The organism is Streptomyces antioxidans (assembly GCF_000968685.2).
In the GTDB taxonomy this organism is placed as follows: domain Bacteria; phylum Actinomycetota; class Actinomycetes; order Streptomycetales; family Streptomycetaceae; genus Streptomyces; species Streptomyces antioxidans.
The window spans coordinates 1-57,671 of sequence record NZ_LAKD02000052.1; the positions used below are offsets into that span (position 1 = coordinate 1).

General features: G+C 72.5%; 47 protein-coding genes and 1 pseudogene (1 of these 48 running past the window's edge). 27 read left to right on the plus strand and 21 right to left on the minus strand.

Features of this window, described 5'->3' with window-relative positions; all coding sequences use genetic code 11:
• Window positions 1–28: 28 nt before the first annotated feature.
• The 4 genes from VT50_RS21225 to tkt are packed head-to-tail and all read right to left on the minus strand — an operon-like array spanning window position 29 to window position 5,228.
• On the minus strand, window positions 29–589 hold the full coding sequence (locus VT50_RS21225; protein ID WP_046085294.1) for a DNA-3-methyladenine glycosylase I: 561 nt from the start codon (window positions 587–589) through the stop codon (window positions 29–31).
• The gene (gene zwf, locus VT50_RS21230; RefSeq protein ID WP_046085293.1) at window positions 586–2,082 is read right to left on the minus strand and encodes a glucose-6-phosphate dehydrogenase; all 1,497 of its coding nucleotides are present in this window, start codon (window positions 2,080–2,082) and stop codon (window positions 586–588) included. Before zwf ends, VT50_RS21225 begins: the two co-directional genes overlap by 4 nt.
• On the minus strand, window positions 2,079–3,131 hold the full coding sequence (gene gnd / locus VT50_RS21235; protein ID WP_046085292.1) for a phosphogluconate dehydrogenase (NAD(+)-dependent, decarboxylating): 1,053 nt from the start codon (window positions 3,129–3,131) through the stop codon (window positions 2,079–2,081). Before gnd ends, zwf begins: the two co-directional genes overlap by 4 nt.
• Before the next feature lie 48 nt (window positions 3,132–3,179).
• Window positions 3,180–5,228 (minus strand): transketolase, encoded by a 2,049-nt coding sequence (gene tkt, locus VT50_RS21240; RefSeq protein ID WP_046085312.1) that lies wholly within the window; start codon window positions 5,226–5,228, stop codon window positions 3,180–3,182.
• A 228-nt stretch (window positions 5,229–5,456) separates the two neighbouring features.
• On the opposite strand from tkt, the gene VT50_RS21245 reads away from it, so the two are divergent.
• Window positions 5,457–6,131 (plus strand): HAD family hydrolase, encoded by a 675-nt coding sequence (locus tag VT50_RS21245; protein WP_046085291.1) that lies wholly within the window; start codon window positions 5,457–5,459, stop codon window positions 6,129–6,131.
• A gap of 56 nt (window positions 6,132–6,187) precedes the next feature.
• Window positions 6,188–7,678, plus strand: coding sequence for a sensor histidine kinase (locus VT50_RS21250; protein ID WP_046085290.1), 1,491 nt, complete (start codon window positions 6,188–6,190; stop codon window positions 7,676–7,678).
• 59 nt (window positions 7,679–7,737) lie between these two features.
• Here the strand turns inward: VT50_RS21250 and VT50_RS39335 are convergent, their stop codons facing one another.
• Window positions 7,738–7,899, minus strand: coding sequence for a hypothetical protein (locus tag VT50_RS39335; protein ID WP_158083220.1), 162 nt, complete (start codon window positions 7,897–7,899; stop codon window positions 7,738–7,740).
• Between the two features lie 47 nt (window positions 7,900–7,946).
• On the opposite strand from VT50_RS39335, the gene VT50_RS21255 reads away from it, so the two are divergent.
• Complete coding sequence (locus VT50_RS21255; protein WP_078840624.1) at window positions 7,947–8,549, plus strand: TetR/AcrR family transcriptional regulator; 603 nt, start codon at window positions 7,947–7,949, stop codon at window positions 8,547–8,549.
• Here VT50_RS21255 and VT50_RS21260 read toward each other — a convergent pair.
• Entirely contained in the window at window positions 8,544–9,104 is a 561-nt protein-coding gene (locus VT50_RS21260; RefSeq protein WP_046085289.1) for an NADPH-dependent FMN reductase, read from the minus strand. The two genes, VT50_RS21255 and VT50_RS21260, sit on opposite strands and share 6 nt — an antisense overlap.
• A gap of 138 nt (window positions 9,105–9,242) precedes the next feature.
• A complete protein-coding gene (locus VT50_RS21265; RefSeq protein WP_046085288.1) occupies window positions 9,243–10,124 on the minus strand; it encodes a LysR family transcriptional regulator in 882 nt (293 codons plus the stop codon).
• Between the two features lie 97 nt (window positions 10,125–10,221).
• Between VT50_RS21265 and VT50_RS21270 the strand changes: the two genes are divergently transcribed.
• From VT50_RS21270 to VT50_RS21285, 4 genes are all read left to right on the plus strand, one after another.
• Window positions 10,222–11,211: an EamA family transporter gene (locus VT50_RS21270; RefSeq protein WP_078840623.1), complete on the plus strand. Its 990-nt coding sequence runs from the start codon at window positions 10,222–10,224 to the stop codon at window positions 11,209–11,211.
• Complete coding sequence (locus VT50_RS21275) at window positions 11,208–11,840, plus strand: NAD(P)-dependent oxidoreductase (protein WP_046085287.1); 633 nt, start codon at window positions 11,208–11,210, stop codon at window positions 11,838–11,840. Before VT50_RS21270 ends, VT50_RS21275 begins: the two co-directional genes overlap by 4 nt.
• A gap of 485 nt (window positions 11,841–12,325) precedes the next feature.
• Entirely contained in the window at window positions 12,326–13,000 is a 675-nt protein-coding gene (locus VT50_RS21280) for a CBS domain-containing protein (protein WP_046085286.1), read from the plus strand.
• Between the two features lie 103 nt (window positions 13,001–13,103).
• Window positions 13,104–13,970 carry a universal stress protein gene (locus tag VT50_RS21285; protein ID WP_046085285.1) on the plus strand — a complete coding sequence of 289 codons (867 nt, stop codon included), beginning with the start codon at window positions 13,104–13,106 and terminating at the stop codon, window positions 13,968–13,970.
• A gap of 45 nt (window positions 13,971–14,015) precedes the next feature.
• Here the strand turns inward: VT50_RS21285 and VT50_RS21290 are convergent, their stop codons facing one another.
• The gene (locus tag VT50_RS21290; RefSeq protein WP_046085284.1) at window positions 14,016–14,777 is read right to left on the minus strand and encodes a class I SAM-dependent methyltransferase; all 762 of its coding nucleotides are present in this window, start codon (window positions 14,775–14,777) and stop codon (window positions 14,016–14,018) included.
• Window positions 14,778–14,982: 205 nt separating this feature from the next.
• Here VT50_RS21290 and VT50_RS21295 point away from each other — a divergent pair, with 205 nt between their 5' ends.
• The 3 genes from VT50_RS21295 to VT50_RS21305 all read left to right on the plus strand — a co-directional run bounded on the left by VT50_RS21295 (window position 14,983) and on the right by VT50_RS21305 (window position 18,388).
• Window positions 14,983–15,684: a HemK2/MTQ2 family protein methyltransferase gene (locus tag VT50_RS21295; RefSeq protein WP_240529244.1), complete on the plus strand. Its 702-nt coding sequence runs from the start codon at window positions 14,983–14,985 to the stop codon at window positions 15,682–15,684.
• 37 nt (window positions 15,685–15,721) lie between these two features.
• Window positions 15,722–15,895 (plus strand): CDGSH iron-sulfur domain-containing protein, encoded by a 174-nt coding sequence (locus VT50_RS21300; RefSeq protein ID WP_107424851.1) that lies wholly within the window; start codon window positions 15,722–15,724, stop codon window positions 15,893–15,895.
• Window positions 15,896–16,042: 147 nt separating this feature from the next.
• Window positions 16,043–18,388 (plus strand): glycoside hydrolase family 65 protein, encoded by a 2,346-nt coding sequence (locus VT50_RS21305; protein ID WP_046085283.1) that lies wholly within the window; start codon window positions 16,043–16,045, stop codon window positions 18,386–18,388.
• 87 nt (window positions 18,389–18,475) lie between these two features.
• Here VT50_RS21305 and VT50_RS21310 read toward each other — a convergent pair whose 3' ends face one another.
• The 6 genes from VT50_RS21310 to VT50_RS21335 all read right to left on the minus strand — a co-directional run bounded on the left by VT50_RS21310 (window position 18,476) and on the right by VT50_RS21335 (window position 25,396).
• Window positions 18,476–19,657: an NAD-dependent formate dehydrogenase gene (locus VT50_RS21310; RefSeq protein ID WP_046085282.1), complete on the minus strand. Its 1,182-nt coding sequence runs from the start codon at window positions 19,655–19,657 to the stop codon at window positions 18,476–18,478.
• Window positions 19,658–19,782: 125 nt separating this feature from the next.
• Complete coding sequence (locus VT50_RS21315) at window positions 19,783–20,727, minus strand: LysR family transcriptional regulator (protein WP_046085281.1); 945 nt, start codon at window positions 20,725–20,727, stop codon at window positions 19,783–19,785.
• 87 nt (window positions 20,728–20,814) lie between these two features.
• Window positions 20,815–21,504 carry a M24 family metallopeptidase gene (locus tag VT50_RS21320; RefSeq protein ID WP_046085280.1) on the minus strand — a complete coding sequence of 230 codons (690 nt, stop codon included), beginning with the start codon at window positions 21,502–21,504 and terminating at the stop codon, window positions 20,815–20,817.
• Between the two features lie 79 nt (window positions 21,505–21,583).
• Window positions 21,584–21,790: a DUF2180 family protein gene (locus VT50_RS21325; protein WP_046085279.1), complete on the minus strand. Its 207-nt coding sequence runs from the start codon at window positions 21,788–21,790 to the stop codon at window positions 21,584–21,586.
• A 278-nt stretch (window positions 21,791–22,068) separates the two neighbouring features.
• Window positions 22,069–23,427, minus strand: a complete 1,359-nt coding sequence (locus tag VT50_RS38535; RefSeq protein WP_046085278.1) for a hypothetical protein — start codon at window positions 23,425–23,427, stop codon at window positions 22,069–22,071.
• A 481-nt stretch (window positions 23,428–23,908) separates the two neighbouring features.
• Window positions 23,909–25,396: an MFS transporter gene (locus tag VT50_RS21335; protein WP_078840620.1), complete on the minus strand. Its 1,488-nt coding sequence runs from the start codon at window positions 25,394–25,396 to the stop codon at window positions 23,909–23,911.
• A gap of 105 nt (window positions 25,397–25,501) precedes the next feature.
• On the opposite strand from VT50_RS21335, the gene VT50_RS21340 reads away from it, so the two are divergent.
• Window positions 25,502–26,065 carry a TetR/AcrR family transcriptional regulator gene (locus tag VT50_RS21340; RefSeq protein WP_240529245.1) on the plus strand — a complete coding sequence of 188 codons (564 nt, stop codon included), beginning with the start codon at window positions 25,502–25,504 and terminating at the stop codon, window positions 26,063–26,065.
• Here VT50_RS21340 and VT50_RS21345 read toward each other — a convergent pair.
• The gene (locus VT50_RS21345; protein WP_053048481.1) at window positions 26,027–27,364 is read right to left on the minus strand and encodes an alpha/beta hydrolase-fold protein; all 1,338 of its coding nucleotides are present in this window, start codon (window positions 27,362–27,364) and stop codon (window positions 26,027–26,029) included. The two genes, VT50_RS21340 and VT50_RS21345, sit on opposite strands and share 39 nt — an antisense overlap.
• Window positions 27,365–27,438: 74 nt before the next feature.
• Between VT50_RS21345 and VT50_RS21350 the strand changes: the two genes are divergently transcribed.
• Both VT50_RS21350 and VT50_RS21355 read left to right on the plus strand, forming a co-directional pair.
• Window positions 27,439–28,587, plus strand: coding sequence for a glycosyltransferase (locus VT50_RS21350; RefSeq protein ID WP_046085276.1), 1,149 nt, complete (start codon window positions 27,439–27,441; stop codon window positions 28,585–28,587).
• 7 nt (window positions 28,588–28,594) lie between these two features.
• The gene (locus tag VT50_RS21355; RefSeq protein WP_107424853.1) at window positions 28,595–32,245 is read left to right on the plus strand and encodes an ABC transporter ATP-binding protein; all 3,651 of its coding nucleotides are present in this window, start codon (window positions 28,595–28,597) and stop codon (window positions 32,243–32,245) included.
• A gap of 130 nt (window positions 32,246–32,375) precedes the next feature.
• Here VT50_RS21355 and VT50_RS21360 read toward each other — a convergent pair whose 3' ends face one another.
• Window positions 32,376–33,452: a FecCD family ABC transporter permease gene (locus VT50_RS21360; protein WP_046085305.1), complete on the minus strand. Its 1,077-nt coding sequence runs from the start codon at window positions 33,450–33,452 to the stop codon at window positions 32,376–32,378.
• Between the two features lie 2 nt (window positions 33,453–33,454).
• The gene (locus VT50_RS21365; RefSeq protein WP_078840618.1) at window positions 33,455–34,417 is read right to left on the minus strand and encodes a FecCD family ABC transporter permease; all 963 of its coding nucleotides are present in this window, start codon (window positions 34,415–34,417) and stop codon (window positions 33,455–33,457) included.
• A 161-nt stretch (window positions 34,418–34,578) separates the two neighbouring features.
• Here VT50_RS21365 and VT50_RS21370 point away from each other — a divergent pair, with 161 nt between their 5' ends.
• The 9 genes and pseudogenes from VT50_RS21370 (at window position 34,579) to VT50_RS21405 (ending at window position 45,486) form a co-directional block, all read left to right on the plus strand.
• Window positions 34,579–35,559 carry an ABC transporter substrate-binding protein gene (locus VT50_RS21370; protein WP_046085304.1) on the plus strand — a complete coding sequence of 327 codons (981 nt, stop codon included), beginning with the start codon at window positions 34,579–34,581 and terminating at the stop codon, window positions 35,557–35,559.
• Window positions 35,559–36,368, plus strand: a complete 810-nt coding sequence (locus tag VT50_RS21375; RefSeq protein WP_078840617.1) for a 2,3-dihydro-2,3-dihydroxybenzoate dehydrogenase — start codon at window positions 35,559–35,561, stop codon at window positions 36,366–36,368. Before VT50_RS21370 ends, VT50_RS21375 begins: the two co-directional genes overlap by 1 nt.
• 128 nt (window positions 36,369–36,496) lie before the next feature.
• On the plus strand, window positions 36,497–37,720 hold the full coding sequence (locus tag VT50_RS21380) for an isochorismate synthase (RefSeq protein ID WP_046085274.1): 1,224 nt from the start codon (window positions 36,497–36,499) through the stop codon (window positions 37,718–37,720).
• Window positions 37,717–39,348: pseudogene (locus VT50_RS21385) on the plus strand ((2,3-dihydroxybenzoyl)adenylate synthase); the annotation flags it as partial. The gene VT50_RS21380 and the pseudogene VT50_RS21385, both read left to right, overlap by 4 nt.
• A gap of 21 nt (window positions 39,349–39,369) precedes the next feature.
• On the plus strand, window positions 39,370–40,011 hold the full coding sequence (locus VT50_RS39665) for an isochorismatase family protein (protein ID WP_167396619.1): 642 nt from the start codon (window positions 39,370–39,372) through the stop codon (window positions 40,009–40,011).
• Window positions 40,008–40,241: a phosphopantetheine-binding protein gene (locus VT50_RS21390; protein WP_046085273.1), complete on the plus strand. Its 234-nt coding sequence runs from the start codon at window positions 40,008–40,010 to the stop codon at window positions 40,239–40,241. Before VT50_RS39665 ends, VT50_RS21390 begins: the two co-directional genes overlap by 4 nt.
• Window positions 40,238–44,137, plus strand: coding sequence for a non-ribosomal peptide synthetase (locus VT50_RS21395; protein WP_046085272.1), 3,900 nt, complete (start codon window positions 40,238–40,240; stop codon window positions 44,135–44,137). The genes VT50_RS21390 and VT50_RS21395 overlap by 4 nt, the downstream gene beginning before the upstream one ends.
• Window positions 44,138–44,292: 155 nt before the next feature.
• A complete protein-coding gene (locus VT50_RS21400; protein ID WP_046085271.1) occupies window positions 44,293–44,934 on the plus strand; it encodes a class I SAM-dependent methyltransferase in 642 nt (213 codons plus the stop codon).
• 63 nt (window positions 44,935–44,997) lie between these two features.
• Window positions 44,998–45,486 (plus strand): DUF1877 family protein, encoded by a 489-nt coding sequence (locus tag VT50_RS21405; protein ID WP_046085270.1) that lies wholly within the window; start codon window positions 44,998–45,000, stop codon window positions 45,484–45,486.
• 37 nt (window positions 45,487–45,523) lie between these two features.
• Here VT50_RS21405 and VT50_RS21410 read toward each other — a convergent pair whose 3' ends face one another.
• Window positions 45,524–47,056, minus strand: coding sequence for a monooxygenase (locus VT50_RS21410; protein ID WP_046085269.1), 1,533 nt, complete (start codon window positions 47,054–47,056; stop codon window positions 45,524–45,526).
• A gap of 62 nt (window positions 47,057–47,118) precedes the next feature.
• Here VT50_RS21410 and VT50_RS21415 point away from each other — a divergent pair, with 62 nt between their 5' ends.
• The gene (locus VT50_RS21415; RefSeq protein ID WP_046085268.1) at window positions 47,119–47,805 is read left to right on the plus strand and encodes a TetR/AcrR family transcriptional regulator; all 687 of its coding nucleotides are present in this window, start codon (window positions 47,119–47,121) and stop codon (window positions 47,803–47,805) included.
• Window positions 47,806–47,886: 81 nt separating this feature from the next.
• Here VT50_RS21415 and VT50_RS21420 read toward each other — a convergent pair whose 3' ends face one another.
• The gene (locus VT50_RS21420) at window positions 47,887–48,669 is read right to left on the minus strand and encodes a FadR/GntR family transcriptional regulator (protein ID WP_053048480.1); all 783 of its coding nucleotides are present in this window, start codon (window positions 48,667–48,669) and stop codon (window positions 47,887–47,889) included.
• A 131-nt stretch (window positions 48,670–48,800) separates the two neighbouring features.
• Between VT50_RS21420 and VT50_RS21425 the strand changes: the two genes are divergently transcribed.
• From VT50_RS21425 to VT50_RS21440, 4 genes are all read left to right on the plus strand, one after another.
• Window positions 48,801–50,312, plus strand: a complete 1,512-nt coding sequence (locus tag VT50_RS21425; RefSeq protein ID WP_078840615.1) for an aldehyde dehydrogenase family protein — start codon at window positions 48,801–48,803, stop codon at window positions 50,310–50,312.
• A 42-nt stretch (window positions 50,313–50,354) separates the two neighbouring features.
• Entirely contained in the window at window positions 50,355–51,623 is a 1,269-nt protein-coding gene (locus VT50_RS21430) for a D-arabinono-1,4-lactone oxidase (protein ID WP_046085299.1), read from the plus strand.
• 23 nt (window positions 51,624–51,646) lie between these two features.
• The gene (locus tag VT50_RS21435) at window positions 51,647–53,254 is read left to right on the plus strand and encodes an APC family permease (protein WP_075200304.1); all 1,608 of its coding nucleotides are present in this window, start codon (window positions 51,647–51,649) and stop codon (window positions 53,252–53,254) included.
• A gap of 111 nt (window positions 53,255–53,365) precedes the next feature.
• A complete protein-coding gene (locus tag VT50_RS21440) occupies window positions 53,366–54,106 on the plus strand; it encodes a cache domain-containing protein (RefSeq protein ID WP_046085267.1) in 741 nt (246 codons plus the stop codon).
• Window positions 54,107–54,166: 60 nt separating this feature from the next.
• Here the strand turns inward: VT50_RS21440 and VT50_RS21445 are convergent, their stop codons facing one another.
• Both VT50_RS21445 and VT50_RS21450 read right to left on the minus strand, forming a co-directional pair.
• Window positions 54,167–57,124, minus strand: a complete 2,958-nt coding sequence (locus VT50_RS21445) for a hypothetical protein (protein WP_053048478.1) — start codon at window positions 57,122–57,124, stop codon at window positions 54,167–54,169.
• Between the two features lie 90 nt (window positions 57,125–57,214).
• A protein-coding gene (locus VT50_RS21450; RefSeq protein ID WP_046085296.1) for an ATP-binding protein crosses the window boundary here: on the minus strand, window positions 57,215–57,671 show its 3' end. The gene runs 1,301 nt beyond the window's last position; the window shows 457 of its 1,758 coding nt (coding positions 1,302–1,758); the start codon falls outside the window, past its right edge; the stop codon is at window positions 57,215–57,217.

The window sequence follows — 57,671 nt, forward strand, 5'->3', positions numbered from 1 at the left end:
GGCGACGACCCAACTCAAGACCAGCTCACTAGCCCGATTTCGCCGGGCAGCCGTCGACATGGTCGTCCACCACCCCCACCGCCTGGAGATAGGCGTAGACGATCGTGGTGCCGACGAAGGTGAACCCACGGCGTTTGAGGTCCTTGGCGATGCGGTCGGACAGCTCGGTACGGCCCGGCAGCGCATCGCCCGGCGCCGGGTGATTCACCACGGGCGCGCCGTTCACCCAGTCCCACAGGTAGCTGTCGAACGAGCCGAAGGCCTCCCGCACCTGGAGGAAGGCGCGGGCGTTCGTCACCGTCGACGCGACCTTCAGCCGGTTGCGGATGATGCCCTCGTCCGCGAGCAGTTCGTCCAGCTTCGGCTGGCCGTAGGAGGCGATGACCGTGGGGTCGAACCCGTCGAGCGCACGGCGGTAGTTCTCCCGCTTGTTCAGCACCGTCGACCAGGACAGCCCCGCCTGCGCCCCCTCCAGGAGCAGCATTTCGAACAAGTGCTGATCGTCGTGCGAGGGGCGGCCCCACTCCGTGTCGTGGTACGTCCCCAGCGCCGCTGAGCTCAGCGCCCATGGGCAGCGAGGGTCGGTCATCCGCCGGTCCCGGACGCCCCGGGAGACGCCCCCGAAGACGTTCCGAACGTGCCGGGCGACACCTCCGCCGGGTCCGGCAGATGCCACGCATACGGCGCGAGCAGTTCGCTGATGGCCGGTTCGGGCCCCCAGGAGCCACGGGCGTAGGGCTGGACCGGCGGTGGGTCCTCCAGGAGGCGGGCCGACGCGGCCCAGATGTGTTCGATGCCGCTGGCCCGGGTGAACAGCGACTGGTCGCCCAGCATGGCGTCCAGGATGAGCCGTTCGTAGCCCTCGAGCCCGTTCTCCTCGCAGAACGACCCGGCGTAGCCGAAGGCCATCGTGGCCGGTTCGAGCCGCATCGCCGGGCCCGGCTCCTTGGTGAGGAAGCGGGCGGCGATCCACCCGGGATCCCCGAAGTCGATCACGATCTTGTTGGCCCGGTTCTTCCCCTGGTCCGGGAGGTCGGTCGGGAACATCCTCAGCGGCGGCTCGCGCAGTCCGAGGGTGATCACCTGGCGGCCCTGTGCGAGGTTCTTGCCGGAGCGCAGATGGAACGGGACCCCGGCCCACCGCCAGTTGTCCACCTCCACCCGCAGCGCGGCGAACGTCTCGGTCGTCGAATCGGGCGCCACGCCCGGCTCGTCGCGGTAGCCCTCGTACTGGCCGCGCACGACGTCCCCGGGCTCGATCGGCCGCAGCGCCTCGAAGACCTTGTCCTTCTCGTCGCGCAACGGCTCGGCGGCGAGCGAGACCGGTGGTTCCATCGCCACGATGCCGAGCACCTGGATCAGATGGGTGACGATCATGTCCCGGAAGGCCCCGGTGCCCTCGTAGAAGTGGGCACGGCCCTCGAGGCCCAGCGTTTCGGGCACATCGATCTGCACATAACTGATGTGGTCCCGGTTCCAGCTGGGCTCGAACATGCCGTTGGCGAACCGGAGGGCGAGGATGTTGTCCACCGATTCCTTGCCGAGGAAGTGATCGATGCGGAAGACCCGGGATTCGTCGAAGACGGCGTTGATCGTCTCGTTGAGCGCCCGCGCCGACGCCAGATCGGTGCCGAAGGGCTTCTCCACGATCACCTTCGCGTTCTCGGCGAGGCCCGTATCGCCGAGCAGGCCGATGATGGACCCGAACGCCGAGGGCGGAATGGCCAGGTGGAACAGCCGGCGGGACGGCCCGCCGAGGGATTCCTCCGCCGCCCGTACGGCCGCGAGCAGCGGGCCGGGGTCCTCGGGGTCGGCCGCGCCGAAGGACAGCGACTCCTCGAAGGTCTTCCACACCGGCCCGGTCGGCTTGGACCGTCCGAAGGCGGCGACCGCGTCATGCGCGAGGGTGCGGAACCCGTCATGGCTCATCGCGGAGCGGGCCGGGGTCGAGCCCACGATGCGGTAGCCGTCGGGGAGCAGACCCGCGGCGGCGAGGTGGAACAGCCCGGGGAGCAGCTTGCGCTTGGCGAGGTCGCCGGTGGCGCCGAAGAGCACGATCACATGGTCGTCCGGTGCCGTCATCGCCCGCTCCCCCTCTCGGCCCCGGCCTCCTTCTCGGCGTGGCCGCCGAACTCGCTGCGCATGGCGGACAGCACCCGGTCGGCGAACTCGCCGAGGCCCCGGGACTGGAAGCGGTCGGTCAGCGCGGTGCTGATCACGGCGGCGGGTACGCCCTCGTCGATCGCGGCCCGTACCGTCCAGCGCCCCTCGCCGGAGTCGGAGACCCGCCCGGTGAACTCGTCCAGCTGCGGCGACCGGGCGAGTGCGTCGGCGGTGAGGTCGATGAGCCAGGAGCCCACGACCGAGCCGCGGCGCCACACCTCGGCCACCTCGCCGACGTCGATCTCGTACTGGTACGCCTCCGGCTCGCGCAGCGGGGTGGTCTCCGCGTCGGCGGCGCGCTTGCGCAGCCCGGCGTCCGCGTGGTCGATGATGCTGAGCCCTTCGGCGATCGCGGCCATCATGCCGTACTCGACACCGTTGTGGACCATCTTCACGAAGTGGCCGGCTCCGCTGGGGCCGCAGTGGAGATAGCCCTCGGGCGCGGTTCCGTCGGTGTGTCTGCTCGGTGTGGGCTCGGCGGATCCGGTACCGGGCGCGATGGTGCGGAAGAGGGGGCCGAGCCGGGTGACGGGCCCGTCCTCACCGCCGATCATCAGGCAGTAGCCGCGCTCAAGTCCCCAGACCCCGCCGGAGGTTCCGCAGTCCAGGTAGTGGATGCGGTGCGGGGCGAGCTGTGCCGCGCGGGTGATGTCATCGCGGTAGTAGGAGTTGCCACCGTCGATGATGGCGTCGTCCGGGTCGAGGAGCTCGGTGAGCTGGTCGAGGGTGGGCTGTACGACGGCGGCGGGCAGCATGAGCCAGACGGCCCGTGGCCGCTCCAGCTTCGCCACCAGGTCGCCGAGCGAGCGGGCGGCGACGGCGCCCTCGCCCGTCATGTCCCGTACGGCGCTTTCGTTGACGTCGTAGACCACACAGCGGTGGCCGTCGCGCATCAGCCGGCGCACGAGGTTCGCGCCCATCCGGCCGAGCCCGATCATGCCGAGTTGCATGGGGGTGTCGGTAGCCATGTGCTCTCCTGTCGCAGCCATGTGCGTTCCTGTCGCGTCACTGCCCGCTCAGCCCGAGGCCACCAGCTCGCGCGCCACCTGGGCCACGCGCTCCGGGGTGAATCCGAACTTGGTGAGCAGCTGTTTGAGGGGTGCGGAGGCACCGAAGGTGTGCATGCCGACGATGGCCCCGTCCGGGCCGACGTACCGGTCCCAGCCGAGGGTGGAGCCCTCCTCCACCGCCACCCTGCGGGTGACCGCGGGTGGCAGCACCCGGTCGCGGTACTCGCGCGGCTGACGGTCGAAAAGCTCCCAGCACACCATGCTCACCACGCGGGACGCGATGCCCTCGGCGGTCAGCTCCTCGTGTGCGGCCAGGGCCAGCGCCACCTCGGAACCGGTGGCGAGCAGGATCACCTCGGGCTCGCGCCGGTCCGCGTCCGCCAGGACGTAGGCACCCCACGCGACGCCGCTGGCCGCGCCGAGCCGGGTGCGGTCGAGGGTGGGCAGGGGCTGGCGGGAGAGCACCAGCGCGGCCGGTGACCGGCGGAGACCGGCGACCACCCGCCACGTCTCGGCGACCTCGTTCGCGTCGGCGGGGCGGAACACCAGCAGCCCGGGCGTGGCGCGCAGCCCCGCGAGCTGTTCGACGGGCTGGTGGGTGGGTCCGTCCTCGCCGACCCCGATGGAGTCGTGGGTGAAGATGTGCACGGTGGGGATCTCCATCAGCGCGGAGAGGCGAATGGCCGCCTTGGCGTAGTCGGAGAAGATCAGGAACCCGGACCAGTACGGACGGAGCTTCGTCAGCGCCATTCCATTGGCCACCGCGGCGGCCGCGTGCTCCCGGACACCGAAGTGCAGATTGCGCCCGGCGCGGTCGTACGGCTGGAAGTCGCCCGCACCGCCGAAGGTGAGCAGGGTCTTGGTCGACGGCGCCAGGTCGGCGGATCCGCCGAGCACCCAGGGCACCGCCTTGGCCACCGCGTTCAGCACCTGGCCGGAGGAGTCGCGGCTGGCCAGGCCCTTCGGATCGGCGGGGAAGGAGGGCAGCGCGGTCTCCCAGCCGTCCGGCAGCTCACGGCGCTGGATCCGCTCCAGCTCGTCGGCGAGCTCGGGGTACGCGCCGCGGTAGGCGTCGAACGTCTTCTCCCAGTGGCTGCGCAACTGGGCGCCGCGCGCGCCGATGCCCCGTGCGAACCAGTCGGGCACCCCGTCGGGGATGTGGAAGTCGGCGTCGGGCGGCAGGCCGAGGGCGCGCTTGGTGGCCCTGACCCCCTCCGGTCCGAACGGCGCCCCGTGTGCTTTCGGTGAGTCCTCGACCGGCGAGCCGTATCCGATGTGGCTGTGGACGAGGATCAGGGTCGGACGCTCGGCCTCGGCCCGGAAGGAGTGGAAGGCGCGGCCGATCCGGCCCAGGTCGTTGGCGTCGGCCACGGTGGTCACGTTCCAGCCGTAGGCCAGGAAGCGGGCGGCCAGGTCCTCGGTGAAGGTGATGTCGGTGTGGCCCTCGATGGTGACCCGGTTGGAGTCGTAGATCCAGCACAGGTTGGACAGCCGGAGGTGTCCGGCGAGCGAGGCCGCCTCGGAGGAGACACCCTCCATCATGCAGCCGTCCCCGGCGAGCGCGTACACATCGAAGTCGAAGAGCGTGAAGTCGTCGCGGTTGTACCGCGCCGCCAGCCACTGACCGGCGATCGCCATGCCGACGGAGGTGGCGACGCCCTGGCCGAGCGGTCCCGTGGTCGTCTCCACGCCGCTCGTCCAGCGGTACTCGGGGTGGCCGGGGCAGCGCGAGCCGAGCTGCCGGAAGGACCTCAGGTCGTCGAGGGTCACCGCAGGACGCCCCAGCACCTCGTACTCGGGGTCGACCGTGCGCACACCGGTCAGCTGCAGCAGCGACCAGAGCAGGGCGGAGGCATGGCCCTCGGAGAGCACGAAGCGGTCGCGGTTCGGCCAGATCGGATCGGCGGGATCGAAGCGCAGAAACCGCTGCCACAGCGCGTACGCGACGGGCGCCATCCCCATCGGCGTTCCGGGGTGTCCCGAATTCGCCTTCTGGATCGCGTCCATGCACAGTCCGCGGATCGTGTTCACCGACAGGGTGTCCAGGTCGGTCATGGCGACGCCGCCCTCCGTGCGCTCGATGGATGTCTGCGAAGCCTGGCTGGGTGTCATCGGACCGGGGGCGCTCCGGGGGCGCTGCCTCCGTCATTTCCACGGCACCACCAACACCGCGGCCCCGCAACTGGCCGCCTCCGGTGCCACCGCGCACCCTGGAGTCAGGCGGCCCGCGCCCATGGACCACCCGCACCCTCGTGCAGCCGCGGAACCGGAGGAGAACGTGTGATGGCCGGACCGATAGCGGTGCTCTTCGACATCGACGAAACCCTGGTCCACACCGGGGGCTCGGGGGCCAGGAGCTGGGCCTGGGCCTTCGACCGGCTGCACGGCGTGGCCGCCGACATCGGACAGCACACCTCGGCCGGGGAGACGGATCCACAGGTCGGCCGGGAGACGTTCCGGGCCGTGCTCGGCCGTGAGCCCAGTCACGATGAGTTGGCCCGCCTGTACGCCGCGTATCTGTGGCACCTCTCGGAGGACGTCCGGACCTCGGAGGGGTACCGGGTGATGGACGGTGTCGAGGACACCCTGCGGCGGATCACGGACGCGGGGGTCATCCTCGGGCTCATCTCCGGCGCGATGGAGGGCGCGGCCCGGATCAAGATGGAACCGGGCGGTCTCGGCCGCTATTTCGTGTTCGGCGCCTACGGCTCGGACTCCCCGGACCGGGCGGAGATCACCCACCTGGCGATGGCCAAGGCCGCCCGGCTCCACGGGCACGATCTGGGCCGCTCCGATGTGTATGTGGTCGGGGACACCCCTCGCGACGTCGAGGCCGCGCGCGCCGCGAACGCGACGGCGGTGGGGGTCGCGAGCGGCCACTACTCCGTGGAACGGCTGCGTGCCGCGGAGGCCGACCATGTGCTTCCGTCGCTGACCGAGCCGTTCCCGCACATGTGAGGGGGGTTCTCGGCTCCTGGCAGACTGTCCCGGGAAACGCCGTCCCGGGAGGCGCCATGAAGCTGTCCACCCGCGTCGCGCTCGCGGTCGGTGTGAGCGTGCCGCTGCTGGTGCTGGCCTCCGGCTGGCTGCTGGTGCGTCTGGTCGGCGACGACCTGCGCACCCACCAGAGCTCCCAGTTGCGCGCTCGCGCCACGGTCGTGGCCAAGAACGCCAAGGCGTACCTCGATGTCGCCGGGACCGATCACCCGGTCATGGAGAACGCCCGGCAGCGGCGGCTGGTCAACTCCGCGCGGGACGTGGGCATCCGGCTGACCGCGCCCGGGGAAACGATCTCGGCCGGTCCGCAGCCCGATCCGTTCCCCTCGCTGCCCCGCGACGCCCCGAGGCCGGTCACCGTGACCTCCGGTGACACGGAGTGGCTGGTGCTGTCGCTGCGGGTCGGTGCCGCGAAGGCGGGCGACACCCCGAATCTGTGGCTGTTCTCGCCGGACAGCGCCGAGGAGGAGCTGGCGCTGGTGCGCCAACGGGTCGTGTTCGGGGCGCTGTTGGCCGCTCCCCTGGCCGGGGCCACCAGCTGGGTCATCGCCGCCCGGGCGGTCCTGCCACTGCGGCGGTTGCAGCGGCGCACCAGCGGCCTGGACCCCCGGACCAGCGCCGTACGCCTGGAGCACACGCCGACCCGTATCGGCGAGGTCGACGACCTGGCGTACACCCTGCAGACGGTGCTCGCCCGCTACGACGAGCAGGTCGAACGCACCGGGGAGGCGCTGGCCACCGCCCGCGCCTTCGCCGCGACCGCGTCCCACGAGCTGCGCACCCCGCTGATGAGCATGCGCACCAATATCGACATCCTCGCCGACCACCCCGGACTGGACCCCGTCGACCGGGCGGAGGTGATCGAGGACCTGGGGCGCGAACACACCCGGCTGCTGGGGCTGCTGGTGATGCTCAGGGCGCTCGCGCAGGGCGATCTGGTCGAGGCGGACGCGTTCGCGTCGCTGGACCTCACCGAGGTGCTGGACGCGTCCGTCGCCGACCTGCGGCGCACCCATCCGGACGCCGAGGTGTCCGTGCGCACCACTCCGGGGCTGCTGGTGCACGGCTGGGGGGAGGGGCTGCGCTCGGCGGTGGACAACCTGCTGGCCAATGCCCGGACCCACGGCCGCGCCACCGACGGCACGGCCCATATCGAGGTGACCCTGTGCCACTCCGGCGACCCGCGGGAACCGCTGGCCGTGCTCACCGTGGACGACCACGGCCCGGGCATCCCACCGGAGCGCCGCGAGGAGGTCTTCCAGCGGTTCCGGCGCGGCCCGGACAGCCCCGGCTCCGGCCTCGGACTGACCCTGGTCGCCCAGCAGATCGCCCTGCACCGGGGCCGGATCACCGTACGGGACCGGCCCGACCGACGCCCCGGCACCCGCTTCGAGGTGCGGCTGCCGGTCACCGGCGTCCGGGACGTGGAGAGCACCCTGCCACTGCTGCGGCGGGACTGGCTGACCGGCAGCCATCCGCTGACGACGACGTCCGACACGCGGGGGTGAGGAGGTCCCGGCGTACGACGCGCGGGGTGAGGACGGCGTCGCCGGTTCCCCGGGGCCGCTCAGCCGCTCAGTTCCGCCAGCAGTTCCCCCGTACGGGCCCGCTCCTCGGGCGGGCCGAGCGGCGAGGCGATCAGCTCGGTCACCCCCGCGTCGGCCAGCGCGCGCAGCCCGCGCCCGACGGTGGCCTCGTCACCGGACCAATAGTCCGTTCTCCTCCGCAAGCTATGGGGCTCCTGGTCCGATGACAACAGCCCACAGGTGAAGTGCCGTGGCCGAGGCCCGAACCGAGCGTGCCGGGCGCGCCGAGCGCGCCGACGCCGTGCGCAATCGGCGGGCGATCCTGCGTGCGACCGAGGAGCTGCTGACCAGCGGCGGCGCGGAACATGTCTCGCTGGACAAGGTCGCGGCCGCAGCCGGGGTCGGCAAGGGCACCGTCTTCCGCCGGTTCGGCAGCCGTACGGGGCTGTTCCAGGCGCTGCTGGCGGAGCGCGCGGCCCAACTCCTGTACGCCATCCACCAGGAGGCCGCCCCGCTCGGCACCGACGCCCCGCCCTGCGAGCGGCTGCTCGCCTTCCTCGGAGCGCTGGCCGATCTCTCCCGGCGGCATTTCGCGCTGATCGCCGCGCGTGAACGCGCCTGCGCGGACGACGAGTTCGCCGACCCCACCTACCAGGGCTGGCACACCCATGTCCGCGGGCTGATCCAGCACGTCAGGCCGGAGCTGGACGCCGACTTCCTGGCCCATATGCTGCTCGCCGCGTTCGACGGAGAGCTGGTGCGGCGGCTGACGGCGGAGGGGGACCGGCCGCGCTACCGCCAGTCGGTCCGGGACATGGCGGACCTGATGCTGGGCCCGCTCGACAGGCTATGAGGCGCGGACGGTCGCCATCGCGGTGCTCCAGATGACGACCTGTTCGAGCAGGCTGTTCACGGTCTCGGTGTGGTGCTCGGCGGGGGTGAACCTGCTGAACTCCTCGAAGTCGGTGAACAGGGACAGCGAGACCTGTGCGCGCACATCGGCCACCTTCAGCTCGGCCATCACCAGCCGCAGGTGTTCGACCGCGCGGGTGCCACCGGCGCTGCCGTAGCCGACGAATCCGGCGGCCTTGTTGTTCCACTCGGCGTACAGGAAGTCGATGGCGTTCTTCAGGGCGCCGGAGGTGGAGTGGTTGTACTCGGGGGTGACGAACACAAAGCCGTCGAAGGAGGCGATCTTCTCCGCCCACCTCTTGGTGTGCGGGTGGGAGTACTGGCCCAGCGACGGCGGGACCGCCTCGTCCAGGAGGGGGAGCTGGTAGTCGGCGACGTCGACGAGCTCGTACTCCGCGTCGGTGCGCCGCCGGGCGATGTCGAAGACCCACTGGGCGACGGCTTCGCCGTTGCGGCCGGGGCGGGTGCTGCCGAGGATGATGGCGATCTTGGGCATATGCGTACTCCTTTCCGTTCCGTGGCGCGTTCCCGGAGTCGGGCGCGTAATTCGTCCGGATGGACCGCTGTCCGCCATCGTGCGCCCCCGCACACCCGCCGGGGTGACGCGGCGGCGGGGTCGCCGGAAGTGGGTTCGTCAGGGATCCGTGGGCGTGATGTCCAGCGCCGTGAGGAAGGCCGTCGCCGCCGGGGTGCGGGTGAGGCGGCTCCAGATGACGTACTCGACGCGGGCCGGTGCGTCGGCGACCTCGATGGTCACGACACCCGCGAGATGAGGCGCGTAGGCGGTGGGCAGCATCGCCACGCCGAGGCCCGGGCCGACCAGCCGGGCGATGAAGTCCGCGCTGGTCACTTCGAAAGCCACGTCACGGGTGAGGCCCGCGGCCTCGAAGGCCAGGTCGGACTGGGCGCGCCCGGCGGTCCCCGCCGGGAGGTCCACGAACACCTCGGTGGAGAGCCTGCGCAGGTCGACCTGGGTTTCCCCGGCGAGGGGATGGTCCGGCGCGACCACGGCGACGAGCCGGTCACGCGCGAGTTCATGGGCGGCGACGCCCCGGGGGCGGGCGGTGGTCGGCAGGCCGAGGAACGCCACGTCCAGGGCGCCTTCCCGCACCTGCTCGACGAGGTCGTCGCTGGCGCCCACCCGCAGGCTGATCCGCACCCGCGGGTAGCGCTCGCGGAAGTCGCGCAGCGCGCCCGGGATGTCCACCGCGGTGACGGTGGGGATCAGGCCCACGGCGAGCCGTCCGCGCACCTCCCCGACGGCCGCGGCGACCTCGGCCGCGGCCCGCTCCGCGGCGTCCAGGCACTGGCGGGCGGCCGGGAGGAAGGCCGCACCGGCGGGTGTCAGCCGCACCCGGCGGCTGGTGCGCTCGAAGAGTCTCGCGCCGAGTTCCCTTTCCAGGCGGGCGACTTGGTGGCTGAGGGCGGACTGGACGACCAGACACCGTTCCGCGGCGCGCGTGAAGCTGTTCGTCTCGGCGACGGCGACGACGTACCGCATCTGCTGAAGCTCCATGGATCCATCGTGGATCGAAATCCATCGTGGATCGAGATCGATGAGGTGACAAACATGTGTTGGACTCATCAATGACTCCAAGGTGAGACTTCGGGGCATGACACGGCACACCACATATGTGGCTTCCGGCGGGCCCGGCGGCGTCCGCCACGGAAACCTGCCACGCACCGCCCTGACGGCGCTCGCGCCCTCGGTGTGGGGCACGACGTATGTCGTCACCACCGAGCTGCTGCCCGAGGGGCACCCGCTCTTCGCGGGGTTACTGCGCGCACTGCCCGCCGGGCTGATCGGGCTGGCCCTCACCCGGACGCCGCCGCGCGGCGTCTGGTGGGGAAAGGCCGCGGCGCTCGGCGTGCTGAACATCGGGCTGTTCCTGCCGCTGCTCTTCGTCGCGGCCGAACGCCTGCCGGGTGGCGTGGCCGCCACCCTGATGGCGGCCCAGCCGCTGGTCGTGGCCGTCCTGGCCGTGACGGTGCTCCATGAGCGCCTTTCGTCCTGGCGCCTGCTCTGGGGGATGACGGGCGTCGTCGGGGTCGGTCTCGTGGTGATCGGGCCGAACGCGGCCCTCGACACCGCGGGGGTCGTGGCGGGCCTCGCGGGCGCGGTCACGATGGCGCTCGGAGTGACGTTCACCAAGCGCTGGGGGCGCCCCGCCGGGGTCGGTGCCACCACCTTCGCCGGGTGGCAACTCACGGCGGGAGGGCTCTTCCTGCTGCCCCTCACGTTCCTCGTCGAGGGGGCGCCGCCCGCGATCGACCTGCCCGCCGCGCTCGGCTATCTCTGGCTGGGGCTGGTCGGCGGTCTGATCACCTACGCCCTGTGGTTCCAGGGCATCACCAGCCTGCCCGTCTCCTCGGTCGCGGTTCTCGCGCTGCTCTCGCCGCTGGTGGCCGCCGTGCTCGGCGCCGTCGTACTCGGCCAGACGCTCGGCCCGGTCCAGCTCGTGGGGTTCGTGCTGTCGCTCGCCGCGATCGTCGCGGGGCAGCTTCCGCCACGTGCCCGGACACGCTCGCGTGCCCGTGCCCGTGCCCGGGAGTTTGAACAGGACTCCGTCTCCACCCCCACCCCGGAAGGGACACCTCGATGAAGATCGCCGTCGTTGGAGCCGCGGGCATGGTCGGCTCGCGTGTCGTCAACGAAGCCGTACGCCGGGGCCATGACCTGGTCGCGGTGTTCCGCAAGGAGCCGACGGCCGCCCCGCCACCCGGGGTGATCGCCGTGCGGGGCGACGCGGACGACCCCGGCCACATGAGCGGGCTGTTCACCGGCAGCGACGCGATCGTGGCCGCGACCCGCCCCGCCCCCGGGCACGAGGGCGCCGCCGTCAGGACCACGACGGCGCTGCTCAGCGCGGCCGAGGCGGTCCGTACGCGCATCCTCGTGGTCGGTGGCGCCGCGCCCCTGCGGCACCCGGGCCACTCCGACCGGCTCGTCCTCGACAGCCCGGAGTACGTTCCGGAGCCCTTCCGCGCGATCGCCGCCGCCAGCGCGGCGCAACTGGACGTCTGCCGGGCCCACTCGGCGGACTGGGTCTACCTCAGCCCGCCCGCCCTCCTCGAGCCCGGCCACCGCACCGGAACGTACCGGCGCGGCACCACGACCCTGATCACCACGGCCGACGGCGCGTCCCGGATCTCGGCCGAGGACCTTGCCGTGGCGGTCCTCGACGAACTGGAGAGCCCGGGCGGAGACGCGCACTTCACCGTCGGCTACTAGGGGTGCCCACCTGGCCGCGCCGCCTGCGGCGAGCCCCCAAAACCGGGGCTCCGCTGCTGGTCCCGGGGCCGGGATGGTCGTGGAGGAACAGTGGCGGGGTCTTCGTGAGGATCGTCTCCCGGCTCGTCGGCCCGCCACCGGATATTCCCGGCGGCCCGGGGGCGGCCGGGGCCATGGGGTGCGCGGCGGAGCCGCCTCTTGCCCGATGGGGTGAATGTGTCTGTCCGGGCCGGGGAACCCAAGGGTGATTCGGTCCGAGTCCGACCACCGCACGTCACAGGGAGGTCCCGTGGGAGGGCCGGGTGGCCGGGAGAGGGAGCCATCAGGCTCATTCCGCGGCGCGGGCGAGCTGGCAGGCTCGGTGAGGAAGCCGGGCTCGGTGAGGAAGCCGGGCTCGGTGAGGAAGCCGGGCTCGGTGAGGAAGCCGGGCTCGGCAGCCCAGACACCGGCCGACCCACCGCGAGTGTGCGAGAGGAGCCCGGAACATGCACCACAGAACGGTCGGAGACCTCATGACGCGCCCGGTGGTCCAGGCGCCACGTGACATGCCGTTCAAGGAACTCGTGGCGCTGCTCGCGGAGCGCGATGTCACCGCCGTACCGGTCGTGGACGGTTCGGGACGCCCGCTCGGTGTGGTGTCCGAGGGCGATCTGCTGCGCAAGTCGTCCGGCCGGGCAGACCCCTCCGGCCTCCTGCCGGTCCCGCACCTGGAGGCGTGGGAGCGCGCGAAGGCGGAGGGGGCGCGGGCGGAGGAGCTGATGTCGGCGCCCGCCGTGTGCGCGCGTCCGGAGTGGACGGTCGTCGAGGCGGCCCGGGTGATGTCGGACCGGGGCATCAAGCGGCTCCCCGTGGTGGACGAGACCGACAAGCTGCTCGGCATCGTCAGCCGTGGCGATCTGCTCCGGGTGTTCCTGCGCCACGACGACGCGATCCGCGATGAGATCGAAAGGGATCTGCTGCGGCGGACCCTGCGGCTGGCGCCCTCGGCCGTGACGGTCGAGGTACGGGAGGGCGAGGTCACGCTGGACGGATCGGTCGAGGCCAGGAGCCTGGTCCCGGTCATCGTGCGGCTGTGCCGGGGCGTGGACGGGGTGGTCTCGGTCACCGAGCACATCGCTTACGGCACCGATGACACCGGCGGCTCGGCCCTGGCCGCGTAAGACCCGGGAGGTCCGGGAAGCCCGGGAATCCGGGAGACCGGGAATCCGGGAGACCGGGAATCCGGGAAACTCGGCGGGAGGTACCACCGTGGAACAAGCCGTCATGGAACAAGTGGTCACCGTCGGCCTCGACGGCTCGCCCGAGAGCCTGGCCGCCGCGCACTGGGCGGCCGACGAGGCGGAACGGCGCGAGCTTGCGCTGCGTCTGACGCACGCCTGGATCCTGCTGGCGCCGCCCACGCCCGACAGCCCGGCGGCGGACGACCAGAACTACTGGTCGAAGCGAATCGTGCACGACGCGCACACCGAGCTGGCCCGTGACCATCCGAAGCTCACCATCATCGAGGACCTGGTGGCGGACGAGGCCGAGAAGGCCCTGCTCGACGCGGCGGCGCACTCCCGCCTGCTGGTGCTCGGATCGCGGGGGCTGGACCGGGTGGCGAGCTTCTTCCTCGGTGACATCGGGTTGCACACCATCGCCCGGGCGGAGCGGCCGGTGGTGCTGATGCGCACGGGGCCGGGAGCGCGGGAACACCCGGGGCGTGTGGTCGTGGGCCTGAGCCTGCACGGTCCGCAGGACAACCTCCTGGAGTTCGCCTACGTGACCGCGTTCACCCGTGACGTTCCCCTGTACGCCGTCCACGGACGGAAGCCCGATCGGGCCCACGCCGCCGCCGGGGGCGATGGCATGGCCCGGGACACCGCGGAGCGGGACACCAAGGAGCGGGCGCGGCGGGAGCTGGACGAGGTGTTGCGGCCGTGGCGGGAGAAGTTCCCCCGGGTGCGGGTCGTCGACGAGGTCCGGCTGGAGAGCCCGGCCCGGGCCGTCGTCCAGGCCGCGGCCGACAGCGATCTGCTGATGGTCGGACGGCGGAAGCACCCGTCCGCGCTGGGCCCCCGGCTGGGGCCCGTGGTGCAGGCCGCGGTGCACCACGCGGGGTGTCCGGTGGCCGTCGTCCCGCATGAGTGAGCGCGCCGCGCGCGACATGGGCACTGGTGCGGGCGCCGGTGCTGGTCAGGGCCGGACGGCCACCAGCAGGTCCACCAGATAGGTCTCCTCCACCCTCTCGTCCGGGAAGAGCTCACGCAGACGGTCGCGCTCGGCGGTGAGAAACGCTTGGGTGCCGCTCTCGCCGAGGACGAGGAACACCGAGTGGCTGGTGATGTTGGCCAGGTGGGTGTCGAGGGAGACGACGCGGCTCCAGGGCACCTGGCGGCGGGTGCCCCGGAGACCGGAGAGGCCCGCCAGCCGGGTGGCGCGGCCGTCGTCGAGACGCGCCGCGGGGGCCGGCCCCACACCGCAGTGGGCCGCGACGCGCTCGGCCTGGGCGGCGATCCACGGCACCTCGAAGGCGGTGGTGTTCCACCAGACCGCCAGCGCGCCACCCGGGCGCAGCACGCGCAGCGCCTCCGGAACGGACCGGTCGGTGTCGGTCCAGTGCCAGGACTGCGCATACGTGACCAGGTCGCGGGAGGCGTCGGCGAGGGGCAGGGCGTTGCCGTCGCCCCGTACGACCGGCACCTCCGGAAGCGCCCGGCGGAACTGGGCCACCATGCCCGCGCCGGGCTCGACGGCGATCACATCGGCGCCGCGCTCGCGCAGGAGGGCGGTGGCGATTCCGGTGCCCGCGCCGACGTCGGCGACGCGGGCACCCGCGAGGGGGCGTCCGGCCAGCTCCTCGACGGCGTCGAAGAGGGCGGGCGGGTAGGAGGGGCGGTTCGCGGCGTACTGGGCGGCGGCCGCGTTGAACGAATGGGCACGCGAGGCGACGGTCATCCGCCCATCCTCACCCCTCCGGCCCCGCTTGCCGAGGCCCCTACCGGCGGGCTGCGTCCGGGCGAGGCCCTGGCGGTCTGGTGGAACACCACCGCCTTCGAGGTGCCGTGCCGCCGCCCAGGCCGAGCGCGTCGCGGCCCGCTGCGGTGTGGAGTCGGCCCCCTCGATCAGCCGGTACCCGAGACGCGGGCGCTGAAGCCCGGACATGGGCGCGCGCATCACGGTCCGCCGGGGGTACTCGTCGCCGATGGTGTTCAGGACGCCTCCAGGTGTGTACGCCCCGCAGGACGACACATGGCTGCTCGCCGAGGCCCTGCTGCGGGAGCACATCACGGCCGACACCGCGGTGCTGGACGTGGGGACCGGCAGCGGGGCGCTGGCCCTGGTCGCGGCCGGGCGCGGCGCGGCCCAGGTGATCGCGGTCGATGTCTCACCGCTCGCCGTGGGCGCCACATGGCTGCGCGCCCGCCTCAAAGGGCTGCCGGTGCGTGTCCTCCAGGGCGATCTGCTGGCGCCGGTGGCCGGCCGCGGGTTCGATCTCATCGTGGCCAATCCGCCGTATGTGCCGGTGGCGGGGCGGCGGATCCGCCGGGGCCGCGGCGTGGCCTGGCGGGCCGGTGCCGATGGGCGGGCGGTGGTCGACCGGATCTGCCGCGACGCGCCACCGCTGCTGCGCCCCGGCGGCGTGCTGCTCCTGGTGCACTCGGGGCTGTGCGGCCCGGACCGTACGGTGGAACGGTTGGAGTTGGCCGGGGCGGGGCTGCGGGCGGCCGTGGCCGACCGCCGCACGGTTCCCTTCGGGCCGGTACTGCGCGAGCAGGCCCCCTGGCTGGCGGCCCATGGGCTGATCGCCCCGGGCGAGACCAAGGAAGAGCTGGTGGTGATCCGTGCCGAACGACAGATGTGATCGCGCGGTGGGGGTGCGGCTGGGAACCGAAGGACCGATGCTGATCGAGGGACCGGTCGAGATCACCCTGCCCGATGGCAGCGTGGTGCGCTCCGACCGCTTCATGGCGGCCGTGTGTCTGTGCGGCCGCAGCGCGCGCTATCCGTGGTGCGACACCAGCCACCGCCGCAGACCGCCGAGGTCACGGCGCGGAGCGGACCCGGAGCGGTAGCCGCGCGACGGCGGCTGTCCGGAGCCGGTGCCCGCCACGGCACGGGGCCGATATCGCCGGTAGAATCGCCAGTACGGCGAAGTTGGGCATCCCGGACACAGCGCGCGATGTGGCATCGGACCTCTATGAGCTGCTGGAGGGTCGCCAGTGATCAGCCACCATGCCTATGCCGTCGAACCGTGGTGTCTGCGCGAGACCGAGCTCAACCTGGACGTGCTGGCCCAGAGCGAATCCGTCTTCTCCGTGTCCAACGGGCACGTCGGCTGGCGCGGCAACCTCGACGAGGGTGAGCCGCACGCCCTGCCCGGAAGCTATCTCAACGGTGTGCACGAGCGGCATCCGCTGCCGTACGCGGAGGGCGGTTACGGCTTCCCCGAGTCCGGCCAGACGGTCATCAACGTGACCAACGGCAAGGTCATCCGGCTGCTGGTCGACGACGAACCGTTCGATCTGCGCTACGGGCGGTTGCGGTCCCACGAGCGGGTGCTCGATCTGCGCACCGGGTTGCTGCACCGCGTCTGCGAGTGGACCTCGCCGGTCGGCAAGACGGTCCGGGTCCGCTCCACCAGGATGATCTCCTTCAGCCAGCGCGCCATCGCCGCGGTCGCCTACGAAGTGGAGCCGCTGGACGACCGGACCAACGTGGTCGTTCAGTCGGAGCTCGTCGCTAATGAGCAACTGCCCACGCTCAGCGGCGACCCCCGGGTCGGCGCCGCTCTGGAGTCGTGTCTGCTGCCCGAGGAGCACTTCACCCTCGATCTGCGGCTGCGCCTGGTGCACCGCACGGCGGCGAGTGAGCAGCGGATCGCCGCCGCGGCCGACCATGTGGTGTACGGCCCCGGATCCGTCCGCACCTCCAGCGAGGCCGCGGACGACGTGGGCCGGATGACCGTCACCGCCGTGCTCGACCCCGGCGAGCGGCTGCGCGTCGAGAAGTTCGTGGCGTACGGCTGGTCCGGATTCCGTTCGCTGCCCGCCGTACGGGACCAGGTCGAGGCCGCGCTCACCGGTGCGCGCAACACCGGCTGGCAGGGTCTGGTCGATCAGCAGCGGGAGTTCCTCGACGGCTTCTGGCACCACTCCGACATCGAGGTCGACGGCGACGCGGAGATCCAGCAGGCCGTGCGGTTCGCCCTCTTCCACGTGCTGCAGGCGGGCACCCGGGCCGAGCAGCGGGCGATCTCGGCCAAGGGCCTGACCGGCTCCGGCTACGACGGACACGCCTTCTGGGACACCGAGGCGTTTGTGCTGCCCCTGCTCACCTACGCCTCGCCGAACTGCGTCGCCGAGGCCCTGCACTGGCGGCAGAACACCCTGCCCGCGGCCCGGGAGCGCGCCCGCCAGCTCGGACTGCGGGGTGCGGCCTTCCCGTGGCGCACGATCGACGGCGCCGAGTGCTCCGGGTACTGGCCGGCCGGAACCGCGGCGTTCCACATCAACGCGGACATCGCCGCGGCCGTCGTGCGCTACGTCCGGGCCTCGGGCGACACCGACTTCGAGCGGCGGACCGGGGTGGAGCTGCTGGTGGAGACGGCCCGGCTGTGGCGCTCCCTCGGCCATCACGACTCCGGGGGCCGCTTCCACATCGACGGTGTCACGGGGCCCGACGAGTACAGCGCGCTCGCGAACGACAACGCCTACACCAACCTCATGGCCGCGGCCAATCTGCGGGCCGCCGCCGATGTGGCCGAGCGCCACGCGGCGGAGGCCGCGGCGCTCGGTGTCGACGAGGCCGAGACCGCCGCGTGGCGTGCTGCCGCCGGGGCGATGTCCGTGCCGTACGTGGACGCGCTGGGCCTCCATGAGCAGTCGGCGGGCTACACCGGGCTCGACGTATGGGACTTCGAGGGCACGCCACCCGAGCACTATCCGCTGATGCTGCACTTCCCGTACTTCGACCTGTACCGGAAACAGGTGGTCAAACAGGCGGACCTGGTGCTGGCGATGATCCTGTGCGGCGATGCCTTCACACCCGCCCAGAAGGCGCGGAACTTCGCCTACTACGAGCCGCTGACCGTCCGGGACTCCTCGCTCTCGGCCTGTGTGCAGTGTGTGATGGCCGCCGAAGTGGGCCATCTGCGGCTGGCCTACGACTACTTGGGCGAGGCCGCGCTGATGGACCTGGCGGACCTGGAGAAGAACACCCGCGACGGCCTGCACATCGCCTCCCTCGCGGGCACCTGGATCGGACTGGTCGCGGGCTTCGGCGGACTGCGCGACTACGGGGACGTCCCCTCCTTCGCGCCCCGGCTCCCCGAAAACCTCCACCGGCTGGCCTTCTCGCTGCGGATCCGGCAGAGCTGTCTGCATGTCGACATCACGGGCTCGCGGGTCACCTATGCGGTGCGGCAGGGCGACCCCATCCGGATCAGCCACCGCGGCGAGGTCATCACCCTCGCCAAGGACGCCCCGCAGACCCGCCCGCTCGACCCGCCCACCGCCCTCCCCGAGCCCGCCCAGCCACCGGGCCGGCGGCCCGCGCCACGCCGCTGACGCCCGAGCGGAAGAGGCCGCGCCCGAGCGGAAGAGGCCACGCGCGGGCCGCGGAGGCCGGTGGGCGGCGGCGGTGGGCGGCTCCACTCAGCCGGTGGGCTCCTTCGCCCCGGCGGTGACCGAGTAGGAGTGGGCCCCCGCCCCGGCCAGGCCGCCCCCGTCGACGATCAGGTACTCCTCGCGGAGCGGGCGGCCGGTGAGCCAGGACTCCAGGATCTCGCGGGTACCCGCCGCGTAGCGGGCCTGTGCGGAGAGGGAGGAGCCGGAGATGTGCGGGGTCATGCCGTGGTGGGGCATGGTCCGCCAGGGGTGGTCGGCGGGGGCGGGCTGCGGGTACCACACGTCGCCCGCGTACCCGGCCAGCCGCCCGCTGCGCAGGGCGCGGTCGATGGCGTCGCGGTCGGCGATCCGTGCCCGCGCGGTGTTGATGAGGTAGGCGCCGCGCTTCATCGTGGCGAGCAGTTCATCGCCGAAAAGGCCCTCGGTGTCCGGGTGGAGCGGTGCGTTGATCGTGACCACGTCGCAGTGCGGAACCATGTCGGCGGTCGTCGGATGGAAGGTGAGCCCCAGCTCCTCCTCCACGTCCCGCGGCAGCCGGTGCCGGTCGGTGTAGTGGAGCTTCACATCGAAGGGCGCGAGGCGGCGCAGTACCGCCAGGCCGATGCGCCCGGCGGCCACCGTGCCGACGTGCATCCCCTCGAGGTCGTACGAACGGGTCACACAGTCGGCGATGTTCCAGCCGCCGTCGAGGACCACCTGGTGGGAGGGGAGGTAGTTGCGCACGAGGGACAGCGTCATCATCACCACGTGTTCGGCGACGCTGATGCTGTTGGAGTACGTGACCTCTGCGACGGTCACCCCGTGGGCGATCGCCGCGTCGAGGTCGACGTGGTCCGAGCCGATGCCCGCGGTGATCGCCAGCTTGAGGTTCTTGGCGGCGGCGATGCGGTCGGCGGTCAGATAGGCGGGCCAGAACGGCTGGGAGATCACCACATCGGCGTCCGGCAGCTCCCGGTCGAAGACCGAGCCGTCGCCGTCCTTGTCGGAGGTGACGACGAGGGTGTGCCCGGCCTGCTCAAGGAAGCGGCGCAGACCGAGTTCGCCGGAGACGCTGCCGAGGAGGTGGCCCGGGGTGAAGTCGGTCGCCTCGGGGGTGGGCGTGGTCTGGCCGCCCGGGTAGTGGCCGATCGGCGGGAGGTCGTCACGGGCGTAGGAGGTCGGATATCCGTCGGTGGGGTCGTCGTACAGGACGCAGAGCACCTTGGCCATGGTCGCGGCTCCTCAACTCCGTTACTGACTGGTGCGCTTCACGATCCTCGGAGTCGTTCGCCCCGGTCAAAGCGATCCTCGCTATGGCGGCATAGCCCGCGTCTATCAGCCGGCGCCCGCGTCCATCAGCCGCGTCCGCCGAGGTAGGAGCCGAGGTAGGAGTGGAGCAAGTCGTCCAGCGCGTCCCGCACCCCCGCCTCCCGGGCCACCCTCAGCAGCGCCTCGGCGAGCACGGACGGGGGGTCGTCCTTGCCGGTGACCAGGCCGACCCGTGGTCCGCGTACGGGCCCGTCCAGCGGTACGACCCGCATTCCGGCGGGCACGCCGAACATCCGCAGCCAGGCGTGTGAGATCACACTGGACCAGCGCCCGCCACGCAGGTGTGCGTACAGCCCCGCCACGCTGTCCGACTCGATCGCGGGCGTGGCGGTGGCGCCGTCGGCCGCGAAGTACTCGTTCATGATGCGGCGGTTGCGCATCCGTGGGATCAGCAGGCACAGGGGCAGGGACGCGGCCTGCGACCAGCGGGCCTTCCGCGCGTCGGCCAGCGGACCGTCCAGCGGGGTGAGCAGGACATAGCGCTCCTCGTACAACGTCTGGCCGCGGAGGTTGCGCGGGGTGTCACCGTCGAGGTACGTCATCGCGGCGTCGAGTTCGAACTCGGTCAGCCCGTGGGTGATGTCGGCCGACGACAGCGATTCGACACTGACCCGGGCCCGTGGATGGCGTTCGCAGAACGGAGTGGTCAGCAGGGACGCGGCGGGCAGCGCGGTCGGGATGACGCCCAGGCGCAGGGTGCCGGTCAGACCGCCGCGCAGCGCCGAGAGCTCCTGGAGCAGCGCGTCCCGCTCGGCCAGGATGCGGTGTGCCCACGCCAGCACCAGCTCGCCCTCGGGGGTCAGCCCCTCGAAGCGCCTCCCCCGCCGCACGATCGGCACGTCCAGTTCGTGTTCCAGGCGGCGTATCGCGGCGGACAGCGAGGGCTGCGAGACGTAGCAGGAGGCCGCCGCGCGGGCGAAGTGCCGCTCCCTGGCGAGCGCGACGAGGTACTCCAGCTGGCGCAGCAGCATGCACGGCCTCCGTGGGGAGAGCAGACGGCCGGGGTCGGGGGCGGGCGTACGCACGGGTGGCGAACCCGGTGCGGTTCCCGGGACCGGTCACAAGGTGAGCAGTTCCTCGTGGAAGCCGCCGAACCCCCGCTCCCGGTCGATGAGGTGGATCTCCAGGATCCAGTGGCAGCGGCGCCCGGTCTTGTCGGTGCGCCGCAGCGGTGTGCCGTTGGCGGGCGTGATGTACGACTCCAGGTCCGCGCCGTCGATCGTCTCGTGCGGGAACTCCCCGACCAGGTGTCCCGCGTGCCAGCCGCCGAGCTCCCAGCCGGACTCACTGGCCAGGCGGCCGACCTCGGCGTGCAGCCGCTCGCCGGTGATCTCCGGATCGCCCTCGAAGAAGGCCTTCCCTGCGGCGAACACCCTGGGCAGATCGTCCCGCAGCCGGTGCTTGACCGGGTCGTCGCCGAGGACGAACGTCCTTCCGAAGTCGGCCTCGTACTCCTCGAAGATCGGCCCGAAGTCGGCGAACACGATGTCATCCGTGCCGATCGCCCGGTCCGGCGGGTTCTCCCGGTAGGGCAGGAGGGTGTTCGGCCCCGAGCGCACGATCCGCCTGTGCCAGTGGCGGGTGGTGCCGAACAGCTCGTTCGCCAGGTCCCGGATCCGGTCGCTGACCGCCCGCTCCCCCTCCCCGGGCGCCACCAGCCCGCGCTTCTCGATCTCCGCGAACAGCCGCACGGCCTTCGCCTGGGCATCCTTCAACCGTGTCGCACGTGTGCGTTCCTCATCCGCCATGCGGCCGAACGTAGCCATCCGGATCTCTTCCGGCAACGTGATGGTGTGCACCGCAGCGGCGTCGCACACTGCCGGAGTGCTATGCCCGGACCTCGGCGGCGATACAGGTCGAGCACACGATACGGCGTGCCGAGCGGGGCATGGTGGCCACTCCCATCCCGTTGAAGCGGTGCAGCACATGGGGTGTGGTCCGTGCGTGGTCGCCGCACAGAGCGGCGCCGCAGCGGTGGCAGATCGCGACGGCGGTGGCGGTCTGGCCGAGCGCGTGGCAGTCGAAGCAGTTCATCCCCGGACTCCGTTCCCGTAGGGCGCGTGAGCGCGTACGTGTCCGGCACCAGGAGAAGCTTCGGTGTGATCCCTGACAGGGAACCGGGCTGGCCCCATGGGGCACCTCCCGAAGGCGAGCGCTCCTGACACCGCGGTAAGGAGCCATCAGCCTGAGCGGGCGGTTCGGGCCGGAACGGCCCGGGCGGGTTCCATCACCCTGATAGGAGTGAACAGCGGTTCCGTACGCCGGTCAAGGCCGGTCACCTGGGTGCGGGCTCGCCACCGCCCTCGCTGGGCTCAGTCCTCAGCCGCTGGTTGGCGCTCATGGGGTGGGGCCGCGAGGTGCGGCTGGGCGGGCAGCCCGGCGTAGACGTGCCCGTCCAGCAGGGACGGCGCGCGTCGGCCCACCGCCATCTCGGCGCCCTTGGCCTCGTGCCGGGTGTGCCAGTCCTGTCGGCGCGACCACTCGTCCACTTCCCACCGGAGCAGTGCCAGCCGGGCATCCAGCACGGTGCGCACGAGCGAGGGCAGCGCACCGGAGTGGTCCAGGGCGTGACGCAGACAGATTCCGTGCGCGTGCTCGAAGGCGCGGGCACGGACCGGGTCGCGCACGGCGGCGGCGAGCAGGGCCGCCTGGCGGCGTACGGCGGTGTGCTCTTCGGCGCAGGCGCGGCAGTCCGGTGGCCTGAGCAACTGGGCGGCGGCCGTACGGCGGGCGGCCCGGCCGCGTGGGGCCGACTCGCGGAAGCGGGTGAGCTGGTCGCTCCACCGGGCGCGGTTGTCGGCGACGACTGCGGAGACGCTGGGGCCGCCGAGTGCCGTCAGGTCGTGCAGATGGCGCGGGCACAGCCCGGTCTCTTCCCGTGCCGGGCGCCTTGAGTCCGTACTGGTGGCCGCCCAGCGCAGCAGGCGGCGGGCGGCGCGGTGCTCGGCCAGGCACAGCGGGCAGCAGACCAGGGCGATGTCCGCGTCCCAGCGGTCAAGGACCGCGCGTTGTTGCTGGTGCTGCTCGGCGCGCAGCAGCGGGTCGAGGAGCGGATGCAGCAGGGCACGGGCCGTGGCGTCGGGGTCCATGCCCGCCAGCCAGCTCATCCCGGTCCGCTGCCGTTCCAGGTGTGCCAGGGCGGCCCCCGCGAGCCACCCGCCGTCGTCCGCGCCGGTGCGCGTCGCCAGCAGGGCCATATGGGGCAGGCACATGGCCTCGTCGGCCACGGCCTCGCGCACCGGCGGCCGGTCGACGGCCCGGATGACGGTCTGCAGGGCCCGGTCCTCGGCGTCCGCACCGTTGACGCACGCCGGGCACGGCCCGGGGCCGGTGGAGGTGTCCGCTAGCAGGCGCTGGCCGCCGGTGAGCGCTGCGTCGTGTACCGGGGGCAGCAGCCAGGAGGCAGAGGTGTCGGCGAGCAGGTGCCGGGTGTGCGCGGGACAGAAACCGGCCGCCGCGCCCAGCCGGGCCATCACGCCTTGGTCGGTGTGGCTCTCGTGGGCGAAGTACGTCAGCCAGCGGCGCGTGGCGTCGTCCCGCTCGCGGCACACGCCGCAGGGGCCCTCCCGCAGCAGATGCAGGGCGTCGCGCTCGGCGCGTTCCCGCTCCTGACCGGTGGCGCGGGAGTGCCGTGCGGACGGCCACGGCACTGAGCCGAGCAGGCGGCTCATGGCCGCCTCCCCGCCCGACTCATGCTTCGGGCCGGATCCGGCGCCCGGCCCGCCGGGACGGGCGCCAGGCCCGGCCCCTCACGGGCGGCGACGGCCCGGTCGGCTGCGGCCCGAGCCGCTACGGCGTCGTCCAGGACCGCCCGTGGGGCGGACGGCCGGACCTGCCGGGCGGGACGGGGCCGCCGCGGGAGGTTACGGTGCGGTCGGGCGCGGGGTGCCGTGGCTGCCATGGCGGTCTCCTCCTACCTCCTGGCAGGGACCGTTGGCGGCGCGTGGCCACGGTTGGCGGTGAGCCCCTCCACCGACTGTCCCCTCAACCGTACTGGGCGCTCGCGGGCCCTGCCACGCTCACATCGGCGGGTTCTGCCTCGTGCGTCCCCCACCGTCGCCTGCTCCGGGGCTGACCGTCCACCGGAGGGAGACGGTGGCGCCGGGTGGCCAGACCAGCGTCCTGCCCGCCATCCGCTGGGGATCGCCCCGCTCAGTCAACGGCCCGTGCGGAGCCCCCCGTTGACGTGGCATCCGCTCCGCGCCGGGGCGGCGGGGTGGCGGCGCCGCGGACGGCGGTCACGGCGGCTGCGCAGAGCGCGATCGCACCGGCGACGACGAACGCGGTCGTGTAGCCCGATTCCGTCGGCGGGCCGAGTGCGGTCGCGGACGACGCCACGATGGCGGCGGCGAGCGCGGCGCCGAGGGCGCCGCCCACGGTGCGCAGGATGGTGTTGACGCCGGTGGCCGCGCCGGTCTGCTCCTGCCCCACGCTGCCGACGACGAGACCGCCGAGCGAGGCGAAGGCGAGGCCGTAGGCCAGGCCCAGCACGGCACACCAGACCAGCACCGCCGCGATGTGCCCGTGGAGCAGACCAAGACCGGCCAGTGCGATCGCCGCGAGGACCGCACCCGTCCGAAAGGCGGCCCTCGCCCCCAGGGCGTTCGAGACCCGCGCCGCGAGTGGTGTCGCCAGCAGCATGCAGATGGCCATCGGGGCCATGACGAACCCGGTACGGGCGGGCGAGTAGCCGAAGCCGTACCCGAGGGCGGTCGGTGTCTGGACGAACAGCGGCAACAGCGTGACCGCGGCGAACATGCCCACGCTCACCACCAGGGTGGCGATGTTCGTGGTGAGCAGGCGTGGCCCGATGAGGAGGCGCAGATCGACCAGCGGTGCCGCGACGCGCCGCTCGACGGCCCCGAACGCGGCGGAGAGCGCGAGCGTGGCCGCGAACAACGCGATGATCCATGGCGAGGACCAGCCCCATGCGCGGCCCTGGCTGATGGCGAGCAGGACGGTGACCAGCACGCCCGCGAGCAGGGCCGCTCCGGCCAGGTCGACCCGGCCGCCGGTGGGAGGACGGGGCGCGGAGGGCGACGTCGCGCGGGCCATCCCGGCCAGGGCCAGGAGGGCCAGCGCGGCGATGAGCCAGAAGAGCGCGGCGGGACCGGTGACGTCCACGAGCGGTCCGGCGACGACCATGCCCAGCGCCCCGCCGACCCCGAACGTGACGCTGAGCGCCGCGACGACGCCCCCCAGCCGCTCGGGGGGCACACTCTGCCGGGCAAGGCCGAAGGCACACGGGAAGACGCCACCCGCGAGCCCCTGAAGCACCCGGCCCGCCACGGCTCCGGGATAGGAGTCCAGCTGTGTGCTCGACGCGGCCACCACCGAGCCGGTCAGCAGCAGCGCGAGCCCGGTCACGATCACCCGCCGGTGGCCGAACAGGTCACCGAGGCGCCCCGCCACCGGCGTGGCCACCGCGGAGGCGAGCATGAAGGCGGTCAGGAGCCATGTCGCGCCGGTCGCGGTGGTGTCGAGCTCGCGGGCGAACACCGCGAGCGCGGCGACCACGATCGTCTGCGCGATCGCCACGCCGAAGGCCGCGAGCAGCAGTACTGCCGCGCCCCCGCCGACGGCGGTGCGTCCGGAATCACCGCTCACACCGCCCCCGCGGAGCCTGCGTACGACGGACATCTGCCCCACGGCCGCTCACCCTCCTCAGTAAAAGTAAGGGAACCCTAACCCATTAGAGACCCGTGGTCACTAATGGGCTCCGGACGGATTCGTAGACTGGCGTCCGTGAAGGCGAGGACACCCAGGCCCGGCCGCCCGGCGCGGCTGAGCCGTGAGCGGATCGTCGAGGCGGCGCTCCGCGCCGACCTGCGGACCGTGACCATGCGCGACATCGCGGAGCGGCTCGACGTCTCCCATTCGGCGCTCTACCGCTGGGTCGGCAACCGCGATGAACTCCTCGACCTCGTCAGCGAGGTGGTCGTCGAGCGCATCCTCCCGACCACCGAGCCGACCCCCGACACCTGGCGGCAGTGGCTGGCGGACCTCGCGTGGCGGATGCACGACCAGTTCCTCGCCGTGCCCGGATACGCGGCGCACGTGGCCATGCCGCACCGGCATAACGCGCGGGCGTTCGAGCGGCTGCGCGGCCGTGTCATCACGGCGTTCAAGGCCGCCGGGGCCTCCGACGCGCTGGCCGTGCAGAGTTGGCACGTCTTCGGCCTGGGTGTGGTGCAGTGGCTGGGCGCCCAGCAGATGGGGCACGAACTGGGCCCGGACGCGCCCCGCTTCGAGCTCTTCCTCGACGTACTGCTACGTGGGCTGCCGGCGCGGGAGCCCGGTTCGCCGTGACACGCCGTGGCGAACGGTTCCGCGCCGACGCCACCGCGGTACGGCCGTCCCCGTGAGGCCGTCCATCAGGGCGGCAGCCCAGCAGCAGAAGTCGTGGCCGCCGGAGTAGACGTCCAGTGCGGCGTCGAAACCCCTGGACACCAGGAGCGTATGCAGCTTGCGCAGGTCATCGACCATGGAGCCCTCGTTGCGGCCGACGTCGACGCGGATGGCCACGTCCCCGACCGGTGCCGCGGCGGCCTGTTCGTACAGCCAGCTGTCGGCGCCCGGCGCCGTGGCGCCGGGCCGTGCGGTCATCCCCGGGCGCCACCAGGTGGAGGCCGAGTGGGCGAGCACCGTGCCGAACGCGTCCGGCCGCCACAGCGCCGCCGCCAGCGCCGTGAGCCCGCCCAGGCTCTGTCCGCACAGGACGGTGTGCCGGGGCCCGGTCCGGCCGGGGAGCCGCGCGGCCACGGCGGGCAGGATCTCGTCGGCGAGGGTGTCCACGAACCGCGGGTCGGCGCCGAGTTGGCGCATCCGCTCGGCCGGGTCGGCGCTCGCCTCGACGCCGAGGACGGCCATGGGCGGGATGCGGCCCGCGGCCGTCGCGGCGGTGATGGCGCGGGTGACGCCGTACCGGTCGAACCACTTCTCGCCGTCGAACAGCACGAGCAGCCCCAGTTCCGCATCCGGGTCGTCGGTGGCGGGCACGAAGCACCGCAGTCGGTGGACGGTGCCGTCCGCGGCGGGGAAGTCGAAGGCGTCGGTGCGGCCGGCCGGGGCCGGAGGGTTGAGCCAATCGGCCAGCGAGGGGGCGCCGTCCAGCTCGATCATCGAGCCGAAGGGCCCGGTGGCCTGGTGGTTGAACGGGTCCATCCGGTCGTCGGGCAGCCCGCGGGCGGAGCCGGAGCGGGGGCCGTCCTCGCCCAGCCGCGGATCGTCCGGGCCGAACGGATGGATCCGGTAGGAGCAGCGCAGCCCCTGGGGCAGCCGCAGGCTGACGTGCCAGAGGCCGGTGCCGCCCAGGCGGCGCATCATGCCCCGGCGGGCGAGGTGCTTGTCGGTGACGCGGTTGGCCAGCACATAGACGCCGGCGACCGGCCGGTCCTCGCGCCACACGACCGTGACCAGACGTTCGCCGGGGGCGTCGGGGACCGGCTCGACCAGGGGGGCGCCGGCATCGGCCAGCTCCCGCCAGAAGTGGTCAAGCGCCGCACCGCCGTCCACTCCCGCCTCGTTCCTCACCTCGTTCAGAAGTCGCCTCAGCCGAGGGCTCTCGATCTCGCTCTCGGCCTCGTCGCCCGCCGTCGCGTCGCTCAAGACGTCCTCGCACTCGCCACAAGAGTTGTGATAGCCACATAGGTAAGCCTAACCTAAGTAGCTGGGAGACGTTCATGCGCGTGCTCTTCATCGGACCGCCGTTGTACGGACTGCTGTACCCCGTCCTGTCGTTGGCGCAGGCGTTCCGTGCCGAGGGGCACGATGTCGTGGTGGCCAGCGCCGGAGACTTCACCCGCCGCGTCGCCGAGGCCGGTCTCGTCGGCTTCGACGCCGCACCGGACCTGGACTCCGAGGCCGAGTACCGCGCCGGTGAGAGCCGCCGCAAGAAGCTCAACCTGGGCACCAAGATGGGCAACTTCTCCTTCTTCGGGGACGAGATGGCCGACGCGCTGGTCGACTTCGCCGGCGGCTGGCGACCGGACCTCGTCGTCTATCCGCCGCTCGGCGTCGCGGGACCGCTGGTGGCCGCCAAGTACGACCTGCCCGTCGTCATGCAGACCGTCGGTTTCGGCCACCAGCGCTGGCACATCGAGGGCGTCACCCGGTCCATGGCCGACGCCTACGCCCGCCACGGTGTCGCGGGCCCCCAGAAGGACCTGTTCTGGCTGGACATCGCCCCGCCCAGCATGCGGGTGCTGGACGAGCCCGATCTGTGGCCGATGCGGTACGTGCCGTTCAACGGCGGCACCGTGCTCGAGGACTGGTGGAGCGCCGACACCGGCAGGCCCCGCGTCGTGGTCAGCCTCGGCACCCTCAAGCCGATGGTCGACGGCATCGACCTGGTCAAGTGGGTGGTGGAGTCCGCCCATGAGTCCGACGCGGAGTTCGTCCTGTCGCTCGGCGAGCACGGGCGGCGGGAGATCGACTCACTCCCCGACAACGTTCGCCTGGTGTCCTGGATCCCGATGGGGCCACTGCTCGGCCGCGCCAGCGGGTTCATCCACCACGGCGGGGCCGGGAACACGCTGACCGCGCTGTCCGCGGGCGTCCCGCAGATCGTCTTCGGCCAGGGCGCCGACCGGCCCGTCAACGCGAAGGCCGTCCAGGACCGCGGCTGCGGATTCGTCCCCGGCGAGCAGGGACTCGTCAAGGCGGACATCGACCGTCTGCTGACCGACGGCTCGCTCAGGGCCGCCGCGGCCGAGGTGCGCCAGGAGATGCGCGCCCAGGACCCGCCCACCGTCGTGGCCCGGCGGCTGGCGGAACTCCTCACCCCGGGTGCCCGCCCCGCCCCGGCGGCCACCGCACCCACCGATCGCTGAGGAATCCATGCCGACTTCACCCTTCCCCACGGCCGGTCCCGGCTGGCTGCGCCGGCTGATGGGCATCTGTCTGCGCCGTCGCCGGCTCATGTCCGCGATCGTGCTCTCGTCCATCCTGAGCATCGTCCTCGTGACGCTGGGCCCGCTGCTGACCAGGGACGGCGTAAACCGCGCCGTCGCCGGGGACAGCGACGGGATCGGCTGGGTGGCCGCCGGGCTCGTCCTGATCGCCGCGATCGACTTCGCGGGCAACTACGTACGCCGCTTCACCGGCGGCAAGCTCGCCCTCGATGTCGTCCACGGCCTGCGCGAGGAGGTGTTCAACAGCATCCAGCGGCTCGACGGCCCCGGCCAGGACAAGCTGCGCACCGGACAGGTCATCTCCCGCACCAACAGCGACCTCCAGCAGCTCCAGCAGATGCTCACCATGCTGCCGGTGCCCCTGACCGTCATCACCTACTACCTCTTCGGCGTCATCGCGATGCTCTGGCTGTCGCCCCGGCTGACCGCGGTGACCGTGGCGGTGGTCCTCGCGCTCGGCCTCGTCGCCCTGTGGACCAGACGCCGGGTCTTCGAGACCTCGGCGAGGGCGGCGAACGACGCGGCCGAGGTCACCGAGCACGTCAAGGAGACCATCGACGGCGTCCGCGTCGTCAAGGGCTTCGGCCAGGAGGAGCGGGAGGTCCGCTGGCTCGACCGCGCCTCCCGCGCCCTGTTCGACCGGCGGATGCGGCTCATGCGGGTGCACGCCGCCCCCGGGGCGACCATGCTCGCCCTGCCGGTGCTCGGGCAGGTCGCCGTCCTGGTGTACGGCGGCGGCATGGTGATGGACGGCGCGATCGACATCGGCACGTTCATCGCCTTCGCCGCGTATCTGACCATGCTGACCGGCCCGACCCGGGTGTTCGCCACCTATCTGGTGATCGCCCAGCGCACCCGTGCCTCCGCGGAGCGGATCTTCGAGCTGACCGACTCCCGTCCCGAGATCCACGACGGCACCCGGGAACTGCCGGACCAGCCGACGGAACTGGTCTTCGAGGACGTCGGCTTCGGCTACACCCACGACGAACCGGTGCTCCGTGACGTCTCCTTCCGGGTCGCGGCCGGTGAGACCGTGGCCGTCGTCGGCCCCTCAGGCTCCGGCAAGTCGACGCTGTCGCTGCTGATCCCGCGCTTCTACGACGCCACCTCGGGCACCGTCGCCCTCGGCACCGGCGAGGGGCGCGTCGACATCCGCGAACTGCGCCTGGAGTCCCTGCGGTCCCATGTGGGCGTCGTCTTCGAGGAACCGTTCCTGTTCGCCCGCACCATCCGCGAGAACATCGCCTACGGCCATGAGAACGCCACCGACGAGGAGATCGTCGCCGCGGCCGAGGCGGCCGGTGCCCACGCCTTCGTCAGCGCGCTGCCGGACGGCTACGACACCCGGCTGACCGAGCGCGGCCAGAATCTCTCCGGCGGCCAGCGCCAGCGCCTGGCGCTGGCCCGCGCGCTGCTCAACCGGCCCCCGGTGCTGATCGTCGACGACGCGACCTCCGCCGTGGACGCCACCACCGAGGCCGCCATCCACCGGGCCCTGGAGGACCACATCGGCGGTGACCGCGTCACCGTGCTCATCGCCCGCCGCCGCTCCACCCTCCGGCTGGCCGACCGGATCGTGGTGCTCGACGGCGGCCGGGTCGCCGACAGCGGCAGCTACGCCGAACTGGCCGGACGCAGCGTGCTCTTCCAGGAACTGATCGCTGGCGACACCGATGACATCGACGCCCGCACCGCCCGCACCCCCGGCGAGCTGTGGCCCGGGCCGGAGGCCGCCGACCGGCCGGAGGAAACCCCGCCGCGCCGCGACCGGTTCGCCGAGATACCGCCGAAGGCCCTGCGGGCCGCCGGGGAGCGGACCCCGCCCACCGTGGGGGCGATCCTGCGCCCGGTGCGCGGTCTGCTGGCCGTCGCCGTCGGCCTGATCGCCTTCGACGCGCTGGCCCGCGTGGTCGTCCCCGTACTGCTGCAGCGCGGCATCGACGACGGCATCACGGCCGGCTCGATGAGCACCGTCTGGTGGATCGCCGCCAGCTGCCTCGGGCTGTGCGCGGCCAACTGGTTCGGGTACACGTACCAGACCCTGGTCAGCTCCCGGGCGTCCGAGGCGGTGCAGTACGCCCTGCGGCTGCGCAGCTACCGGCACCTCCAGCGGCTCGGCCTCGACCACTACGAGAAGAAGAGCGCCGGCGGTCTGCTCACCCGGATGACCGTCGACATCGACTCCCTGTCGAAGTTCCTCCAGCAGGGCATGGTGCAGGGGCTGGTCAGCGTGGCGACGATGGGCGGCATCGCCGTCGCGATGCTGGTCCTGGACTGGCGCCTGGCCCTGGCCGCGCTGGCGCCCTTCCCGCTGATCGCCCTGGTGACCCCGGTGTTCAGAAGGCTGAGTTCGAGTGCCTACCAGGAGGCGCGCGACCAGCTGGGCAAGGTGAACAGCTCGCTGCGGGAGAACGTCGCGGGCCTGCGGGTGGCGCAGTCCCACGGCAAACAGCACAGCACGGCCCGCCACTTCAGCGCGCTGTCCAATCTGAACCGGCTCATCCAGGTGAGGGGACAGCGCTACATCTCGCTGTACTTCCCCTTCCTGGCGTTCAGCTCGGAGCTGTCCATGGCGCTGGTCGTCCTGGCCGGCGGGTACCTCGTGGCCGACGGCACGGTGACCGCCGGTGTGCTCGCCGCGTTCCTGCTGCTGCTCGGCCAGTTCTACGGTCCGATCCAGCAGCTGTCCTCCATCTACGACTCCTACCTCCAGACCCGTACCAGCGTCCGCAAGGTCACCGAACTGCTGGCCACCGAGCCGTCCCAGCGCCCCGCGGACCACCCGGTGCGGGTCTCGGGCCGGTTCGGCGGGCACCTCGAACTACGGGACGTCACCTACCGGTACGAGGGGGCTGCCGAGGACACCCTCACCATTCCGGAGCTGACCGTGGAGGCGGGGCGGAGCGTGGCCGTCGTCGGCGCCACCGGCGCGGGCAAGTCGACCCTGGTGAAGATCCTCGCCCGGTTCTACGACCCGGCGGCCGGCACGGTGCGGCTCGACGGGATCGACATCCTCCGCTACGACCTGGCCGGATACCGGCAGCGCGTGGGCATCGTCCCGCAGGAGGCGCACCTGTTCGAGGGCGACATCGCGGAGAACATCCGCTACGGCCGCCCCGACGCGAGCGACGCGGAGGTGACCGCCGCCGCGGAGGCGGTGGGCGCGACCGCGGCCATCGCCCGGCTGCCCGGCGGGTTCCGGCATCCGGTGCGCCAGGCGGGCGGCAATCTGTCGGCCGGGGAGCGGCAGCTCATCGCCCTGGCCCGGGTGGCGCTCATCGACCCGGACGTGCTGCTGCTCGACGAGGCCACCGCGATGCTCGACTCGGGCACCGAGACGGCGGTTCTGGACGGCATGTTCAGCGCCGCACGGAACAAGACGGCCCTCCTGGTCGCCCACCGCCTCACCACGGCCGCCCGCTGCGACCGGGTCCTGGTCCTGGACGGCGGACGTCCCGTCGAGTACGGCACCCATGACGAACTGCTCGCGGAGGACGGGGCGTACGCCCGGCTGTGGCACAGCGCGCGGCTCCCGTCGCGGCCCCAGCGCCGGGAGGAGGCCGAAACGGTGGCCTGATACCGGCCGGGCCGAAACGGTGGCCTCACACCGGCCGCCGGACCGGTGGCCCGATACCGGCCAGCGCCCGGGGGCGGCGGAAGGCACCGGGCCCCGGCGGACCAACCGCCGGGGCCCGGGCGCACGGATGTCACAGATGGTGGGCGCGGCGTTCCCGCAGCAGCAGCCAGGCCAGATAGAGGCCGCCGCCCATGCCCATCACCACGCCCACCGGCATCAGCGCCGATCCGGTGACGCGCTGGGTCACCAGGTCCGCCGTGGCCACCAGCAGGGCCCCCATCCAGGCGGCGGGCAGTACGTTCGGGCCCGCCGCCCGGGTGACGCGGCGGGCCAGCTGGGGCGCGGCCATCGCCAGGAACGGGATCGGGCCCGCCGCCGCGACGGCCAGGGCCGTCAGACACGTGCCCGCGCTCAGCAGCACCAGGCGGCTGCGCTCGGGGGGCACCCCGAGCGCGCCCGCCGTGTCGTCGCCCATCTCCAGCATGGTCAGCCGGCGTGCGTGGGCGAGGATGACCGGGACGCAGACGATCAGACCGAGCCCGGCGATCCCGGCCTCGCCCCAGCCACGGGCGTTGAGCGAACCGATCATCCAGGCCGCGGCCTGTGCCGCCTTGCCGATGTCGGCGCGTACGTACAGGAAGCTGGTCATCGCCCCGAGCACCGCGGAGGCGCCGATGCCGACCAGGACGAGCCGGTAGCCGTGCACCCCGCGCCGCCACGCCAGCAGATACACCGCGACGGCCGTGGCGAAGCCGCCGAGCAGCGCCCCGGACGCGGTCTGCGCGGTGCCCGCGTCCAGGAAGATGATCGCGACGAGCGCACCCGCGGAGGCGCCGTTGCTGAACCCGATGATGTCCGGGCTGCCCAGCGGGTTACGGGTCAGGGACTGGAAGACCGCACCGGCCATGCCCGAGCCGAAGCCGACGAGTACGGCCACCACGGCCCGGGGCAGCCGCAGGTCGAGCACGATGAAGTCGGCGCCGGGCGGGCCGTTTCCGGTGAAGGTCCGCAGCACCTCAAGGGGCGAGAGCTCGTAGGTGCCGGTGCCGACGGAGAGCACCACCACCGCCGCCGTGAGCACGATCAGTACGGCGCAGACCAGGACGGCGCGCGGATCGAAGCGGAGCGAGTAACGGCCCGCGCGCACGCGGCCATGGCGCGGCTGTGCCCGCCACGCGCCGTTCCGCCGGGACGTGTCCTGGACCAGGCTCACAGCTTGGCCACCTTCCGCTGGCGTACGAGATGGATGAAGAGCAGGCCGCCCAGGAACGAGGTGACGATGTCCACCTGGATCTCGGAGGGCGGCACCACGACGCGGCCGATCACATCGGACACGAGCATCAGCGCGGGGGCGTACAGCGCGCAGTAGGGCAGCATCCAGCGGGGTTCGGGACCGGTGAACGCGCGGACGGCGTGCGGGATCATCAGCCCGACGAAGGAGATCGGTCCGCACACCGCGGTGGCGCTGCCGCACAGCAGGGTGATGGCCACGACCGACAGGACGCGGGTGCGCCGGACCGAGGCGCCCAGCGCGCGGGCCTGGTCCTCGCCCAGCGCGATGGCGCCCAGGGGGCGGGCCAGCGCGAACGCGAGCAGGGCGCCCGCGACCAGCAGCGGCAGCGTGTCGAGCAGGAGTCCGGGGTCGCGCTTCTCCAGCGTGCCCACGGTCCAGTACCGCATGGAGTCGAGGGTGCTGAGGTCCCACAGCTGAAGGCCGTTCACATAGCCGAAGAGGGCCGCGTTGACGGCGGTTCCGGCCAGCGCGAGCCGTACCGGGGTGGCCGAGCGGGTGCCGCCCAGCGCGTTCACCAGGACGGCGGCGACGGCGGCGCCCACCAGGGCGAACCAGAGATAGCCGGTGAAGGAGGTGATGCCGAACACCGCGATCGCGGTGACGACGGCGGCGGACGCGCCCGCGTTCACCCCGAGCAGTCCGGGGTCGGCGAGCGGATTGCGGGTCAGGACCTGCATCACACCGCCCGCGAGGCCCAGCGCGGCGCCCGCCGCGATCCCGATGAGGGTCCGCGGCAGCCGCAGTTCCCGGACGATGTTGTCATGTCGTGAGCCCGAGGGGGAGAACAGCGCCGACCAGACGTCACCGAGCGGAATGCGCTCGGCGCCCACCGCCAGTGACAGCGCGGTCGCCGCGATCAGCAGCGCCGTTCCCAGCAAGAGGCCGGTCGTGCGCCGGGGTCGGCTCCGGCCGGTGTCCGGGAGCGTCGGTCGGGGTCCCGGGAGGACTCGCGTTTCAGAAGGAGACACATTTCTTAGGTTAGGCTAACCTAAGCTCGTTTGCGATCTCTGGATGACACTCTTTGAGGAGCATGACCGACATGTCCCCCACCCGATTTCTCCGCCGGGCCGCTCTGCGCTCCTGCGCCGCCGCCGTGGCGGGAGTCCTTCTCCTGAGCGCCTGTGGCGACGGAGGCGACGACGACGCCAAGGCGAAGGCCGCGTCGGACACGACACGTCAGATCACCGACGCCCAGGGCCGCGAGGTGAAGGTCCCCAGCGCCCCCAAGAAGGTCGTCGCGCTCAGCGAGCCGACGCTCGACGCCTCGCTCGCGCTCGGCGTGGAACCGGTCGGGGCGACCGCGGGCCGGGGCCAGCGGGACATGTCCACGTACCTCAAGGACAAGGCGGGCACGGCACAGGTCGTCGCCACCGTCGCCGAGGCCGACATGGAGAAGCTGGCCGCGCTGCGGCCCGACCTGATCCTGCTGGACGAGACGACCGGTGCCAAGCGGACGGTCGACAAGCTGCAGGAAATAGCGCCCACCGTCGTCACCGCGAAGCTCAACGAGGACTGGAAGAAGGCGTTCACCGACACCGCCGACGCCCTGAACAAGAAGTCCGCCGCCCAGAAGTGGCTCAAGGACTTCGACGCCCGTATCACCGACACCAAGAAGAAGCTCGGTGACAACGCGGGCAAGTCGGTGTCCGTGATCCGCTGGCAGGACGGCGCGCCCTCGGTCGTCGGCAAGGGCGACGGCGTGGTCGCCTCCACCCTGAAGGCGCTCGGCATGACCCGGCCCGCGGACCAGCGGGGCGCGAGCGCCGGTCACAGCGAGCCGGTCTCCCTGGAAAAGCTCGACACCATCGACGGCGACTGGCTGTTCTTCGGGACGCTCGGCGACAAGGCGGACGGCGAGAAGGCGTACGCCGGGGCCCGCAAGGCCACCAACTTCGGCAGGCTGAAGGCCGAGCGGGACCAGCACGTCGTGGTGATCGAAGGCTCGGCGTGGAACAGCGCGGGCGGCCCGCTCTCCGCCGATGTCGTGCTGAACGGCCTCAGGGCCGCGCTGGCCACCTGATGTCCGGCCAGCGTCCCGCAGCCGAACTGGCCGGCCGGCGCGCCCTCGTCACGGGGGCGGGACGGGGCATCGGCGAGGCCGTGGTCGCCGCGCTCGCCGGGCGCGGCGCCCGCGTCCTGGCCACCGACCTGGACGGCGACGCCGTCGCGGAGGTCGCCGGACGGCATCCGGAAGGGCAGGTCCTGTCCCGCCCGCTCGACGTCACCGATACGGCGGCCGTCGAGGCGCTTGTCGCGGACGCCGAGGAGACCGCGGGTCCGCTCGACATCGCCGTCAACGTGGCCGGTGTCCTGCGCACATCACCCGCCGTCGACCTCAGCGACGAGGACTGGTCGGCCACCTTCGCCGTCAACACCGACGGTGTCTTCCACGTCTCCCGGTCCGTCGCCCGGCGCATGGTCCGGCGCGGCGGCGGCAGCATCGTCACCGTCGCCTCCAACGCGGCCGGTATCCCCCGGATGGGCATGGCCGCGTACGCCGCGTCGAAGGCCGCGACCGCCATGTTCACCAAGTGCCTCGGCCTGGAGGTCGCCGCCCACGGCGTGCGCTGCAACACCGTCTGTCCCGGCTCGACCCTCACCGCCATGCAGCGGGGCATGTGGGAGGCCGCCGGGGCCGGCGACACCGGGGCCGCCGCCCGGTCCGTCGTCGAGGGCGACCTGGCGGCCCACCGCACCGGCATCCCGCTCGGCCGGATCGCGGACCCGGCCGACATCGCCGAGGCGGTGGCCTTCCTCGCCTCCGACCGCGCCCGCCACATCACCCTGCACGACCTGTACGTCGACGGCGGCGCCACCCTGCGGGCGTGACGGGCCGCCCCGGACCCGCCACCCGAACCGCCCGGCCGCCGGACCACCGGCCCCGGCCGCCGAGTCCGGCCCCGCCCCTCGCCCATCTCCCCTCCCCCACCAACGCCATCCCTCACAGGAGGCACCGCATGACGACGCCCATATCCGGATCCGGACCCAGTACCTCCGCCCCCGAGCTCGCGCCCCCGGAACTGACCGCCCCCGGGGCCGCGACCGCGCTCCTCGACGCCTACGTACCGTCCACCGACCGCTTCCTCGCCACTCCGCACCGCACCCTGCTCGGACGGGGATCGGCGGCCGAACTGCCGCCGGGCGCGGGGCCGTTGCCGACGCGCGTACGCGAACTCCTCGACGCCCGCCAGCGCACCGGCCGGCCCGCTCCGGTCGTCATGGGCACCCTGCCGTTCTCCCCCGACGCCCGGCCCGCCCTGGCCGTCCCCGAAAGCGTGCGCTGGGCGCCGCCCCTGCGCCAGGACCCGCTCATCGCGCTGCCCGTGCCGCACGGCCGGGGCGTCGACTGGCAGGTGCGCGAGGTGCCCGCGCCGCGGGCGTACGGCGCCGCGGTGGCCGCAGCCGTCGCGCGGATGAAGGCCGGTGAGTTCGACAAGGTCGTCCTCGCCCGCACCCTCGAACTGACCGCCCCCGAGGCCCCCGGCCTCCCGGCGATGCTGCGCCGGCTGGCCCACCGCGACCCGGCCGGCTACACCTTCGCGATGCCCAGCGGGCCCGGCCGCACCCTGATCGGCGCGAGTCCCGAACTCCTGGTCTCCAGACGCGGACCCGTCCTCACCGCCAACCCGCTGGCGGGCTCCGCGCCGCGCAGCGCCGACCTCGCCGAGGACGTGCGCCGCGCCGTCGCCCTTCTCGAATCGCCCAAGGACCTCCACGAGCACGCCGTGGTCGTGGCCGCCGTACGCCAGGCCCTCGCCCCGTTCTGCACCCGCCTGTATGTGCCCGAGCGCCCCACCCTCGTCCGTACCGCCGCGATGTGGCACCTGTCCACCACCGTCACCGGCGACCTCGCGCGGCCGGAGCACACCACCGCGCTCGACCTCGCCCACGCCCTGCACCCCACGCCCGCCGTCTGCGGTACGCCCACCGACGTGGCCCGGCGGGTCATCGCCGAGTCCGAGCCGTTCGACCGCGGCGCCTACACCGGCATGGTCGGCTGGCAGAACGCCGACGGCGACGGGGAGTGGGTGGTCACCATCCGCTGCGCCGAGGCCGAGGGCGGGCTGTTGCGCCTGTTCGCGGGCGCCGGGCTGGTGGCCGGCTCCTCGCCCGAGGCCGAGACCGCCGAGACCGCCGCCAAGTTCCGCACCTTCCTGCACGCGGTGGGGGCGAGCCTGTGACCGGCGACGCCACCACGCCGGGCGTGGACGCGCCCACCTGGCCCGCCGAGTTCGCCGCGCGCTACCGGGCGGCCGGGTACTGGCGCGGCGAGACCTTCGGCGGCATGCTCCGCGAACGCGCCGAGCGGCACCCCGACCGGATCGCCCTGGTCGACCCGGCGCCCGAGCGCCGCACCTGGACCTACCGCCAGCTCGACGAGCGCGCCGACCGGCTGGCGGCGGGCTTCGCCGCCCGCGGCATCGGCAAGGGCGACCGGGTCGTCGTCCAGCTGCCCAACACCGGGGAGTTCGCCGAGGTCGTCTTCGCCCTGCTGCGCATCGGCGCGCTCCCGGTGTACGCCCTGCCCGCGCACCGCGACACCGAGATCGCGTACTTCTGCGCCTTCACCGAGGCCGTCGCCTACGTCATCCCGGACCGGCACGCCGGATTCGACCACCGCACCCTCGCCACCCGGGTCAAGGAGACCACCCCGAGCCTGCGCCACGTCTTCGTGGTGGGCGACGACCCGGGCGGACACACACCGCTGTCCGACGTCCCCCGCGACCCGGTCGACCTCGCCGGGCCCGAACCGCACGAGGTGGCCTTCCTCCAGCTGTCCGGCGGCACCACGGGCGTCCCCAAGCTGATCCCGCGGACCCACGACGACTACCTCTACTCGCTGTGGGGCTCGAACGAGATCTGCGGAGTCGACGCCGACACCCGCTTCCTCGTCGTCCTGCCCGTCGCCCACAACTTCCCGATGAGTTCGCCGGGCTGGCTCGGTGTGCTCTACGCGGGCGGCACCGTGGTGATGTCGCCGGGCACCGATCCGGAGACGGCGTTCCCGCTGATCGCGCGGGAACGCGTCACGATGACCGGCCTCGTCCCGCCGCTCGCCCTGGTCTGGACGCAGGCCGGGCCCGACAGCCGGTATGACCTCAGCTCCCTGGAACTGATCCTGGTCGGCGGCGCCAAGTACAGCGAGCAGGCCGCACGCCGTCTCCAGCCGGCCCTCGGCTGCCGCCTCATGCAGGTCTTCGGCATGGCCGAGGGCCTGGTCAACTACACCCGTCTGGATGACGGCCCGGAGACGGTCGTCACCACCCAGGGCCGGCCGATCTCCCCGGACGACGAGATCCGCATCGTCGACGACGCCGACCGGGACGTCGACGAGGGCGAGTACGGCCATCTGCTCACCCGCGGCCCGTACACCATCCGCGGCTACTGGCGCGCCCCCGAACACAACGCCCGCTGCTTCACCGAGGACGGCTTCTACCGCACCGGTGACATCGTGCGCCGCACCCCGAGCGGCCACCTCGTGGTCGGGGGCCGGGCCAAGGACCAGATCAACCGGGGCGGGGAGAAGATCGCGCCGGAGGAGGTCGAGAACATCATCCTCGCCCACCCCTGCGTGCACGACGTGTCCGTCGTCGCCGTGCCCGACCAGTACCTCGGCGAACGCGCGCTGGCGTATGTGATCCTGCGCGACGGCGCACCGCCGCTGAAGCCCGCCGCCGTAAGGAAGTTCGTACGGGAGCGGGGCGTGGCCGCGTACAAGGTGCCCGACCTCGTGGAGTTCGTCGACGTGTTCCCGCGGACCGGCATCGGCAAGGTCAGCAAGAAGCGTCTGCGGTCCGCCGCCGATCAGCACGGAAAGGCCCCGATCCCCATGGCACTTCCCGCCATCGCCGGCTACCTTCTGCCCACGCCGGACGACCTTCCCGCCCGCCGTGTCGAATGGACCGTGGACCCCGCGCGCGCCGTGCTGCTCGTCCACGACCTCCAGCACCACTTCCTCGCCGCGTACCCCGAGGGCGAGGAACCGCTGACCGGCATGCTCGCCAACGCCGAGCGGCTGCTCAAGGAGAGCCGGGCCTCGGGCATCCCCGTGTACTACTCGGCGCAGCGCGGCGGCCAGACCCCCGAGGAGCGCGGCCTCCAGCTGGACTTCTGGGGGCCCGGCGTCGCCGACGACCCCACGGCCCTCGCCGTACCGGAGTCCGTCGCCCCCAGGGGCGGCGACACCGTCCTGACCAAATGGAAGTACAGCGCCTTCGTCCGTACCGAACTCGAGGAGCTGATGCGGCGCTCGGGCCGCGACCAGCTGGTGATCGTCGGCGTGTACGCCCACATCGGCGTGCTCATCAGCGCCTGCGACGCGTGGATGCGCGACATCCAGGCGTTCGTCGTCGCCGACGCCGTCGCCGACTTCTCCCGCGAGGACCACGACATGGCCCTGCGCTGGGCGGCGGGCCGCTGCGCCGTCGTCACCACCACCGAGGCGCTGATCGAGGAGGTACGCACCGCATGACACTCACCCTGGAACGGATCCGCGGCGATGTCGCCGACTGCCTCGGCGAGGACCCCGCCGACATCCCCGTCGACGAGAACCTGGTGGACTACGGACTGGACTCGGTCCGCATCATGACCCTCCTGGAACGCTGGCGCCGCGACCACGGCGCGACGGTCTCCTTCGTCGACCTCGCCGAGGAGCCCGCCGTCGAGTCCTGGGCCCGGATCCTGGGGGTGGCCACCCCATGACCGTACTGATCGAGCCGGAGAACGGTGAGACCGGGGCGCTCGACTGCGTACTGCCGCTGACCGCCGCCCAGTCCGGCATGTGGTTCGCCCAGGCCCTCGACCCGCTCAGCCCCGCGCAGAACACCGCCGAGTACCTGGAGATCGACGGCGAGCTGGACGCCGAGGTGTTCGCGCGGGCGCTGCGCCGGGTCACCGCCGAGGCCGACGCGCTGCGCGTCCGGATCGAGGACACGCCCGACGGGCCCCGCCAGCGCGTGTGCGCCACGGTCGAGCCGCCGCTCACCGTGCACCACGGACTGACCAGGGAACAGGCCCTGGAGTGGATGCGCAAGGACCTCACCACGCCGTGCGACCTGGCCGCGGGGCCGCTGTTCCGCCACGCCCTGTTCCGGGTGGGCGAGCGGCGCTGGCTGTGGTACCAGCGCATCCACCACCTCGTGATCGACGGCTTCGGCTACTCCCTGCTGGTGCGCCGCACGGCCGAGGTCTACACGGCCCTGATCCGGGGCGAGGACCCCGGCCCCCGTGCCTTCGAGACGCTGGCCGACCTGCTGGCCGTCGACGCCGAATACCGCGCCTCGGACGCCTTCGCGGCCGACCGCGAGCACTGGACCAGGGCGTTCGAGGACCGCCCGGAGGCGCCCCGGCTCGCGGGCCGCGCCGCGCTGCCCTCCCGGACGTTCCGCCGCCACACCACCCATCTCGCCGCCGCCACCACGGAGCGGCTGCGCGAGCTCGCCACCCTGACCCGGGCCACCTGGCCCGATGTGCTCATCGCCGCCCAGGCCCTCTACACCTCCCGCGCCACGGGCCGCGCCGATGTGGTCCTGGGCCTGCCGATGATGGGCCGCATCGGCTCGGTCGCGCTGCGGGTGCCCGGCATGGTGATGAACGTGCTGCCGCTGCGACTGACCGTCGCCCCGGACGCGACCTTCGCGCAGTTGGTGCGCCAGGTCGTGCTCGGCATCCGCCGGTCGCGGCGCCACCAGCGCTACCGCTACGAGGAGATCCACCGCGACCTCGGACTGCTCGGCGAGGGCCGCGGCCTCGTCGGCCCGCTCGTCAACATCATGCCGTTCGACTACGGCGCCGACTTCGCCGGAGCCCCGGCCCGCGCCCACAACCTGTCGGCGGGCCCGGTCGACGACCTGACCGTCAACGTCTACGACCGGGCCGACGGCCGTGGCCTGCGCATCGACCACGACGGCAACCCGGCACTGTACGAGGACGCCGACCTCGCCGCCCACCAGGTCCGGTTCGTGGATCTGCTCGCCCGGCTCGCCGACGCCGACCCGAACACCCGGCTCGCCGCCCACTCCATCGCGACAGCGGCCGAACTCTGCCTGGTCCGGGACGAGTTCAACCGCACCGGGCGCGCCCTGCCGCCGACGACGCTGATCGGCCCCATCGAGGCGCGGGCGAACCGCACACCGGAGGCGGTGGCGCTGGTCCACGACGGCACGTCCCTGACATACGCCGAGCTGAACGCGCGGGCCAACCGGCTGGCCCGCCATCTGCAGGGCCTGGGCGCCCGCCCGGGCGCACTGGTCGCGGTCTCCGTGCCCCGGTCCGTCGAGCTGATCGTCGCGCTCCTCGCGGTGCTGAAGGCGGGCGCCGCGTATCTGCCGCTGGACCCGGACTACCCCGGGCAGCGGCTGACGTACATGCTCCGGGACGCCGCGCCCGTCTGCGCGGTCACCGACCGCGAGGGGCGGCTGCCCGGCGACGCGGGGACGCCGCTGGTGGTCCTCGACGGACTGGACCTCGCCGGGGACCCGGGGGTCAACCCGGGCCGCGCGCTCACGCCCGCCCACCCCGCGTACGTCATCTACACCTCCGGCTCCACGGGCCGCCCCAAGGGCGTCGTCGTCCCGCACTCGGCGATCGACAACCGGCTGCGGTGGATGCAGCACACGTACCCCATCGGGGACGGCGACCGGGTGCTGCAGAAGACGCCGTCGTCGTTCGACGTGTCCGTCTGGGAGTTCTTCTGGCCGCTGCGGGAGGGCGCGACGCTCGTCGTGGCCGAGCCCGGCGGGCACAGGGATCCGGTGTACCTGGCCCGGCTGATCCGCGAACGGGCCGTCACCACCTGCCACTTCGTGCCGTCGATGCTTCAGGTGTTCCTGGCCGGGCCCGGCGCTTCCGGGTGTGCGGGGGTGCTGCGCCGGGTGTTCTGCAGCGGCGAGGCCCTGCCCCGCGAGACGGCGGGCGCCTTCGCCCGTACGCTGCCCGGTACCGAGCTGCACAATCTGTACGGCCCCACCGAGGCCGCGGTCGACGTCAGCCACCACGCGTGCGCGCCCGACGACACCGGGCCGGTGCCGATCGGCCGGCCGGTCTGGAACACCCGCCTGTACGTCCTGGACCCGGCCGGACAGCTCTGCCCGCCCGGTGTGACCGGCGAACTGTACCTGGCGGGCGCGCAGTTGGCCGACGGCTATCTGCAGCGCGGGGAGCTGACCGCACAGCGCTTCGTCGCCGATCCCTTCGGCCCGCCCGGCAGCCGCATGTACCGCACCGGGGACCTCGCCCGCTGGACCGAGCACGGCGAGGCCGAGTACCTGGGCCGCACCGACCACCAGGTGAAGCTGCGCGGGCAGCGGATCGAACCGGGCGAGGTCGAGGCGGCGCTGGCGGCACTGCCGGGCGTCGACGGTGCCTGCGCCCTCGTCCGCGAGGACCGCCTGGTCGGCTATGTCACCGGCGACGGCCCCAGCCCCGAGGCGATCCGCGCGGCCCTCGCGCGTGAGCTGCCCGACCACATGGTCCCCTCGGCCGTGGTGCCGCTTCCCGCGTTCCCGCTGAGCCCCAACGGCAAGCTGGACCGCCGCGAGCTCCCGGAGCCCGTCTTCGCCGGCGGCGCGCACCGGCGCCCCGCGGGACCGCGCGAGGAGGCCCTGACCCGCCTGTTCGCCGATGTGCTCGGCGCCGAACGGGCCGGCCCTGACGACGCGTTCTTCGACCTGGGCGGCACCTCGCTGCTCGCGGTGCGCCTGGTGAACCGGATCCGCGAGGAGCTGGGCGCGGAGCTGACCATCGGCTCCCTCTTCGAGGCACCGTCCCCGGCCGCGCTGGCGGCCCGCATCGATGACGCCTCCCCGGTGGCGTCCGACGCCCTGGGCGTCCTGCTCCCGCTGCGCGCCCAGGGCACCCGCCCGCCGCTCTTCGCCATCCACCCGGCGGGCGGCCTCTCCTGGGCCTACGCGGGTCTCGCGGCACGGCTCGGCCCGGACCAGCCGGTCCACGGCATCCAGGCCCGCGGCCTGGCCGGCTCCGCCCCGCTGCCGCGCACCCTGTGGGAGCAGGCGCGGGACTACGCCGACCGGATCCGCGAGGTACGGCCGCACGGCCCGTACCGGCTGCTGGGCTGGTCCGTCGGCGGCATCCTGGCGCACACGGTCGCGGTGCTGCTCCAGGAGGCGGGCGAATGGGTCGACCTCCTCGCCCTCCTGGACGCCTTCCCGGCGGAGCAGTGGCGCGAGCGCCCCGCGCCGGAGGAGGGTGACGCGCTCACGGCGGTGCTGCGCATGGCCGGTGTCGAGCGCGGCGCGGAGCGCACCCGCGAGGACGTACTCGCCACGCTCCGCGAGGCGGGCAGCCCGCTGGCGGGGCTGGGCGGGGGCACGCTGTCCCGGATCGTCGACATCGTCCCGAACCACGCCCGCATGATGCGCGAGCACACCCACCGCCGCTTCCACGGCGACGTCGTGTTCTTCACGGCGGCGGCGCCGCGCCCCGAGCATTGGCTCACCGCGGAGGCCTGGCGTCCCCACATCACGGGCGACCTCGAGAACCACCGCCTTCCCTGCACCCATCCGGAGCTCCTGCGCGAGGAGCACGTGGACCGGATCGCCGAGGTGCTATCACCGCGGCTCGCGCGACGAGAGGCGTAGCCGGGGGTACCGGGGCGCGGCGGCGGGGCCCGGAGCGGACGGAGGGCGGGCACACGTCATGGTGGACGCGCGGCGGGGCCGCTCCTAGCCTCTGTGGGTGAAGCCGCGGGGCGTGCGCACGGTCCGCCGCCGACAGCGCACGCAGAGGAGCCAGCATGGCCAGGCCGGTGTCGAATCCGCTGTTCGCCCGCATCTATCCGCGGATCAACGCCGTGGCCGAGGCCCACGGGTCGCTTGACCACCGCCGGGAGCTCCTTGCGGGCACACGCGGCAGGGTGGTGGAGATCGGTGCGGGCACGGGCGCGAACTTCCGGCACTATCCCCCGGAGGTCGACCAGGTCATCGCGGTGGAACCGGAGCCTAGACTGCGCGCCATGGCCGAGCGGGCCGCCGCCGATGGCGTTGCGCCGGTGGAGGTCCGCGGCGGCCGGGCGGAGCACCTGCCGGTCGAGGACGCCAGCGCGGACGTGGCGGTGATGTCGCTCGTCCTGTGCACGATCGCCGACGTGCCCAGCGCACTCGCCGAGGCCGCACGCGTTCTCAAGCCCTCCGGTGAACTGCGCTTCTACGAACACGTCCGCTCACCGCATCGCCGTCTCCTCCGAACCCAGCGGATGCTCGCCCCCTTCTGGCGCCTGTTCGGCGGTGGATGCCATCTGACCCGGGACACGGAGCGTGCCATCACCGACGCGGGTTTCACCGTCCAGGACGTGCGCCGCTTCGACTTCCTCATCAACGGGCGGGCCCATCCGTCCGCACCGTCGATCATCGGAACCGCCCGACCGCCGACCGCCTAACCTCACCGCCATCGAGCATATGGTTGGATTCCACCAGGTGAACTCGGAGGACTTGGGGACAAGATGGCGGGTCGTGCGGTGCTCTTCGCCCTCGATGACAAGGACGCGGCCCGTCTGCTGGCCGCCCAGGACGACAACGGCGTGTTGGAACTCATCGAAGAGCTCGAGGAAGGCTGGGACCGCACCCGGCTCTGCGAGCTCGACAAGTCCTGGGACGCGCTGCACCGCTGTCTGACGGACGGCGATCTGGCCTACGACAACGGCGACTTCCCGCTCTCCCACGCCATCCTCGGCGGGCGGCTCCTGCACGAGGACGACTACATCGTCTCCTACGTCAGCCCGGACCAGGTCCACGAGATCGCGGCCGCCCTGGCCCCCCTCGACGAGCATTGGCTACGGGACCGCTTCGCCACGCTCACCTTCGAGGACTACCAGGGCTCCGGCGACACGGAGGACATCGCCTACACCCTGGCCTTCCTGCCCGAACTCACGGACTTCTACCGCGCGGCGGCACAGGACGACCGGGCAGTGATCTTCACCGTTGACCAGTAGGCCGGGGCCGATGGGCCGGGGGTGCGGCGGGTCATGGTCACCGGGTGGCCATCCCTCGCGTCGCGCCCGCCCAGGCGGCGAGGGCGGTGACCCGCTCGGCGCGCCGTGCGTCCGGCTCGGTGCCGCGGGTGGCCCAGGCGATGTGTCCGTCGGGGCGGACGAGCACTTCGGTGACCCCGTCCAGTTCCGGATGACCGTCGTGCCGGGCGGTGGTGACGGCGGTGACCCGCGAGTCCCACCCGGCGTCGACCGTCTGCCCCAAGCCGGCGTCTCCGGCGAGGCCGAGGAGGACGAAGTGGCCCCGGGTGAACAACTCGTAGGCCCGTGTCGCCGCCGACGAGGGGTCGGTGAGTCCGATGTCGGGCAGCCGCCGGCCCACCAGCGGGTCGGCGGCGTGGGCGTCGCTGGCCGAGTAACTGGTGGCGAGTGCGGAAACCTGGCCGGCGATCCGGCGATTGACCTCCGGAATGCCCAGCAGTTCGTCCAGCAGTCCGCGCAGGGCGGCGGTGGGGCGGTGATACCGCGGGACGAGCGTCAGCTCCGCGAGCAGGGTCTGCACCTCGGTGTTCTCGGTGACGGCTCGCCCGACCGGCCGGCGCTCGGCGTCGTAGCCGTCCAGCAGACCGGGCGGCGCCCAGCCGTTGATCTCGGCGGCCAGCTTCCACCCCAGGTTCATGGCGTCCTGGAGACCCGTGTTCAGCCCTTGGCCGGCCGCGGGGAAATGGATGTGGGCGGCATCGCCCGCTAGGAGAACGCGGCCGCGCCGGTAGCCGTCCGCGAGCCGGGTGGCGTTGCCGAAGCGGGACAGCCACCGCGGCTCGGCGACCCCGAGGTCGGAGCCGCAGATCCGGGTCAGCGACGTACGGAACTCCGCCAGGGACACGGGCACAGCGCTCGGGGTGCGCATCCGCTCCGGATCCAGGTACACCAGCCGGGTCAGTCCACCGTCCAAGGGCGCCACCAGCACGCCGCCCGCCCGTGCCCGGTCGAGCGCGGCCGGATCGGCGTCGACCACCGCGAAGTCCCCGAGCACGCCGGTCAACGTCTCATCCGCGCCGGGGAAGGCGATACCGGCGGCCTCGCGCACCCCGCTGCGACCGCCGTCGCACCCGACGACATACCGCGCGCGCAGGGTCTCGGCACGGCCGTCCGGTCCGCGGACCTGCACCTCGACGCCGTCCGTGCCCTGGCGGAGACCGGTGCCCTCATAGCCGCGGGTGATCTCCACCCCCAGCTCCAACGCCCGCTCCTGGAGCAGGAATTCGGTACGCGCCTGGGGGAGGAACAGGGTGTAGCCGTGCCGACTGTCGAGCGCGGCGAAGTCGAGCCGGGTGTCCAGGCCCGCGAAGTGCCAGCCCGACACCGTACGGCCGAGCGCGAGGAACCGGGGCGCCAGGCCGCGCAGGTCCATCAGCTCCACACTGCGCGGATGCAGGGTCAGCGCACGGGAGTCCCGCTGCGGCTCGGTGCGCCGCTCGATGATCCGCGTACGGACGCCTGCCAGCGCCAGTTCGCAGGCGAGCATCAGACCGGTCGGTCCGGCACCGACGACGATCACATCGGCATGCATGGCCAGGGCCCTCCCTTTAGTGAACAACGTTCACGAGAACGCTGTTCACTATAGTGGGGCCCATGAGTTCCACGTCAAGTCCCGGCCGGGGCAGACCCGCCCGGCTCGACCGGTCGGGCACCGTCGACACCGCCCTGCAGCTGCTGGACGCCCTCGGCCTCGACGACCTGACCATGCGCCGCCTGGCCGACTCCCTGGGCGTGCGGGCCGGGGCGCTCTACCGCCACTTCGCCACCAAGCACGACCTGCTGACCGCGATGGCCGAACGGATGCTGGCCGACATCCCGGCACCCCGTGAGAACGGCGACTGGGACGAGCGCCTGGCCGACCTCGCCCGAGCGTTGCGCACGGCGCTGCTCACCCACCGCGACGGCGCTCGCGTCTTCGCCGGTACGCACTCGACGGGGGCGCACACCCTGCACTTCTCCGACACCGTGACCGGCGTACTGCGCGAGGCGGGCTTCACCGATGAGGACGCGGCTCGCACCCTGATGGCGGTGGCCAACTTCACGGTCGGTCACACCCTGGAGGAACAGGCCGCCCTCCGGCCCGCCGACGAAGCGGACGCGGACCCCGAACGGCTGCGCCAGGCCGTGGAGTCGGGGCCGTTCCCGCACCTCGTCGCCGCCCTGCCCACCCTCACCGGCACCGACTTCACGGCCCACTTCGAATTCGGCCTGCGCCTGCTCATCCAGGGCCTGCGGGCGCTCGGCGGATCCGGCGCCCGGCGGGGCCCAGGCGCGAACTAGTCGGACCGGGCCAGGACGAGGACGGGCGCCGCCGCCCGTACCGGCAAAACGGCCCCCGGGACCAGCGGGTCGAACCGCCGGTCAGGCCGGGTTCCGCGCGGCGAGAACCAGCTCCAGATGCCCGTCGATCACCGTCTCGGTGTCCCTCTCGCAATGCGTGACCGCCAGGGCGTGCGCACGCGCGGCATCGCCCGCGGCGATGGCATCGACGATCTCCGCGTGCTCCCGCGCCGCCGCCACGGCCCGCGGGTCATCCGCGGGCGGCATCCACAGCAGCGGCGTCAACTCACCCTGGATCTGCACGGTGGAGGCCACCAGGCGCCGCGACTGGGCGGCGACCCCCAAGCCGATGTGGAAGCGGCTGTCATTGCGGCGCAGCGCGTCGACGCTGTCGGCCAGCCGGAACTCCTCGCTCAGACCGCGCAGCCGCTGCACGTCCTCGTCGTCCGCCCGCAGTGCCGCTAGCCGGGCCGACGCGGTGGTCACGGCCGAACAGAAGTCGCCCAGATCGCGCAGCTCTTCGGTGCTCCTCTCGCGCAGCCGCCGCCTCGCCTCCTCGACGGGCACGGCCGCGGTGCCGCACACGATGCTGCCCCCGCCACGACCGCGACGGGTCGCGATCAGACCGCGAGAACGCAGAGAGGCCAGCGCCTGACGCAGGGTGATGGTCGACACACCGAGCTGGGTCGCCAGCTCCGCCTCCGAGGGCAGCCGTTCACCGTCGTTGAGGAGGCCGATCGTGATGGCCGTCTCCAGCTGATGCGTCACCTGCTCCGCCAGCGCCCTGCCGTCCGGCTCGCTCGGCGCGAGAAGGCCGATGTATCCGGCGGTGACCGTGCCCGCGTCTTCGGTCCCTTGTGTCACTCCTCAAGATTAGGTCCTGTCCGAGCGGTCTTTGGGCGGGACAGAGCCTTGACGGCCACGCCGCCCCCAGCCAAACTCTTTAAACGCAACTAATAAATGTTTTTTCTTGAGCGACTGCTCGGAGGAACGACATGACCCAGTCAGCAGCAGCCCCCCTCCACGGAGCCATCCGCCGCAGCGACGACCCGGCCGTGATCGATCCCGGCGATCTCCCCCCGTTCGGCCACTTCATCGACGGAACGTTCCGCCCCGGCAGCTCCGGCCATGCCAGGGACATCATCAACCCCAGCGACGGAGAGCCCTTCGCGCGGGCGGTGGAAGGAACGGCTGAGGATGTCAACCTGGCCGTCACCGCCGCCCTGGCCGCGAAGCGCTCCTGGAGCGCCAAGACGCCCAAGGAACGGTCGGAGGTCCTGCACCGGATCGCGGACCGGGTCGAGGAGCACGCCGAGCGGATCGCACGGCTGGAGTCGGCCAATACCGGCAAGCCCCTGCTGGTCTCCCGCGACGATGTCGAACAGGTCGTCGACGCCTTCCGCTTCATGGCGGGCGCCACTCGGGCGCTGACCCAGGCTCCGGCGGGCGAATACGTCGACCAGCACCTGTCGGTGATGGTGCGGGAGCCGCTCGGCGTCATCGGAGTGATCACGCCGTGGAACTATCCCCTGCTCATGGCCGTGTGGAAGATCGCCCCGATCCTCGCGGCCGGAAACACCTGTGTGCTCAAGCCGTCCGAGCAGACGCCGCTGACCACGCTGAAGCTCGTCGAATGCTGCGCCGACCTGCTGCCGGACGGGGTGCTGAACATCGTCACGGGCGACGGCCCGGTGGTCGGCCAGCGGTTGGCCGACCATCCGCGGATCGACATGGTGGCTCTGACCGGCAGCGTCGCCGCGGGCCGCGCGATCGCCCGCACCGCAGCCACCACACTCAAACGGGTGCACCTGGAACTCGGAGGCAAGGCTCCGGTCCTCGTCTTCCCGGACGCCGACCTCGCCGGTGCGGCGGCCGCCCTGCGCACGGCCGGGTTCTGGAACTCCGGACAGGAGTGTGGTGCCGCCTGCCGGGTGCTGGTCCATGAATCCGTGGCCGCCGATTTCACCGCGCACCTGGTCCGCGAGGCGGCCACCCTGGTCGTGGGCGACCCCGGCGCCGGGGAGGACGTCGAGATCGGCCCCCTGGTCTCCCGGGCCCACTTCGAACGCGTCAGCCGCCACCTCGAGAACGCGCGTGCCGAGGGCGTCTCCACCGCCCTGGGCGGGACACCCGACGACGGGCGCGGCTACTTCGTGCCCCCCACCGTCCTCGCCGACGTCCCCCAGGGCGCCGAATGCACCCGCGAGGAGATCTTCGGGCCGGTCGTCACGGTCGAGACCTTCGCCGACGAGGAGGAAGCCGTCTCCCGCGCCAACGACACCCCCTACGGTCTGTCGGCCTCCGTGTGGACGGACGACGCCCGCCGCGGCCTCACCCTTCCCGGCCGGCTCGACTTCGGCACCGTCTGGGTCAACAACCATCTCGTCCTGGCCAGTGAACTGCCCTGGTCCGGTTTCAAGTCCTCCGGCTACGGCCGTGACCTCTCCGTCTACGCGCTGGACGACTTCTCCCGCACCAAGCACGTCATGCACCACCGCGGCGGCTGACCGCGCCCCACCCGCCCGTCCCCGGAATTCGTGGAGGTCACCGTGCCCACCTCGCGTTACGCCATCCCGCCCATCCCGTTCGACACCGAGAAGCCGTGGACCAACTGGGGCGGCAACCAGTCCTGTTCACCGGCCTTCACCGTCCGGCCGCGCGACGAACGAGAAGTCCTCGACGTCGTACGGTTCGCCATACGTGAGGGCCTGCCCGTCCGGGCCGCGGGCGCGGGCCACTCCTTCACCCCGATCGTGCAGACGGGCGGTGTCCTCATCGACACCGCGTCGCTCACCGGGGTCACCGGCGTGGACACCGCCACCCACCGGGTCCGCATGCTCGGCGGCACCCGGCTCAGCGACCTGGGCGACGTCCTGTGGGACAAGGGCCTCTCCCTCGCCAATCAGGGCGACATCGACAAGCAGGCGATGGCGGGCGCCGTCTCCACCGCCACCCATGGCTCGGGCATCGGCCTGGGGAGCTTCTCCTCGACCGTGCGCTGGGTCAAGCTCGTCACCGGACACGGCGAGATCGTTGAGATCGGCGAGGACAACCTCCGCGAACTGCACGCCGCCCAGGTGGCCCTCGGCACCCTCGGCGTCGTCGTCGAACTCGAACTGCAGGCCGTGCCGCGCTACCACCTCGCCGAACAGATCACGTACCCCGGCTGGCAGGAGACGGTCTCCGGCTGGCAGGAGAACATCGCCAACCACCGCCACTACTCATTCATCTGGTGTCCGCGCGATGAGTCCGCGTCGCTCTACGAACTGCCCACACCCGCGGGCGAGTCCATGGTGGACCGCTGCTACACCAAGCGCTACCAGGCGACCGAGCTATCGGAACCCGACGGCATCGTCACCACCGAAGGTGCCCGCCGGGACCGCGCCTACCGCATCTACGCCGGGGGATTCATGATCCCCTTCCATGAGATGGAGTACTACGTCCCCGCGGAGAAGGGCCAGGAGGCGGTCACGGCCGTACGCGACCTGCTGCTCACCACCCACACCGACCAGCGGTACCCGCTGGAGGTCCGCTGGGTGAAGGGCGACCAGGGCCTCATCTCCCCCTTCCACGGCCGTGACACCACGGTCCTGTCGGTATCCGGAGCACCCGGCACCGATTACTGGCCCTATCTGCGGGACGTGGACGCCCTCCTCGAGGACTTCGAGGCGCGGCCACACTGGGGAAAGATCCACTTCCTCACACGGGACCGGGTCCGGGCCATCTACCCCGAGTACGACACCTTCGTCAGCGTGCGCCGGACGTACGACCCCAGCGGTGTGTTCCTCAACGACAGCCTCCGCCAGCTCTTCGGCTGACCTCTCTAGATCAGGAGAACACCATGAGCTCCCACAGCGGACAGGACAACGACGGCGTCGCTGAATTCGGGTACGCCCCCAGCCTTGACCGCAGCATCGGCAAGTTCGCCAGCTTCGCGGCCGGAGTCAGCTACATCTCCATCCTCACCGGCGTCTTCCAGCTCTTCTACTTCGGCTACGGCTCCGGAGGGCCCGCCTATGTGTGGTCCTGGCCCCTGGTCTTCGTCGGCCAGGTCATGGTCGCCCTGTGCTTCGCGGAGCTGGCCAGCCGCTATCCGGTCGCCGGGTCGGTCTACAACTGGGCCAAGAAGCTCTCCACCCCCACCACCTCCTGGCTCGCGGGATGGCTGCTGCTCATCTCCTCCATCTGCACCGTCGGCGCGGTCGCCCTCGCCTATCAGATCACCCTGCCCCAGATCTGGCACGGCTTCCAGATCGTCGGTGACGGCACCGGAACCTACGACTTCTCCGTCAACGGCGTCATCCTCGCCGGACTGCTCGTCGTCTCCACCACCCTCATCAACGCCTTCGGCGTCCGGCTCACCGCCATCGTCAACAGCGTCGGCGTCTTCGTCGAACTCATCGCCGCCGTCCTGCTCGTCGTCGCGCTCGCCCTGCACATCACCCGCGGGCCCGGGGTGCTGCTGGACACCCACGGCCTCGGAAGGGGGCAGCACTTCGGCTACGCCGGGGCCTTCCTGGTCGCCACGCTCGCCTCCGCGTTCGTGATGTTCGGCTTCGACACCGCCAGCTCCCTGGGAGAGGAGACGGTCGACCCCAAGCGCACCGCTCCCCGCGCCATCATCCGGGCCGTCACCGCATCCTTCGCCCTGGGCGGCCTGCTGCTGGTGTTCGGCCTCCTCGCGGCACCGGACCTCGGCGACCCCAAACTGGGCTCGGCCGACGGCGGCCTGCAGTACGTGGTCCTGTCCATCCTCGGCGGTCCACTCGGCAAGGCGTTCCTGATCTGTGTCGTCGTGGCGATCACCGTATGCACCCTCGCCATCCAGGCCGCCGCCATCCGGACCCTCTTCGCCATGGCCCGCGACGGCAACCTCCCTTTCAGCTCCTGGCTCGGGCGGGTCCACCCCGTCCGGAAGACACCCACCAACGCGGCCATCACCATCGGTGTCCTCGCCATCGCCACCCTCGTGGTGAACGTCAAGGAACCCGCGATCTTCACGATCCTCACCAGCATCGGCATCGTCCTGATCTACGCCTCCTACCTGCTGGTCACCGCGCCCATGCTGCGCCACCGGCTGCGCGGGGGCGAGCCGGTCAGCGATCCGGCCAGGGGCGAGTTCTCCCTCGGGCGCTGGGGCCTGATCGTCAACATCGTCGCGGTGCTCAGGGGCGCCGTCATGATCGTCAACCTGATCTGGCCCCGCGCCGAGGTCTACAACTCCACCGCCCCCTACCACTGGTACCTGCGCTGGGGAGGAGTCCTGTTCGTCGGCGGCATCACGCTGATCGGACTGCTGATGTACCGGCTCAGGATCCGCCACCGCACCGGGGTCCTGGCCGAACACTCCCTGGCCGGGGCGGCGGGTCCGGCGGTCAGCCCGGTCCGGCCCGGCGATCGCCGGGACCCCGCGGCCGAGCCGGTCGGCGCCGAGAAACCCGTTCCGTAGCGGACCGGCTCCCCACCGTGGCCGGGTGCTCCCCGCCGTGGCCGGGGGCGGCCATCCATCCGCCCCGGCTGTAGGTTGGCCCGCACTGGTTCCTGCCCCCGGGGAGCGTCCATGAGCCTTGAAGAACGAGACTCCCTCCTGTCGCGCACGGCCGAGATGCTCGCGGGCCGCATCGACGCCGCCTTCGCCGATGTCGACACCGTGCGCCGTCGTGTCGTCGAGATCGCCACCCAAGCGGCGGAGCGGCGGACCGCCCTGGACCGCGCGGCCCTGACGGACATCCGCCCCCTGCTCCTGGACCTGCTGGCGCACGACGGCACCCTCTTCGAAAGCCTCGGCGTGGCCGTCTCCGGCACCAGCCTCAGTGACACCCCGCGCTGGCTGGAGTGGTGGCGCCGGGACGGACGCAACAAGGCGCAGTTCATCTCGCACGCCCTCAACCCGGACTCCGTCGGCTTCTACGACTACCAGTCGCGCGAGTGGTTCCGCCTCCCGGTCACCACCCGCCGGCCCCACGCCGTCGGCCCGTACGTCGACGCGGGCGGCATCGAGGTGTGCACCGTCACGCTCGCCATCCCCATCGCCCTCCCCTCGGGCTCGGTCAGCGTGGCCGGGGGTGATCTGTCCATCGCGGCCCTGGAAGCCCTCCTCCTCGACACCCTGGGCACCCGCGCCCACAAGGTGGTCCTCCTCGCCGCCAACGGCCGGGTCGTCACCTCGAACACCGCTCGCTACGTCACCGGCTCCCGGCTCCGCGCCGACGGCCCGCAGGCCACCCCCGACCAGATCGTCCCCATCCCCTCAGCCGACCCCCACCGGCTGCCCTGGCAACTGCTCGCCATGCCCGACTGAGCGGGCCGCGGCTCATGGACCGCCTCGAGGAAGGGCTCCGCGGCGTCTGCTCCGGGGCCGTCAGCTGACCACCGCCCCCGCCGCCGTCAGCAGCTCCGGCAGGGTGCCCTCGAACTCGGGCAGCAGGCGGAGGACGAGGGCCCATGCCTCGGGGTCGCTGCCCAGGTGTTCACGGGCCAGGCCACGCAGGGTCTCATCGAGTCGCCGGGTCTCCTCGAAGCGCTCCTGCCGGACCGGACGGCCGGGCCCCGTCTGGTTGCCGAGGAAGGCGACCACGGTAGGGGCGGGGTGGGCGGTGTGCAGGATCTCGTCCAGGCTGACCCGCCCCGACTCGTACGCCTCGCGCAGCCACGGGCTTTCGCCGTGGTGCCAGGCGCTGGGCAGGGGCAGGGTGCGCACCATCTCGGCCACGGAGGGCGGGGTCTTGCCCCGGCGCACGGTGTAGCCGGAGTGCGACAGCCGGAGGTTGGCCTCCTTTCCCGCCGCTTGCAACTCGGGTGGGCAGCCGTCGAGTCCGGCCAGGTGGGGCAGCAGCCGGTCGTGCAGTGGCCGGGTGCCGTGCAGATCGCGGAGCTCCGCCCACGGCATGGGGGTCGAGGTGCCGCTCTCCTCGTCCCAGCGGTCGAACGCCCAGGCGAGGGAGGTGTCGGAGGATGCGGCGGTGGCCTCTTCCAGGTACTCGGCCTTGCCCGCGGGGCTCTGGGCGCGCTCGGCCAGTTCGCGCAGTGCGGCGAGCGGGTCGGCGGCGTCGAGGGCGGCCCCGGCGGCCTCCAGGGTCTTCGCGGGCAGGGGATGACGGCCACCGGGCTTGCGGCCGGGAAAGCTGGTCTCGTCCAGCAGGGCGCGCACCTCCTCGGGACCGTGCCGCTCACCCAGCGTCGTCAGCATGTGCAGCTGTTGCGCCGGAGTGTGCACCTTCACCCGGCGGCTGCCCAGCAGCACCCGGCAGAGCACCGGATCGCCGGAGTCCACCACGGGCAGCAGCCAGTTGGGGCGGGCGCTCTCGCGCAGTGCAAGGACCAGTTCCTCGGTGACGGGGAGACGGTCGCCGGGACCGGCCTCCGGGTTCGGGCGGGTCCGGCGGCCGGAGAGCACCCGGCGGCGCTCGGCGTCGGTGAGGTCGGTCCACTTGAACAGGGCGGTGTTGACCTCGGGATCGTCGTAGGCCACCAGCTCCTCGATGACCTCCCGCGGGGTGTGCCAGTGGGCCGCGAGGCCCGCCAGCGCCCGTGGCCCGTGCACCTCGACCAGGCGGTCGCGCACCGCCGGGTCAGGGCACTCCTGGAGCATGGCCTGGACGGTGCGGCCGTCGAGGTGTTCCACCAGGGCGCACCGTGCCGCCACGTCGGCGTGCGCGAAGAGGGTGAGGAACGCGGCCCGGCCACCCACCGGACTGCGGTACGGGAACTCGGGGCCCAGCGGCTTGGGCCACGGTTTGCCCCGGTGCCGGGGTGCCTCGGCCAGTGCGGTGTCGACGAGTTCGACGACCGTCCCGGCGAACCGCGACACCAACGTGTACAACGCCCGCCAGTGCGCGAAGTCGTCCCCGAGGCGTGCCGCCTGAGCCGCCAGCGCCACCCGTACGGACTCCTCCTCGGTCGGCAGCCCGTTCAGCACCTGCCGGGCGGGCCCGATCTCCCGCACGACCCGCTCCGCGGAGAACACCCCCGATGCGACGCCGGGGCGCAGCAGGATCCCCATGGGCGTGGAGCCCCCGGCGGAGAAGTCCACCGCGGTCAGCAGTGACCAGTACAGCCGGTAGTCGCCGTCGCGGCTCCATCGGCCCCGGACCTCGCGGAAGGCGGTGACGGCCATCTCCTCGGTGCAGTCGGGGTGCCGCCACAGCGTGCTCAGCGCGGTGTGCGAGAAGGGCTCCTGCCGATGGGCCAGGAGTAGGGCGTCCCACTTCAGCAGGCCGGACCCGGGCGCGGGCAGCTCGGGCACGACATGGGGCCGCTCCCGTATCGCCCCGATGACCTCCAGGGTGACGTCGACGGCGGAGCGGGCCGGGGCGGGTGCCGTGCCGGTCTCGGCAGCCGCGGCCACGGGAGCGGGAGCAGGAGCCGGGGGCAGCGGGATCGCCGAAGTGGTGGTGCCCTTGGCACCACTTTCCGCGGCACCCTCGGCGGCACTCCCTGCGGCGTGCTCGGCATCGCTCTCCGGGGCACTCCCCGAGGCGCCCTCGGGGGCACTGCCCGCGGCCCTCTCGGCAGCGCCCCCCGCGGCATGCTCGACGGCATCCTCCGCGGCGCGGGGCGGCGCCCCGCCGTCGGCGAGATCCGGCTCTTCGGGCCGGCCGCCGGAGGACCCGCCCTGCCGGGCCTGCCCGGTGGGTACGGCCCTGGGCTGCCCACCGCCCCGTATCACCTCGAGGAGCGCCGACTCGGGATCGTCCGAGGCGCACGCCCAGCGTGCCGCCTCGGCGGCGGTGTGGCACAACACCCCGGGCTGCTCGGCCAGTTCGCCGAGTGCTTCCGGGCCACCGTGTGCCAGCACCTGACGGCAGGCCGCGAGGTGCTTGCGCGGCTTGAGCTTGTCACCGCCGACGCGCAGCACATGCGTGATCAGCTCGGGGAACGGGCTGCGCAGCGCGGGCAGCAGCAGGTGCATGTCCTCGATGCCGAGCAGCCAGCGCACCAGACCCTCCGGCGCCCACCAGCCCGGGTCGTCCTTGGTGGCCGCGGCCCCCTCGCACACCGTGAGCCGCAGCCGCTCCGGCCGGGGCCCGCTCGCATCGCCGAAGAGGGCACGCGCCAGGGCGGGGTCGCCGAGCCGGGCGAGCCGCAGGAGCGCGTCCGCCCGCCCCGGGGTGTCCCCGGTCCGCGACGAGGCCAGCGCCCGCAGCAGCTCGGGGTCCTTCGCGGCGATGACCTCGTCGACCAGGGTGTCGGACAAGGGCACGGAGGAGGAGAGGAGTTCGCGGGTCTCCTCCTGGGCGCGGTTCAGCAGGGCACGGGTCAGGTCGCGGTCGGCCAGTGCGTAGACGGCGGCGACCGCATGGGGCTCGGCCAGGGGCACGGATGTCCTCCGAAGTGCGGGATGACGGGGGGTGTACGGGAGCGTGGGCACGGGCGGTGTCGCGGCCCGGGTGGCTGGTCCCGGCGGCGGTCAGGACGCGGGCAGCTGTTTCATCCGGACCAGCGCTTCGGTGAAGAACCGCTGGCGGGCGGCGGTCTGGCCGACGAGGTGGGTGGCCCGCAGCTTCGGCGGCATGTGCCGGAGCAGCCGGGCGACCACCTCGGGGCGGCGTTTGAGGCGGCTGAGTTCGCAGTTGGCCAGCACCTGGTGGACCAGGTCGGTGTCGTTGGTGCCCTCGCTGGAGGTCTCCGAGGCCGCCGCGAGCCGCTTCTCCCACAGGTCGATGTCGCGCACCAGCACCGCGAAGCTCACCTGCTCGGCACGCGCACGGTCAGTGAGGCGTGCTTCGAGGGGGGCGAGCGGTACCGGGGCGAACTCGCCCCGGCCGAGGTAGATCAGACCGCTCTGCAGGGGAAGCCCCGCCTGGTGCAGACGGATCAGCCGCTCCAGGGTCCGCTTGGTGATCCAGTCGCGGCCCTCGTCGTCG

Coding starts and splice junctions, on each gene's coding strand:
- VT50_RS21245 (WP_046085291.1), top strand. CDS start 5,457: ATGGCCGGACCGATAGCGGTGCTCTTCGACATCGACGAAACCCTGGTC.
- VT50_RS21425 (WP_078840615.1), top strand. CDS start 48,801: ATGACCCAGTCAGCAGCAGCCCCCCTCCACGGAGCCATCCGCCGCAGC.
- VT50_RS38535 (WP_046085278.1), bottom strand. CDS start 23,427: ATGAGCCGCCTGCTCGGCTCAGTGCCGTGGCCGTCCGCACGGCACTCC.
- VT50_RS21275 (WP_046085287.1), top strand. CDS start 11,208: ATGAAGATCGCCGTCGTTGGAGCCGCGGGCATGGTCGGCTCGCGTGTC.
- VT50_RS21415 (WP_046085268.1), top strand. CDS start 47,119: ATGAGTTCCACGTCAAGTCCCGGCCGGGGCAGACCCGCCCGGCTCGAC.
- VT50_RS21225 (WP_046085294.1), bottom strand. CDS start 589: ATGACCGACCCTCGCTGCCCATGGGCGCTGAGCTCAGCGGCGCTGGGG.
- VT50_RS21250 (WP_046085290.1), top strand. CDS start 6,188: ATGAAGCTGTCCACCCGCGTCGCGCTCGCGGTCGGTGTGAGCGTGCCG.
- VT50_RS21260 (WP_046085289.1), bottom strand. CDS start 9,104: ATGCCCAAGATCGCCATCATCCTCGGCAGCACCCGCCCCGGCCGCAAC.
- VT50_RS39665 (WP_167396619.1), top strand. CDS start 39,370: ATGGCACTTCCCGCCATCGCCGGCTACCTTCTGCCCACGCCGGACGAC.
- VT50_RS21380 (WP_046085274.1), top strand. CDS start 36,497: ATGACGACGCCCATATCCGGATCCGGACCCAGTACCTCCGCCCCCGAG.
- VT50_RS21400 (WP_046085271.1), top strand. CDS start 44,293: ATGGCCAGGCCGGTGTCGAATCCGCTGTTCGCCCGCATCTATCCGCGG.
- tkt (WP_046085312.1), bottom strand. CDS start 5,228: ATGACCGACCTGGACACCCTGTCGGTGAACACGATCCGCGGACTGTGC.
- VT50_RS21280 (WP_046085286.1), top strand. CDS start 12,326: ATGCACCACAGAACGGTCGGAGACCTCATGACGCGCCCGGTGGTCCAG.
- VT50_RS21435 (WP_075200304.1), top strand. CDS start 51,647: ATGAGCTCCCACAGCGGACAGGACAACGACGGCGTCGCTGAATTCGGG.
- VT50_RS21270 (WP_078840623.1), top strand. CDS start 10,222: ATGACACGGCACACCACATATGTGGCTTCCGGCGGGCCCGGCGGCGTC.
- VT50_RS21320 (WP_046085280.1), bottom strand. CDS start 21,504: ATGGCGGATGAGGAACGCACACGTGCGACACGGTTGAAGGATGCCCAG.
- VT50_RS21290 (WP_046085284.1), bottom strand. CDS start 14,777: ATGACCGTCGCCTCGCGTGCCCATTCGTTCAACGCGGCCGCCGCCCAG.
- VT50_RS21315 (WP_046085281.1), bottom strand. CDS start 20,727: ATGCTGCTGCGCCAGCTGGAGTACCTCGTCGCGCTCGCCAGGGAGCGG.
- VT50_RS21355 (WP_107424853.1), top strand. CDS start 28,595: ATGCCGACTTCACCCTTCCCCACGGCCGGTCCCGGCTGGCTGCGCCGG.
- VT50_RS21370 (WP_046085304.1), top strand. CDS start 34,579: ATGTCCCCCACCCGATTTCTCCGCCGGGCCGCTCTGCGCTCCTGCGCC.
- VT50_RS21410 (WP_046085269.1), bottom strand. CDS start 47,056: ATGCATGCCGATGTGATCGTCGTCGGTGCCGGACCGACCGGTCTGATG.
- VT50_RS21440 (WP_046085267.1), top strand. CDS start 53,366: ATGAGCCTTGAAGAACGAGACTCCCTCCTGTCGCGCACGGCCGAGATG.
- VT50_RS21395 (WP_046085272.1), top strand. CDS start 40,238: ATGACCGTACTGATCGAGCCGGAGAACGGTGAGACCGGGGCGCTCGAC.
- VT50_RS21285 (WP_046085285.1), top strand. CDS start 13,104: ATGGAACAAGTGGTCACCGTCGGCCTCGACGGCTCGCCCGAGAGCCTG.
- VT50_RS21350 (WP_046085276.1), top strand. CDS start 27,439: ATGCGCGTGCTCTTCATCGGACCGCCGTTGTACGGACTGCTGTACCCC.
- gnd (WP_046085292.1), bottom strand. CDS start 3,131: ATGGCTACCGACACCCCCATGCAACTCGGCATGATCGGGCTCGGCCGG.
- VT50_RS21375 (WP_078840617.1), top strand. CDS start 35,559: ATGTCCGGCCAGCGTCCCGCAGCCGAACTGGCCGGCCGGCGCGCCCTC.
- VT50_RS21390 (WP_046085273.1), top strand. CDS start 40,008: ATGACACTCACCCTGGAACGGATCCGCGGCGATGTCGCCGACTGCCTC.
- zwf (WP_046085293.1), bottom strand. CDS start 2,082: ATGACGGCACCGGACGACCATGTGATCGTGCTCTTCGGCGCCACCGGC.
- VT50_RS21300 (WP_107424851.1), top strand. CDS start 15,722: ATGCTGATCGAGGGACCGGTCGAGATCACCCTGCCCGATGGCAGCGTG.
- VT50_RS21310 (WP_046085282.1), bottom strand. CDS start 19,657: ATGGCCAAGGTGCTCTGCGTCCTGTACGACGACCCCACCGACGGATAT.
- VT50_RS21405 (WP_046085270.1), top strand. CDS start 44,998: ATGGCGGGTCGTGCGGTGCTCTTCGCCCTCGATGACAAGGACGCGGCC.
- VT50_RS21335 (WP_078840620.1), bottom strand. CDS start 25,396: ATGTCCGTCGTACGCAGGCTCCGCGGGGGCGGTGTGAGCGGTGATTCC.
- VT50_RS21265 (WP_046085288.1), bottom strand. CDS start 10,124: ATGGAGCTTCAGCAGATGCGGTACGTCGTCGCCGTCGCCGAGACGAAC.
- VT50_RS21295 (WP_240529244.1), top strand. CDS start 14,983: ATGGGCGCGCGCATCACGGTCCGCCGGGGGTACTCGTCGCCGATGGTG.
- VT50_RS21325 (WP_046085279.1), bottom strand. CDS start 21,790: ATGAACTGCTTCGACTGCCACGCGCTCGGCCAGACCGCCACCGCCGTC.